Genomic DNA, 40,481 nt, shown 5'->3' on the forward strand with positions numbered 1-40,481 from the left:
GGTCCAGAGCTTGGATCTGCGACTTCTCATCCACCGAGACCACGACCGCACCCAGGGGCGGGTCGAGGTAGAGGCCGACCACATCGCGGATCTTGGCCTCCAGCTGCGGGTCGGTGGAGAACTTGAACGTCTCGATCCGGTGCGGCTGGATGCCCCACTTCCGCCAGATCCTGGCGATGGTGGAAAACGAGGTACCCAACTGCTTTGCCAGCAGCCGCGCCGACCAGTGCGTCACCCCGAGATCCTCAGGCGGCCTGCCACCTCCCGACAACGTCGCCACCACGACATCGATCTCATCGACCTCGGCCGGCCGCCCCGACCGCTTCTGATCGGCAAGACCCGCCATGCCCGCCCGCTCATAACGTTCCCGCCACGAGATCACCGTCGGACGCGACACGCCCACCATCGCCGCGATCTCGGTGTTGGACAGCCCGTCCGCCGCCAGCAGCACGATCCGAGCACGCTTGACCAACCCCGCAGGAGCCGACGACGACCGCATCAACCCCTCCAGCCGACCCCGGTCACCCTCACGCAACACCAACGACGCAGCCACATAGACCATGCACCATTGTCCCGCTCACACAAACGTAAAACAACTTTCAACACGCGACACTAGCGAGTACAGCTTGCTCCAGGGCCTGCACCGGTTCGGCACGTGGCACGTCGGTATCCTCGCCCGTGCGCCAGTCTCGCAAGGAGTCGGTTCCACAGGAACTTTTGAGACGGCGTCGCGGATCAAGCTTATCCGGAGTCGAACGAGCCAACCCAGCACCAGAGTTGGCGAAGCGCTGACCAGAGCGCTGATGATGCCTTAGTTCAGGCCGTGCGCCAGGTTGGCGCCGATGGTGGCAGCGATACCCACACCCAGACTCCGCCTTTTCACCCAACCAGCGATCGCCGAAGTTCAGATAGCCACTCAGAGGGGAGGACCTCTTGGAGCCGAGCCTTGGTAGCTGGTGAGATTATTCCATTTGTCAAAGGTACGATGCAGAATTGCACGACCGCCCTATGTTCTTCGGGTGCCTTGCAGATCAATATAGCAAGGACTCTTACCGCCACTAGCACTTCTTTCAGCCGATCGGTTTGCAACAACTCACTAAACGCTTTCCATGCGGTCCGGACAGCAATATCTATCGTTTCAGCCGGTAGAGCAGTACGCCCATTTGCAGCGCGGGAGTCAACTATCTGCGATCCGATATAGTCAGGCATCCTGTCCCAGTACTGCTTGAACTTGTCGATCGCGTACACCAGGCCTACCAGCAGGTCACACCAGAAATGATCTAGCTGCCCTACTTTTTGAGCCCTCCATTCTACTCGCCCAATCTGGCCCTCCAACGCAGGTATAATGCCTTCACTGATTACGTTGCCGATCGACTGAGCATAGGCAATCGTCGCAGGATTACTTGCCAACCAGTCAATAATGTCGGCTACCGCCGCATCCGTTCCTGCAGCCTTCCAATCACCACTAGGGTTTGCTGATTGCGAATCCGCAGCATCGCACCAATCTTGATTAACGCCAGATCGGAACATTTCCCTCTCGGCGCCGGATTGATTACTTGCAAGTTTGAGGCGATAAGGCCAGCCATGTCGGCTGCCGCCGCATTCACAAGAACATTCATGGCGTTTGGCCGTCTCGCAACTAGCAGTATGCGCCACTGCCACCCTCCAAAAATTCTTACATGCAGCATCATCTCCCTCATGATTCGTTCCATATATTTAGATCCTACTGTCCACCTGGATAGGTGGATCGAGACTCTTGGGTATAGACAGACAGGCCAAGGGCCTCATCCGATCCATGCAGGATCGATTGAGGCCCGTGTACACCCAGATCAATCAGATTCTGTTGTTGCGGTGATGATTTGCTTAATCTTGCGTCGGTCGATTCCGTGTTTCTGGGCGAGGAATCTTTGCGATAGCGGACGTCCGGGGCCTTCGAGGCTTGCGAGATAGTCGGCGAGTACAGCTTGCTCCAGGGCCTGCACCGGTTCGGTACCTGGCACGTCGGTGTCCTCGCCCGTACACCAATCTCGCAAAGGGGCCGGTTCCACCGGCACCTTGGGGACGGCGTTGCGGGTCAAGGCCATCAGGAGTTCGAACGAGCCGATCAAGGCCAGGGCAGGCCATGCGCTGACCAGAGCCCCGATGACACCGTGGTTCAGGCCATGCGCCACGTTGGCGCCGACTGTGGCCACGATTCCGACGCCGAGACTCCACTTGGCCAACCCCGGTACACGTTGCTTCCGGCGGCTGGCGTCGAGTACCACCATCGACGCGGCCCAGATGAGGCCGTCCACCGTGAACGGCACCAGCCGCGCCGTAACGCCGGACTCGCCGTGTGCACGTACCAGTTCGTACGCGTGCCCATAGGAGATGACCGCGGCGACCGCGGCTACGGCCACAACGGCGAGCGCCGTGGTGATCCGAATGAGGCGGTCAGCCATGGGCTAGTTCCTCCCGCCAAACGATCACGAGCGGGTCGGCTTCGCCGTGTCCGGTGGAGAGACGCTCAGCCAGCACGAGAGCAGTGATCGCCTGGTTGTAGTTGAGGGCGTGCGGCCATGTGCTGACAAGCCAACTGCCGTCCACTCGCGTAGCCCTGGCGATCTCGGCTCCGTCGATCGTGGCCGTCATCGAGTCTTCGTTGATCTTGATTGACATAGAGGGCTCCCCTCCCGCCCGGAGGGAGCCACGGGAGCCATCTCGGGAGCCAATGCCTTCAAGCTCCCTCGGACCCGCCGCGACCCCCTCAGGGCGTCGGTGCAGGTGAGGGGCTCCCCGATCGACTCAGACAGCCCTAGATCGACTCACCGGAATTGCTTCGGGACGAAGAGGTCGTGGGTTCAAATCCCGCCACCCCGACGCAAGGTTGAGGCAGTACAGAGGGCCCTGCACCGTCACGGTGCAGGGCCCTCTGCCTATGCCTGACCGCCTAAAAGGCCGCTTATCACCTCGGGCTCGTGCCGGCTATCGCTCTAAGCGGGCGTGATCCAGGACGCTGGCCAGAGCAGCGGCGGCAATCACCGCTGCCGCGAACCCTAGGAATTCACGCGTCACAACGGGCGCAGGTGCTCGATCGTGACGTGGTGGTGCTCGGTCAGCCGCTGGGCGATCAACGAACGGTGGCAGGCCTCGGGGTCGCGCTCGACACAGAGCAGCGCTGCGGTCCCACTGCTCGGCAGCTCCGACACGATCGGCGTGAGGTCGGCGCGGTCGAGGATCTCGGTGGTGTAGCGGCGGGTGTACTCGGCAGCGAGTTCGCGGCGCGAGCGCTGCAGGAAGGACTCGCCGCCGAAGCCATAGACGCCGATTGTCACCATCCTGAGCACCGGAAATCACCCACCTGCCTGCTACTCGTGCCGCCTCCGGCAGCGCTGCCGGAGGCGGCGAGGTCGCATCACGCGACGGCGGTCCCCTCAAGCTCGACCATCAGGTCGGGGATCGCCAGCCGTGTCACCCCGAGCATCGTGGTGGGCGGTGCCACCCCGGCGGCGCCCAACCGCGACGCCAGCACGCCGTAGTGCTCGAAGAGCCGATCGACGTCGGTGGTGTAGACGTTGAGCCGGACGAGGTTCGCGAGGGACATGCCGGCCTCGCCGAGCACGGCTTCCAGGTTGTCGAGGCTCAGTGCCAACTGCGTCGCCATGTCACCGGCATGCTGGGGCTTGCCGTCGCCGCTCATCGCGGTCTGCCCGGCGCAGTACAGGGTCCGGGTGTGCCCGGAGACGATCTCACCCTGGTTGTACCCCATCTCCACCGACCACGCCCACGGGTTGACCGCCGTTCGCTCCATTGCCACATCAGCTCCATTCGATTCGTCGACATTACGTACGTCGATCGGCTCGGTAGCCACCATCTTTTTCGTCGTGGTGATAAGCCTCCCGGCAAATCACGACATCCTGTGTCGTGTATTTCTGTAGAGTTTTCGTATGCGCGCCGACCGGCTGGTCTCGCTGGTGCTGCTGCTGCGGCAGCACGGTCGGCTGTCAGCGGCGGCGCTGGCCCGCGAGCTGGAGGTATCCACCCGTACCGTGCTGCGCGACATCGAGGCGCTGTCCGCAGCCGGCGTCCCGGTCTACGCCGAACGCGGCCGGCACGGCGGTTTCGCGTTGTTGCCCGGTTTCCGGACCGAGCTCACCGGACTGAACCACGACGAGGCCCTTGCCCTGCTGGTCGCCGGATCGCGGCGCGGCGCGCAGGCATTCGGCCTCGGCTCGGCGCTCGCTTCGGCGATGCTCAAGGTGGTTGACGCGCTACCCGAAAGCTATCGGGACACCGCGGCCGGCGCGGCCGGGCGATTGCTCATCGACCCGGAGACCGACTTCCTCTCGCGCCGGCTGGTCACTGAGGAGGTGCCCGACACCATAGTGGCCGAGGTCCTGCGCGCGGTGTTCGCCGGACACAAGCTGCGCATCCACTACGCGGCTGTGGACCAGACCCCGAAGTGGCGCACGGTGGACCCGATCGGCCTGGTCACCGTACGCGACCAGGGCTACTTGCTGGCCACGAGGTCTGGCGCGGACCGCACCTACCGGCTGTCCCGGGTCTTGGCCGCCAAGGAACTCGCCGAACCCGCACAGCGACCAGACCGGGTCGATCTGGACCGGGCCTGGCAGGAACGCAGCACGCGGTTTCGGACCGGCGGCGACCAAGTCACCGTGCTGGTACGGGTGAACCCGGCGCGGCGGGAGGACCTGGTGGGCACCGCGCTGGCCGTCCGCGCCGAAGAAACCGACTCAGACGGCTGGCTGCGGCTGGAGGTGACCTTCCAAGATCCGAGACACGCCGAATGGGCGCTGTGGCAGCTCACCACGAACGCGGAAGCCCTGGCCCCGCAGTGGTTGCGCAACTCCCTGCGCAACCGCGCCGCCGCGATCGCCACCCGCTACGGAGCGTCATCCTGAGAGCTGTCGCCTTCCGCGGGCCGCCGCCGACGCGATTCGGACCGCTCCATACTGGTAGGTGCCAAGCGCGCCGAACGACGCGTGCGCAACGCGCGGCGCCGCGTGTATCGGGCTTGGGCAGTGCCCCCTCTTCACCGGCACCGCGTCAGGCCTTGCGCAGGCCCATGAACTGCAGACCGGTGAAGCCCGCGACCACCACCGCCTGGGCGATCGCCAGAGCAGTGCCCAGTCCGGTGAGCTGGAACCACCCGGCGATCAGCACCTCCGCGCTGGCGATCACCCAGGCCACGTTGACCACCATCACCGTGATCACCGCCGCGCGGTTCACCACCGGCCGTGAGGCGAGGTACAACAGGAATCCGGCGAAGGCCACCAGGAAGGCTCCGACCGGTACCAGGAAGGCCGCAGGCAGGCCGAACATCGAGCCGAAGACCGCGGCGGCGGCCAGGTAGACGAGCCCGTTGGCACCCGACCCGATGGCGTCCTGCTTGAGCGCGAATCGCAGCAGCTTGGCCTCGGCCTTGGCGGGAGCGGCGGTGGTGGCGGTAACGGCGGCCATGATCAGATCCCTTCGTCGTGCGGGACGCTGTCGTCCCTGTGCCAACGAAATTACGCAGGTCAGCGCCGCACCGAATCTGTCATCGTGACGGTAGTGCCCGGTCACGGTCACCGGCTCGCGCCCGGGCAAGCGCTCCCGGCGCGAAGGTCTGGGGAGGGTTGCGCGCCTGTGCCTTCACCCCAGCCTCAAGTCCAAGGCGAGGGTCTGGGAGGGAGTGCCCGCCTGGGCCGTCGCCCCGGCCTCGGATCCGGGGCCTTGATCTGCGTTCCGCTAGATTTTCGGCCATGTTGTACGGGCGGGCCGTGGAGCAGGCTCAGGTCGATCGGCTCCTGGAGGACGCGCGGTCCGGGCGCAGTGGCGTGCTCGTGGTGCGTGGGCAGCCGGGGATTGGCAAGTCCGCGCTGCTGGACCACATGAAGGAGCAGGCGGCCGGGGTGCGGGTCCTTTGCGGGGTCGGTATCGAGTCTGAGGCCGAGCTGCCGTATGCCGCCTTGCATCTGCTCCTGCGTTCCGAGCTCGACCGCATCGACGCGTTGCCGGAAGCCCAGGCGGCGGCGCTTCAGGGTGCGCTGGGGCTGGGTGCGGCGGCGCCGGAGAACAGGTTCCTGGTGGGACTGGCCGTGCTCAGCCTGCTGGCCGAGGTCGCGGGTGACGGGGCGCTGCTCTGCCTGGTCGATGACGCGCAGTGGTTCGATCAGGCGTCCATCGACGCGCTGGTGTTCGTGGCGCGGCGGCTGGACGCGGAAGGCGTCGCGCTGGTGTTCGCGGGCAGGGAGGAGTTCCGGCCGCAGGGGCTGCCCGAGTTGTGGCTGGACGGCGTGGACCGTGACGCTGCCGTCGCGCTGCTGGCCGAAGGGGCGAGGGATCTGGCGCCCAAGGTGCGTGACCGCATCCTGGATGAGGCCGGCGGCAATCCGCTCGCGCTGATGGAGTTGCCGTCCGCGCTCACGTCCGAGCAGCGGGCCGGTCAGCTCAACCCGTTCACCACGATTCCGGTCGCCAACCGGGTCCAGGACGCCTTCCAGAAGCAGATCAGGGCACTACCCGGCACGGCTCAGGCGCTGCTCGCGGTACTCGCCGCCGACGACACGGGCGACCTGGGCATCGTGCTGCGCGCCATGCAGTCCTTCTCGGCCCAGCTTAAGGACGCGGAGGTGGCGGAGCAGGCCCGCCTGGCGGATCTGGAGGCTGCGGAGCAGGCCAGGCTGGTCAAGGTCTACGGGTCCGCGGTGGCCTTCCGCCATCCGCTGATCAGGGCGGCTGCCTACCAGAACATGCCGCTGACGTCGCGGCTGGCCGTACGGCGGGCGCTGGCCGAGGTGCTGGACGGTGGCGAGCACGCCGATCGCAGGGCCTGGCATCTTGCGGCCGCGACGACCACGCCCGATGAGGAGGTGGCGCACGAGTTGGAGCTGGCCGCGGACCGGGCGCGCACGCGTTCCGGCTATGCGGCCATGGCCGCGGCCTACGAGCGCGCCGCCGAGCTCACCCCTGACACCGCGAAGCGGTCGGTACGGCTGGCCGCCGCTGCCGTGGCGGCCAGTGACGCGGGCCGGCTGACCCGTGCGGGCGCGCTGGCCGACCGGGCCAGTGAGGAGATCCGGGATCCGCTGGCCCTCGCCCATCTCATCCAGGTGCGGGCCCATCGAGAATTCGAGCAGGGTACCCCGGTCGCGGCCGGTGAGCTCATCGTCGGCGGCGCGGAGCGGGTCGCGCCGCTGGACGCGGAGCGGGCGGCCTACCTGCTGGTGGAAGCGGTGCGCTGCGGGTGGTACGCCGGCGATCCCGAGCTGGCGGGGCGGGCGGCGAAGCTGCTCAGGGCGTTGCCCGAGATCGGCTCTCCGCTGGTGAGCGGCGCGCTCGGGCTGGCCGCGCTGCTCGACGGCGCATTGGGAAAGGCGGTCGCGCTGATACAGGAGCTGGTGCTCGAACCGGATCAGTCCGCATTCCAGGTGCCGGGCCTGCTCTTCGTGGCTCAGCTGTACGCGCCGATCGGGCGCTACCGTCAGGGCGAGGTGGCCGCGGCGCGTGTGGAGGCCGAGTGCAGGGCGCACGGCATGGGCGGCTGGCTGACGGTCGCGATGGAGACCCGGCTGCACGCTCAGATGCTGCTCGGCAGGTATCGCGAGGCGGCGGCCAAGCTGGAGGAGATCATCCCCATGGTCGGTGACCTGGGGCAGCGGAGCGGAGCGGTCATGCTCACCGCGCTGCTCGCCCTGGCGCGCGGCGAGCTGGGCGACGAGGAGGGGTGCAGGGCGGCGGCCGCGGCGAGCGCGGCGGAGGCCGGAGCACGCGGGCTCCGCACGGCCGAGGCGGTCGCGGCGGCCGGGCTCGGGCGGCTGGAGCTGGCGCTGGGCCGTCCGAAGGCGTCGCTGGCGATCCTGGAGGGCATTTCGGCCGCCCACGCGCCGGCGTCCGTCTTCTTCGCACCCGATCAGGTCGAGGCCGCGGTCAGGGCCAGGGAGCCCGAGCGGGCGCGCGAGCCCCTGGCGTACTACCTGGACTGGGCGGCCCGCGTCGGCGTGCCGTCCGCCGAAGCGGTGGCGCTGCGCTGCCGTGCCCTCGTCGAGGATGACGAGGGCCGGTATGAGGAGGCCGTGCGGGCGCACGAGCAGGGCGAGCAGCCGCACGAGCAGGCACGCACGCAGCTGCTCTACGGCGAGTGGCTGCGGCGGGCGCGCAAGCGCGCCGCCGCCCGCGCCCAGCTGCGCGCCGCGCTGGAGACCTTCGACCGGCTCGGCATGGCGCTGTGGGCGGAGCGGGCGCGCGCGGAGCTGCGCGCCACGGGCGACGTCCCCGCAGCCCCGCGCCAGGCCGACGACCCGCTCAGCGTCCTCACCACGCAGGAGAGGCAGGTGGTACGGCTGGCCGCGACGGGCGCGTCCAACCGCGACATCGCAGCCCAGCTCTACCTCAGCCCGCGCACGGTCGGCTACCACCTCTACAAGGCCTTCCCCAAGCTGGGGATCTCCTCGCGGGCGGAGCTGACCGCGATCGTTACCTGAGCTTGCCGTACAGCTCGGTGATCTTTGCTTCGTCGGCGACGAGCGGCAGCTGGTCGAGGGTGAGGGTCCGGTCTTTCGAGAGGAGCCCGCGGCCGACAGGCCATCGGGCCGGGCAGAGCTGAGCCACTCACGCCGACTCGGCGCTGAGGGTTTGTGCCACGGATCGACGGACTGCGATGCGGGCGGGTATGGCGGTGAGTACTGCTGTTGCCAGCACGGCCGCGAGTGCGGCGCCGAGCAGCCACCACGCGGGGGGCATGGTCACCTTTCCGGGGCTGTAGACCAGGATGAGGCCCAAGGGGATGCCGGTGATGGCGCCGGGCAGGGTGGGCACTAGTTGGGCGGTGGACAGTCCGGCTGTGATCTGTCCGGGGGTGGCGCCGAGCGTGCGTGCGATGGCCATGGTCGGTCGGGCTTCCAGTGCTGTGGTCCAGGTGATCGTGATGGTGTTCACGATGGCGAGTGCGATCACCACGACGGTGACGGCCAGCAGTAGGTGGCGTTCTTGAGCGGTTCGCTGATCGTTCGCCATGGGAGAGCCCGGGTAGCCTGTCACGGGCTGGGCGTAGATCATCAGCAGAGCTGTGATCGCGATCAGTGTGGTCGTGATGTTGCACCCGTGCAGGACGGCGCGGCCGGGTCGACGGGCGATCAGACGCAGTCCGAGCAGGAGTGGGGTCGGCAGCAGCGCGGACAATCTGGTCAGCCAGGCCCGGCGCTGGGGCCGGTGGGCGGGATCGGTCAGCGCTGAGATGGTGCCGGAGCGCAGCGCACGTAGGGTCGGGCCGAGGGTGGTGAGGGCCGCCACTGCAAGGGCGACGACGGTCGTGACGGCGACGGTGCCGCCGGTGGGGCCGGTGGCGGTGGTGATCAAGCTGCCGCTGGGATTGATGACGGCGGGCTCGACCAGCCGTGCGATCGTCAGGCCCAGTGCGTCGGCGAGCAGCGCCAGGGTCAGGTATTCGGCGAGCAGGACGGCGGCGATGAGGCCGGGTGTGGCGCCGACGGCCTTGAGCAGTCCGACCCGGCGGGTTTGCTTGGCGGCACGTCCTGCCGCCAATGCGGCCACACCGGCGACGGCCAGGAAGCTGAGCAGCCAGCTGCCGATGACCAGGATCGGCTGGCTGTTCCGGAGTATGACGGAGTCCTGCTCGGCTATGTGCTGCCAGGCTCTGAAGTTCACCCAGGTGTCCGCGAACGCCGGGTCCATGGCAGGGGCTATGGCGGGATTACGCAGCCTCAACTCCCGGGCTGTGTCGGGATCCCGCAGCTTCAGGTAGATGAAGGAGGTCACCGGGAAATCCGTCGACTCCAGTGCCCGGGTATCCCGTTCGGCCAGCCAGACCAGACCGCCGCCGTCGCTCGGCCCGCCGCCCGGACCGATCATCGGCGCCCACGGGTAGACCTCGTGGGCCGCGGTCACGGCGATCCCAACGATGGGAAACGAGCGGCCGGCGACGGTGATGTGGTCGCCGAGACCGGCGTCCAGAGCGGTTGCGAAGCCGCGTTCGACCACGGCGCCTCCGGGGCGGACCCAGCTGCCCGAGGTCACCAACGGACGGTCGACCGGGCCCGGTGTCACATCGGCGCCTTGCACCACCGCGCTGGCCGTGGAGCCACGCGCCGTGAGCTTCGTATAGAACTGGCGGTACGGCCCGCTGTGGGCGACCACCCCTGGGGCGTGCTCCAACGACTCCAGGGCCGTGATCGTGGTCCGGTCGGTGCCAGGGGAAAGTGCGACCACGTCCGGCCCGGCTGTGGCTTCCCGGGTCTGCCGGTAGAGCGCGTCGGTCGCCCCGTGCATCGACAGGCCGAGGGCCAACGTGGCGGTGGCGGCGGTTATCGCGACCAGGAGCATCGCGACCTGGGCTGGATGCCGGCGCATGTCGGCCGAAACGAGGCGGAACACGAGCAGGATGCGTCCCACGGCGTTCAGCCCTCCAGCCCGATCAGGCCGTCGAGTCGCCCGGTGGTGCTGCCTGCCAACCGGATGTCGTCGACGAACATACCGTCGCGCATCGACACCAACCGGTCCGCGATGGCCGCGACCCGCTCGTCGTGCGTGACGATCACGAGGGTCTGCCCCGCGCAACGCAAGTCCTCGAACAGCCTCAGCACATCGAGCGTCGCCGCGGTGTCGAGGTTCCCGGTCGGCTCATCGGCCAACAGGACCAATGGCTCGTTGGCCAAGGCGCGAGCGATGGCGACCCGCTGGCGCTGGCCCCCCGACAGCTCCGAGGGCAGGTGCCGGGCGCGGTCGGCGAGCCCGACCCGCTCCAGCAGTACGGCCGCGCGGTGCCTGGCCGCACGCGCTGAGCACCCGGCCAGCAGTGCGGGCAACTCCACGTTCTCCGCCGCGGACAGTTCCTCCACCAAATGGAAGGCCTGGAAGACGAATCCCACCGAGCCGCGCCGCAGCCGGGCCAAAGCCCGCTCGCTCAGCGTGTCGATGCGCCGGCCGGCCAGCCACACCTCCCCATCGGTGGGCCGCTCCAGGCCACCCAGCAGGTGCAACAGTGTGGACTTCCCGCAGCCGCTGGGCCCCATCACCGCCAGCATCTGTCCCTCTGGTACCTCCATATCGACCTCGTCGACCGCGCGGACCAGGCTCTCTCCCCTGCCGTACTCCCTGCACACGCCGCGGACCCGCAGCACATCGCCGAACTCGTACATGCACCCTCAGATTTCGTCGTCGATCTTCGACCAGGCCCGCTCGCAGGCTTCCAACCAGCGCAGATCCGCCTGTAGTCGCAACACGACCCCTTGCAGCAGCAAGCCGGCGGTCGAGCCATCCGGCTCGGCCAGCACCGCGCGCTGGACATCACGCAAGCGACGCAGCAACTCGCGGCGCTGCGCGGCCACCAGCTCCACCGGGTCTGCGAGCCGGCCCGCGGCCGCCGCGGCGAGTTTGAGATGGAACTCCGCCAGGTCCGGTTTGGGCCAGCTCACCTCGGCCAGCCAGGCGGCCACCCGCTGCTGTCCGGCCGGAGTCAGCGCGTACACCTTGCGGTCCGGCCGGTCCGGCAGCCCATTCACCCGTTCGCAGACGACCAGCCCCGCTCTCTCCAGCCGGGCCAGGGTCACATAGACCTGACCCGCGTTCATCGACTCCCCCAGCGGGCCGAGAGTCCGCCGCAACCGCGCGCGCAGCTGGTAGCCGTGCGACGGTTCCTTCGCGAGCATCGCCAGCACCGCGTCCTGCATGCACCACCCCTAACGGCTAGCTAATAGATAGCGGTTAGCTGATATGGGCGTCAAGCAATACCGTGAAACCGGGCAGTTCCGCCCTTACGCCGCGACCGTGGGAGCCGGCAGCTCCAGGTAGCTCCCATGACGCCCGTGCAGTCGCGGCGATCAGGTGGCCTTGCCGCGGGCGATGTAGACGTTCATGTCGGTGAAGTCGAGGGTGACGTTGTAGGGCTTGTAGAAGCTGTGGGAGAAGTGGGCCAGCACGTCGAACCCGTAGGGGCTGTCCGCAGGCCGGTTGTCCGCGTAGCAGTAGATGTCCTTGGCGGTGGCGTTGCCGAGGCGGACCTCCTTCGGGTAGCAGGGGTGGCTGACGACTGGCTGACCCCCGGCAAAGGCCTCCAATGGGCGGTCGTAGTCGGTGCGGATCCGCAACTCTTTGGCCGTTTCCTCGGGCATGCTCGCGACCTCGCTCGCGGAGCCGGCCACCGAATTCCGATCGACGATCTAGTGGGTTCCGTTCGGGGAGGATGCCTGTGGCGTGCGGGGAAGTCGGATCGTGACGAGGAGTCCGCCGGTGGGGCGGGGTGTGAGGCCGAGGGCCCCGTTGTGTGCTCGGACGATGCTGTGCACAATGGCCAGCCCGAGGCCGACGCCGGCGTGCTCGTCGGTGCGTACGCGTTGTGTTCCGCGTTGGAAGGGTTCGGTGAGGGTCGGTAGTAGTTCCGATGGGACCGGATGGCCGGTGTTCTCGACCCATAGCACGCTCGCGTCGTGCTGCGATTCGGTGTGGATCGTTACGGTGCCGCCGTCGGGGAGGTTGTGGACGATGGCGTTCTGGACGAGGTTGGTCACCATCCGCAGTAGGAGCGCCGCGGAGCCGACGGTCTGTGTCGGCTCGCCGGTGACGTCGAGGGTGATCTGGCGCTGTTCGGCGAGGGGAAGCAGCGTTTCGGTGGCTTCTTCGGCGATGAGGGAGAGGTCGACGGGCTCGCGGGTGAAGCTCCTGCTGTGGCCGCGGCTGAGCAGCAGGAGGGCCTCGGTGAGGTCGATCGCCCGCGTGTTGACCGTGTGGAGGCGTTCGATGAGTTCGCCCTGGTCCCGCGTGGGATCGTTGCGGGCGACGTCGAGGAGTGTCTTCGAGATCGCCAGCGGGGTGCGCAGTTCGTGGGAGGCGTTCGCGGCGAATCGTTGCTGTTCGGTGACGTGGGATTCGAGTTGTTCGAGCATGGTGTCGAACACGTCGGCGAGTTCGCGGAACTCGTCTGTGGGGCCTTTCATGCGGATCCGGTGGGACAGCGATCCGTTCGCGGCCATCCGTGCCGCGTCTGCGATCCGGGTGAGTGGGGCGAGCATCCGGCCGGCGAGGATCCATCCTCCCAGGAGGCCGAACACCAGCAGGAAGGCCAGTGCTTGGGCCGCGCGGGGGGCGAAGGCGCGCAGGAGGTCGGAGCGGTTGGGTATGAACCGCGGGTGCGGCGCCCCGCGCCTGCCGACCCCCGGCCCGGTTATGAGCGCACCGTCGGGTACATAGCGCAGCAGGAACACCCAGACCACGGCCAGCAGGAGAGCGCCGGCGAGGAGGAGGAATCCGGCGTAGCTGAGAGTGAGTTTCAGTCGGGTGCTGAGGCCTGGGCGCCTATTCATGAGTGCTGCCAGGGTGGGCGGGGTCAATGCCGGTGTCGATTCGGTAGCCGACGCCGGGCACCGTGGCGATGAGCCATGGTTGGCCCAGTCGTTTACGCAGGGCGGAGACGGTGATGCGGACGGCGTTGGTGAAGGGGTTGGCGTTGTTGTCCCAGGCCCGCTCCAGTAGTCCTTCGGCGCTGACGACGCCGCCTTCGGCGGCGACGAGGACTTCGAGCACGGCGAACTGCTTGCGGGTGAGCGCGACGTAGCGTCCGTCGCGGAAGACCTCCCGGCGGAAGGGGTCCACCCGGAGGCCCGCGATCTCGCTGACCGGGGGCCGGGCGTGCACGCGTCTGCGGTCCAGCGCCCGCAGCCGCAACACCAGCTCTCGAAGCTCGAACGGTTTGGTGAGGTAGTCGTCGGCGCCCAGCTCGAACCCCGAAGCCTTGTCGTCGATCCGGTCGGCAGCGGTGAGCATCAGGATCGGGATACCGCTGCCGGAGGCGACGATCCGCCGGGCGATCTCGTCGCCGGAGGGGCCGGGGATGTCGCGGTCCAGGACCGCCAAGTCGTACGAATTTATGCCGAGCAGTTCCAGGGCGGAGTCGCCGTCGCCCGCGATGTCGGCGGCGATCGCCTCCAGCCGCAGACCGTCACGGACGGCTTCGGCCAGGTAGGGCTCGTCCTCCACGATCAGCACGCGCATACCTGAAGCCTAAGCAGCACGGCATATCGCCGACATATGCAAACCGGACACGCCCCAGCACGGTGACCGTGATCTCCTCTGCCCTTCGCGACGTCTGCCCGGCCTTCTCGGGCCGGCCGGGTCATGGCTTCACACGCTCAGTTCCCGGGCTCGTGGATCCGGGCACGGTGGCAGCGTCGACCAGGCGCGCGACCAGCTGCTCGTAGGGCAGTCCGGCTGCGGCGAACATTCTCGGTACCTGGGACTCGGCCGTCATTCCCGGCATGGTGTTGAGTTCGCTGAGGACGGGTCCGTAGTCGGTGAGGAAGAAGTCGATGCGGGCGACACCGGCGCAGCCGAGCGCGTCGAACATCCGCAGCGCCGCCCCGGTCAGGGCTGCCCGGTCTGCGCTGTCGATGTCGGCGGGCACACTGAACCGGGCTGAACCGTCGTACTTCGACTGGGTGTCGAACAGGCCGTCGGTATGGATCTCCAGCGGCGGAGACGCCCATCGACAGCCATCGGCCTCACGCAGGACGGCCACATCGATCTCCCGGCCCGCGACGACGTCCTCGATCAGGATCCGGTCGTCGAACCGCGCCGCACAGCGCAGCGCGTCGTGTAGCTGAGAGACGTCGCGTGCCAGGGCGACACCGAAACTCGACCCGGCCGAGGCCGGCTTCACCACCACATCCGTCTCGAACTCGATATCGGCGATCTCTGCTGCCGCCACCAGCCGACCGGGAGCGGTGTGGATCCCGACGGCCTCCGCCACGAGCTTGGTCGCCCACTTGTCCATGCCGACCGCCCCGGCGCGCAGGCCCGAGCCGACCATCGGCGTGTGCGCCAGGGCGCACAACGCCGCGAGTGTCCCATCCTCGCCGGACGGGCCGTGGACTGCGGGGAAGACGACGTCGGCACGTTCAATGACGCTCAGTGCCGCCGCCAGGGAACTGGTGGCCTGCGACCCGAGCGCATCCGCTCCTCGCCTCCACATCCCGTCGCGGTCGATGGTCAGCTCCTCAACGTCGAATCCGCCCGAGCGCAGCGCCTGTGCAACCGCCGTGGCAGTGGCCAGGGAGACGTCGTGCTCGGCGTTCTCTCCGCCGCCGATCACCACGATTCGCTGTGTCATGCGATGCTCCTTTTCACGCGGTGCTCCTTTCACGCGGTGCTCCTTTTCACGCGCGGCCCGATGCCGGTGACGATGGTGTGCGGAATGGTCCCGGCCCAGCGAGCCCAGTCCTGGATGGTCGGGGTCGCGCCCCCGTCCGGGCCGAACACGGTCGCGGACGTGCCGGCCGGGAAGGACTCGGCACCGGTATCGATCACGATCTGGTCCATCGAGACCCGTCCGACGACCGGGAGACGGCGCCCGCGGATCTCCACGCCGGCCTGGGGCGAGCACTCTCGTGGGATCCCATCGGCGTACCCGACGGGCAGGACGCTCAGATGGGTGGCACGATCGGTGACATACGTGCCGGCGTAACCAACCGGCGTGCCGGCCGGGGCCGCCGTCGTGTGCACGATCGGTGCGGTCAGACGGGACGCGCCGCGCATTTCCACGGTCCCGGAGGGATCGATGCCGACCAGTCCCGCCCCGACGCGGACCATGCCGAAATGCGTCGCCGGGTCGGTCACCGTCCCCGACGTGGCCGCAAGATGGACAAGCGGCGAACCCAGCCCCGCCGCCCGGACCGCCTGCCGCGCCTCGTGCATGGCAGCGACCGCCGGCGCGTTCGCCGCGGGGTCGGCCCGGTCGGCCAGCGGAAGATGCCCCATGACACCCACGACGCGGACCCTCCCGGCTTGTTGACCACGCCGAGCGAGACCGATCAGTTCGTCCCACTGCCCGCGGGGGCAGCCGCCACGGGACATTCCGGTGTCCACATGTAGATGAACCCGCACCCTCGACGCGGCTTGCGACGTGGCTTGGGCAACAAGCGCGCCGAGCTCGTCCACCGACCCGACCGCGATATCGACCCTGGCGGCCGCCGCCGCTCCAGCGTCGATACCGCAGGGGTGCAGCCAGGTGAGGATCGGCGCCGCCAACCGCGCGGCGCGCAACGCAGAAGCCTCCGCGACGCTCGTCGTCCCGAGCCACCCGGCACCGGCGGCAACGGCGGCCTTGGCGACCGTGACGGCGCCGTGGCCGTAACCGTCGGCTTTGACCACGGCCATGATCGTGCTCCGGGTCCGCGCGCGAATCTTGGCCACGTTCGCGGTCACCGCCACAGGCAGCGTCTGCAAGGTCGGCGGTCGAAAGGTACCTGCTCGGCGCTGAAGCGCGACCGGGACCCGGTTCACGGCTGCATCCTCGGGTCCTCAGTCGGATCCGCGTACATCGGCGGGCAGCCGTCGTCGACGGCATCGGGACGCCCTTCGTCACGCCAAGGCTCATTGCCATAGATCTGACACAGCCCGTACGCGGCGCCGTGCTCAGACGGCCAAGCGGCGGCGTCCGGATGCGGCAGCCGGGCCGGGGCGGCCGTGCGGTACTCGAAGTGCCACCACTCGTTGTCGTAGACGCGGTAGAGCCCGTACCGCCCGCCGTGCTGTTCGAGCCACCGCGCGCCCTCGGTCGGCCGGACGTCGAGCGCAAGCCCCCGCACATGGCGGGACTCCTGCGGTGGCAGCACCCGGCGCCGCGCCGCGGACACCGAGCCGGTGCGCCGCACCTCCTCAGTGAAGATCCGGTGCTGTTCCGCCGCATCGCGATATCCCGAAGTGAGACCGATCAACTGCCCATCGCGCCAGAACGCCTCGGCCCGCGCATGCGTGAACGCCGTCAACACCTCCGCTGCCAACCCACGCAGATCCTCGGCCGGAAAACGCAGACCCAACGCCCACTGGCACGCCAGGAAACGAGCGCGGCCCGGCGCGCGACAGAAAGCGACCGGCACCAGCAACACCCCAATGAGCCGAGTGACGGCCGCCAAGACACGCGCCTTGATCACCAAGAGCGGATTCACCACAACTCACCACCCAACGATCAAGCCGCACGCAGAGCCTCGGTCGGCGAGAGCCGGGCCGCGCGCAACGCGGGCATCAAACCGGCGACCGCGCCGATGACAACGGCCGAGCCGACACCACCCACCCACGCCTCGGCGGGAATGACGACCGCCCAGCCCTTGACGCTGGCGTACACCGCGGATCGCCGGACTGACGAGCACGATCCTGCGCGTACGACGGGCTGGCGCTGACAGTGATGCGCTGTGGTCCATGCCTCCACTGAAGGCGGAAGACCGTTGCGGTGCCGTATGCGATTTTCGATACACCCGCGATACACCGAATCCCCGGCATCCAGGAACCGGCGCAAGCCGGCAGTGAGATGGTCCCGCCGCTGGTGATCGCGACAGCGCGCGCGAGCCGCGCCCGGCCACACAGCGCCGTGATCAGATCATTGACGGCGTCGGCCGCATCGGCGCCCCCGACCGGCTCGCGGAACAAGTTGATCAGAACGAAGTCGCTGGCCTGCGCCCGCGGAATCTTCGCTCGCTCGCGGACGTACTGGTCGTAGGCCTGGACCACCACGTGCTGGGCGCGCTGTACGCCGCTGTCGCAGCCGGTCTGCCCACCCTTGTAGATATCTTTGACCTGCACTCGCCGTCATCACGCCAGGAGGTGACCGTGCCGTCCGGCAGTGAATTCGTTGATCGCGTCGTCGACTTGGCGTGGGGATCTGGTAAGGCTCACTGGAGTCTGGATTGGTCCAAAATCGAGACTTCGCTGGGCTACTCCCTGCCGTCCGACTACAAGCGCCTGTGTGACGAACTGCCACCTGGGTCGTTCAATGACTTCCTGTTCCTGCTACATCCGATCGGCTGCGTGGGCGCGAGCCTGCTCGGGCGGGCCGCCAGGTTGATCGAGATCGTGGAGATGCTCATGGAGGACGAGGAGGAGTGCCCGGGAGAGCCCGGAAGGATCTTCCCCTGTCTGGTCACCGACAACGGGGACGTGGGCTACTGGATCGCCGACTCGGACGATCCCGATGGGTGGACGATTGCCATCAATAAAAACCGGTCACCAGTATGGGAATCAACCGGACTCCCGCTGAGCGTCTTTCTTTATCAGTTCATCATTGGCGAGTCTGACGTTTTTCCGGAATCCTTTCAAGAAGGCCGACCCGCCTTCGCCTCCGATCTCGACTACTGAGTCGATTCCATCCTCAATTGACCTGGTGATGAAGGAGCTGATTCCATCTTCATCAGCTCGCCGCGCGGGTCGGCAGTTGTTCGCTCCCCGGAGCCGGTGGTCCTCAGGCTTTGGTGAGGACCTGGTACCGGACCGAGATGACCCCAGAGGCGGTGACGGCGTAGGCGGCCGGGTAGACGCTTCCGGTGGCGGGATCGTCGTCGAGCCAGTTGTGGGCCGCACTCTCCGGCTTCGCGTACGTGAAGTGGAGCATGTGATCGGTCGTCCCGGCGATCCGCGCGCCCTTGGTGGTGATATCGACGATCTCGCCTACCTGGAGCTCACTCATCGCTCGTCTCGTCCTCGGCCGGGCGCGTCGAGATCGGCGAGAACCGCCTCGATCTCCTGCACGGTCGGCTGCGGGCCGGTCTCGTCGTGGGCGTCCGCGGCGACGTCCGCCAACTCGTCGCGGTAGGTTTTCGAGCGCAGCACAAAGACATCCTTCGGTCGGCAACAGGGACCCCGGACACCGCGAATGCTTCGCCCCTCTTAGCTGGCGCGGGCGTCCGGCAGGCACGGCACCGGCCTTCGTGACGTCGACTGCTCCCGGCACCGCACACAAGTTCTTGACCGTACGTCGACCAAAACGCGAATCAGAACAAATGGCGGCTTTTGTGGGGTTTCTCACCGATCTTTTGGCCCTACGAAGGTGATCAATTACATAGGGTCATCAATTTTCAAGATCCCTTTCACGGAAAGCTTCTGCGTGATCACGCTTGGGGACGTTATCCCACCGTGATCATGCACAAGCCTTCGGTCAGCGCGCGGTGGTCCGAGTGATGCCGGCGCCCTGAACTCGGGGCACGTGACTCCGGGTGTCCTATCACCCTCGAGAGGACGCGACTTGTGGCACGGAAACAAGCGGACCGACGTACGGCCAGGTGCCGTCCTGGACGACGAAACGGCATCGCCCGATGCCGCAACCGGTCGGCGTCATCGATGCTGTCGGCCCCCGGCGCACATCGCCGCCACCAGCGACATCACCTTCGCACCCGGGTTCGCTCCGCCGCTGTTGCCCACCACGGCCTCATCGGAACGCCTCCGCGTGCGCGACGGTGGCGCGGGTCGAGTCCCGTGGTCGGTTCGTCCAGGAACAGCACCCGCGGTGACAGGATCAGGCCGACGGCGAGGTCGAGCCGGCGCGCGAACAACTGCAAGATCACGGCGAGGGGAAGCGGCCGGGCGGAGCACCACGTCAGGCGTCGAAGCGGCGGCGGGAGGCCTCGATGTGACCGAGGTACTGGCCGGTCCAGCCGCACATTCCATTGACCGTCTCTCGTAGGGCCTGCCCCGGCTCGGTGAGGGTGTACTCGACCCGTGGCGGCACGGTGGGGTGCACGCTCCGCTCGACCAGACCGTTGCGCTCCAACATGCGCAGGTTCTGGGTGAGCATCTTGTGGCTGATGCCCTCGATCTCATTCCGCAGCTCGCCGAAGCGCAGGGTGCGTTCACCGAGAGCCTCGATGATCAGGAGTGCCCACTTATTGGCGATGTCCGAGAAGATTTCCCGTGCCAAAGAGTCCGCGCGCGTCAGGTCTGCTTCCTTGGGCGAGCCCCTGAACTGCTTGGTCACCATTAGGTTCCCCAGTCACCGAAAAGTGCGTTCTTCCATGTCAGCACTCACTCTCCTACAGTTCCTGAGTAACTACAAGAGAGCACAGAGCCTCTTGGTCTTGCGAAAGCGAGCCCACGGGCTCTCATGACGAGGAGGCAGGCAGCATGGCCATCACCCTGGTGAACCCCAGCGGATTGCCGAAAACCGATGCGTACCGGCAGGTATCGATCGCGACTGGGTCGAAGCAGGTCTTCATCGCTGGGCAGGTCGCCTGGGATGCCGATGGGGGCACGGTCGGCGAAGGTGACCTCGCCGCTCAGGTCGAGCAGTGCTACCTCAACATTGGTACCGCCTTGGCCGAGGTCGATGGCTCCTTCGACGACGTGGCGAAACTGACCGTCTACGTCGTCGACTGGACCCCCGACAAGATGCCCCTGTTCCTGGAGGGGGTCGCTCGGGCGGCCGCGAAGCTGGGGGTCACCCCGGTCGCGCCGGGCACGCTGCTGGGCGTTGCAGCACTGGACGTACCCGACCATCTGGTCGAAGTCGAAGCCACCGCGATCATCGACTGAACAGGGTGATGACCGGCGATCACACCGACCGGAGGAATGCCTCCTCAGATAATCCTTTGCACGCCGAACCGATGCCTGCCTAGGCTCCCCGGGGTGCGGCGTACCGTCATCATCGGCGACATCCACGGCTGCTTCGACGAACTGCTCGAGCTGCTCGAGAAAGTCGACCTCCGCCCGGAGGACCTGCTGGTCAGCGTCGGCGATCTGGTCGACCGCGGTCCAGCGCCGGGTGAGGTGGTCGGGCTTTTCCGCGAGCGCCCGAACTCGGTCGTGGTCATGGGTAACCACGAGCGCAAGCACGTGCGCGGGATCTTCTCCTACGCGCAAGAGATCACGCGCTTGCAGCTTGGCGACCACTACGCCGAAACGGTCGACTGGATGCGGACACTGCCGTACTACTTCGAGAACGACCATGTCCGCGTTGTCCACGCCGCGATGCTGTCCGGGATTCCGCCGGCCGACCAGAAAGAGGAGATCCTCTGCGGCTCGACCAGCGGCGAACGAGAGCTCACCGCCCTGTTCCCGGACGGCTACTGGCATGACCACTACACCGATGCCAAGCCGGTCGTGTTCGGACATCATGTAACCGGGCGAGAGCCGATGATCCGCGACGGCAGGATCTTCGGCCTGGACACCGGTGCCTGCCATGGCTGGAACCTGACCGCGCTGTGCGTGCCGGGATTCACGGTGCACTCGGTGGAGGCGCACGCGGATCACTGGTCGATCGCCAAGCGCCAGTGGCAGTTGCCCGTCCTGAAGACCAAGCCTTGGCGTGACTTCACCTGGCCAGAGCTGGCTGAGGTGATCGCGAGGTTCTCCTCGGCACCCGACGCCGCCGCGTGCAGCTGGCTGGAGACGGTCGAAAAGTGGGCAGCGGACCTGCGGTCGTCGTTTCCTGCCCTGGTCGCCGCGGCGCATCGCGTCGCCGACGGGCTCACCACGGACGAGCTGCGGCAGCACCCCGCCGCGCGGTTCCTGTTCCAAGCCCGCAACGGCCGGCTAGACCAGACCAGCCTGGCCAGGCAGTGCTCAACACCCCGCAGAACAATCGACCTGGCGGCCGCGTTCGGCCTGGTCGTACGCGAACTGCCCGACTGACTTCACCCCCTGACGGTAGATCAATGATTCGAGAGAGCGAAGGCGAGACACCTTCCCGCTTACGCAGACACCAGCGTCTTGTCCGCGTCGGGGCGTAGCCCGGTTTCATGAGCGCCCAGCCGATCGCCGAGCACGATCCCGACGACCCGGTGGAGATCTTGCGTGTGCTGCCAGAGAAGTACCACGACCAGTTCCGGCGCGAGTACGAGACAGCCGTGGAGGCCGCCCGGCAGATGCTGGGGTACCGGGCTCTGCACGAACTGCTGAGGCTGTGGCGGCTGCGAGCGATCACCTATTCCGACTCGGGATACGAGATCCGGCTGGCGGCTGTTCAGGAAGCCGCCCGAACCGGCGGCTTGGAAGGGTCGGTGCCGATCGAGGACGTCGTCCCCGACTGGACCGAACGCCTTGAAGCCCACCGCCGCCAACGGTGAGTCACGGCATCCGATTCGAAGGCCATGCCCTTCTGCAGCTCCACCGGTTCCCGTCGGCCGCTCTCGACGCCCTACTAGAACGGGTCGTGCTTTTGGTGGACGCACATGGGACGCTGCAATCCCGCCACCCCGACAGGATGAACAGCAGGTGAGAAGGGGGCTTCGGAGATCACTCCGGGCCCCTTCTTCGGCTGTGGCCGCTCAGTCCCACCGAAGCCGCTGCCCGGTCAGGTCGGTGCGTTCACCTGTGCGACGGCTCAGGGCTTCGCCAGGTAGCCGGCGAGGGTGCCCCGGCTGCGTTGGAGGCCGTCGATACGTTCGTCCATGGCGGCCAACTCCCGGTCCATGATGGCCCGCAGGTCCGCGCACCAGTCGAATTCCGGCCCCTCGCCCCGGGTGCACGGCAACACCACCCGGATCACCTCGGTGGACAGGCCCGCGTTCAGCAAGGCACGAACCTTCCGCACGGTGATCACCGCGTCCTCGTCGTAGCTGCGGTAACCGTTCGGATCACGCCGGGCGTCGAGCACTCCCTGAGCCTCGTAGTACCGCAGCAACCGCGCGCTGACCCCGGTACGCCGGGACAACTCCCCGATCAGCATGTGTGACCCGCCCTGTCCGAGGTTGACCTTCCAACCGATGTGAAGCCATAACGTCGCCTCGTCAACAAGCATTTCCGTTCCTCGATTCCGTACCGCTGGAGGGATGCATGACCTCTTTCGTCGTTCAACGAAACGGGCAGGCGGCGACCGCCGAGGACTTGGCGCCGCTCGCCTTCGTCGGCTATGCCCACTTCACTGCAATGCAGGTGCGTGGGGGCCGGGTCCGGGGCCTCGACCTCCATCTGGAACGACTGCGGTCTGCTTCGGTGGCGTTGTTCGGTCAGGCATTGCCCGACGATCGGGTGCGGTCCTATCTGCGGACGGCGCTGGAGGCCGGTCCGGCCGACCTCTCGCTGAGGGCCACGGTGTACTCGCCGGCGGGCGAGTTCACCGTGGCCGGGGCCGATGTGGAGCCCGAGGTGCTGGTCAGTACCGGACCGGCCGCATCCGGTCCGGAGGGCCCGCTGACGCTGGCGACGGTCGAGCACGAACGGTTCTTCCCGGCCGTGAAGCATGTCGGCGAGCCGGCCAAGACGTACTTCCTCCGCCAGGCCGTTGGACAGGGCTTCGACGACACCGCGTTCGTCGACCGCCGGGGTCGGCTCAGCGAGGGGTCGATCTGGAATCTGGCCTTCTGGGACGGCACCGCGGTGGTGTGGCCCGTGGCCGAGATGCTGGGCGGGACCACGATGGGCATCGTCGGCCGGCAACTGGATCGCCTCGGTGTCCCGCAGCGCGTCCAGGAGGTCACGCTCGCCGACCTGCCGGCGTTGGCCGGGGGTGTGGTCATGAACTCGTGGACGCCGGGTGTGGCGATACACCGGATCGGCGCTGTGCCCTTGCCCGAGGCACCGTCCTTCTTGGAGCTGCTGCACCGGGCCTACCAGGCCGAACCGCTCACCTCGCCGTGAGGGCCGATCCGACCGCTTGAACCCGTGCCACTGCGATCTGAAGGAGAATCGTGGACTCCCCCCTGCTCGAGCCCTACCGCGGCCCCGCCCTCCAACTGCCCAACCGAGCGGCCATGGCCCCGATGACCCGCGCCCGCGCCGACGACGCCACCGGCGTCCCCACGCCGATCATGACCGAGTACTACGCCCAGCGCGCCGCCGCCGGCCTCATCGTCAGTGAAGGAATCTGGCCGCACCGCCTCGGCAAGGGCGGCCCCGGCGTCCCCGGCCTGACCGAGCCGGCCCACGTCGAAGGCTGGCGCCGTACGACGCGGGCCGTGCACGCCTCCGGCGGCCGCATCTTCGCCCAGCTGTGGCACGTCGGCCGCGTCAGTCACCCCGACATCCTCGGCGGAGAACAGCCGGTCGCCCCCTCGGCCGCGGCGATCTCGCACGGCCAGATCTTCACCGCCTCCGGCCTGAAGGATTACGTCGTCCCGCATGAACTGTCCACAGCCGAGGTCGCCGAGGCCGTCGAGTCCCACGCCGCGGCCGCCCGCAACGCCGTCGACGCCGGTTTTGACGGGGTCGAGATCAACGGCGCCTACGGCTACCTCATCGCCCAGTTCCTGTCCGACAGTGCCAACCTGCGCACCGACGGCTACTCCGACCACGTCCGCTTCGCTATCGAGGTCGTCGAAGCCGTCGCCGCCGCGATCGGAGCAGACCGGACCGGGCTGCGCATCTCCCCCGACAACCCGCTCCACGACATCGTCGAGTCCGCTCCGGGCCCGCGCTACCACCGGCTGCTTGGCGCGCTGGACGGAATGAGCCTGGCGTACCTCCACGTGGTGCAGTCCGGAACGTACGCCGCCCTGGAAGACCTGCGCCCCCGCTGGAACGGCACCCTGGTGGCCACCTACGACGGCCCCGAGCCCGGCAGCCGGGAACAGGCCGAAACGGCGCTGCGCACCGGGCTCGCCGACATCTACGCCTTCGGACGGCTGTTCCTGGCCAATCCGGACCTGCCGCGGCGCATCGCCGCCGGCGCCCCGCTCAACGCGATGCGCGAGACCGGCATGTACGGGGGCGACGCGGAAGGATACGTGGACTATCCCTGCCTCAGCGGGTGAAGCCCTCGCGCGGTGCCGGGACGTCGCGCCTCAGGACTCTATTCGGTGTGTTCCGGACCGCTCCTACGAGGTGCGGCGGCCACCGTTGTCCGGCGGTGGTGTCGCTCCCTTCGCACTGGATCCGTGAACGCCGAGAGGCTGTGGACGGTCGCGTCGGACATGCTGTCCTGAGCAGCCCCTATGCGGGGGCGTCCAGGCCCTGCTCGGTGGCCATCTGCTGGCAGGCGTGGAGGCATTCGTCGCAGATGTTGACGTCCGACCCGGCTCGACGAACGAGTGTGGACCGGGCACCGCAGAATCGGCATTCCTCGCTCTCGCCCAATCTGTTGAGCTCCTCCAGGAGGCGGCTCAGCTTTTCCTGCACGCGCTCTAACTCTTCCATTTTCTGGATGCGCCGGTTGTCCCGCCGCAGGGTGACGAGGTTGTTGGAGGCTTCTCCACGCTCGATCGCGACCTGGGCGAGATCGACGCAGACGTTGCAGATGTAGAGCTCGTCAGGGCATCTGATCATCCATTTCACCGCGTGCCGGGCGAGACCACAGAACGAACATTGCAGGATTTGAACATCCGCGAGCAACGGTTTCTCATTCGCCGCCATCCAGTCAGTGTGGTCATACGGTGCGACGCTAGTCAACGATGGGAAACCCATGACGAACACCCCCATCCTGCCCCTGTCTCGGTCTATGTTGGCTAGCCGAGATCAGTTGCCGCTGAGCACGGGGAACGGCGGACCGATGCCCGCCCTCGGGGGTCGGTACCGACCGCCGTACGTTCCCCGAGTTCGGGTGAGGAGGACGACGTGTCAGCCAAGGACGTGTGGGAGTACGGGATCGACACCGGCGACGGCGGCAAGAAGTGGCAGGCCGCATCCGTGCTCGGCCATCTCGAGAAGGCGCAGGACGAGACCAACGCGATGCTCAAGGAAGCGCTTGAGCGGCTCGCCGGCCTCGAGGCCCGGCTGACGGCACTCGAAGGCAAGGCGGAGGCATGACACCGCTCACTGGCCGACCGTCTGATCACGGCGAATGACCGCGATCGTCGGGCTCGTTCATGGCGACACCGTCCACATCGGCGGGGATTCGGCCGGAGTCGCCGGATGGTCCCTCACCGTCCGCGCCGACTTGAAGGTCTTCACCAACGGCCCCTACGCCATGGGCTTCACGGACAGCTTCCGCATGGGCCAGCTCCTCCGCTACTCCCTTCAGGCCCCGCATCCCGAGGGGGACCTCGAGAGGTTCATGACCACGAAGTTCGTCGACGCCGTGCGCAAATGTCTCAAGCACGGGGGGTGGGCCAAGAAGGACTCCGACCGGGAAGAGGGCGGTTACTTCCTCGTCGGGGTGCATGGCCGCCTGTTCTTCGTCGAATCGGACTACCAGGTCGGCGAGGCCGCCGACGGGTACGCGGCCATCGGCTGCGGCGAGGAGTTCGCGCTCGGTGCCCTGTACGCGACGGCGCGGGCGGACATGCGGCCGAAGAAGCGGCTCAAGCTGGCGCTCGAGGCGGCCGAGCGGTACAGCGTGGGCGTGCGCGGGCCCTTCGCGTACGTGCGCAAGAAGGCCGGGGCGTCCTGACGACCGGCCGGCTCCGCCTGGATCAGGCGTCCAACCCGGTCAGAAGGCGGGTCACGTACCGGTGGCATCCCGGTAATGGTGCCCGCCCATCCACAGGCCCGGGACGATCTCGTTCCACGGCGACTCGGCGTCGGGTGTGCGCCGGCCCTTGGTCCGCATCGCGTGTCTCCTCATGACCGGTTCCGGCCGGTGACGAGACGCGCGTGAGGGGCGTCACCGTCTGCGCGATCCAGAGAGATCAGCCGGAACATCGCCCACCCTATGCGCTGAACGAGGCCGTCTGAAGATCCTGATGGCGTACTCCGGAAACGACGGCGGTCCCCGTACCTCTGTGAGGACGGGGACCGCCACGGCCGACATCCGTTTCCATCTCCAAGGAGGCATCGGCTAGGCCGACCCTATCCCCAGACGCCCGAAACCTTCGTGACCAGCGACGACGTGTCGCCCATCGCCACGGGCCCGGCCGGTCGGCGCCTGCGCCGATCGGCATCGAACATCGCACGGAGGATGACGGATCGAACGGGAGAACGCCGGGGGGGCGGCTGGCGGAGGTATGGGTGGAACCAGACACAATGACACGTCATGGGGAGAACTCTGCCGCGCACTCCGGCTCAAGCACTCGAGATCCTCCTCGAGGGCAACGATCGCTTCACCGTCGGTGACCGCCTGCATCCGCACCAGGACGCGGACCACCGGGCGGCGCTCGCACCGGCGCAGCACCCGTTCGCCGTGATCTTCGGCTGCTCCGACTCCCGGCTCGCCGCGGAAATCATCTTCGACCGCGGTCTGGGCGACCTCTTCGTGGTCCGTACCGCCGGGCACGTGATCGGGCCGGAGGTGCTCGGCAGCATCGAGTACGGCGTGGAGGTCCTCGGCGCGCCGCTGATCGCGGTACTCGGTCACGACTCCTGCGGCGCGGTGGCGGCCACGCTCGGGGCCATCGTCGACGGCGCGACCCCGACCGGCTTCATGCGCGACGTGGTCGAGCGCATCACGCTCAGCGTCCTCGCCGCACCGGACGGCCTCACCAACTCCGACGCGGCCGGCGAGGCGCACATCCGCTACACCACGGACCTGCTCGTCGACCGCTCCAGCGTCATCGCCAAGCGGGTCGCCGACGGATCCTGTGCCGTCGTCGGACTCTCCTACCGGCTCGCAGAGGGCAGCGTCCGCGTCATCGCCGGGCCCGGCATCGGGTGAGCCGCCGGACCGCCGGGCGCGCGCCCTCACACGCCGGAGCCGGGCGGCCGAGGCCCCGGACACCCGGCCGCGGCACCGCCGGCCGTCCTCAGTCCTTCACGTGGCGGGGGAAGAGCTGCACCAGTCCGGCGACGGCGACGCCCAGGGCGATGAGCAGACCGAGGCCCAGAGCGAAGGCGTGCGGAAAGCCACCCGCGCCCGGCCGGGTGCCGAGGGCGTCGTAGAAGACCACTCCGATCACCGCCAGGCCAGGGATGATCCACTCGATGCGGCCGTCACCGCCGATCGACAGGGCGGTCTCGGCGAGCCACGCGTACCCCGCCGCCACGACCAGCGTGCCGAGCGTGAGGGTCTGCCGGCCCAGCCGCGCCGCGACCCGGCCCGACCTCATGGAGGCCGCGAAGTAGCCGATGCCCAGCGGCAGGAAGATCAGACCGGAGTGTCGTCGGGTCGGCCGCAGGTGGGCTGCTTGACGTCGACGTGCCGGCAGTCCTGTCCATCGCCGGTGGCGCTGGCCTGGTGGCGCTGCTGGCGTCCATCGTGGCGTCCAAGTCGGGCGACTCCGACACCGCCGGTTTCGTCACCCGCAAGTAGCGAACCGCGCACAACGGCGCCCCCGTCCTCTCCTCACGGAGGGGGCGGGGGCGCCGTTTTCGTGTCCGAGCGTCAGTGGATTTTTACCCGGTTCGGTGGTGGAGCCAGGTGCGGCCCGCAGCCGCAGCACGTGCCCGGTCGGCACGCACCGCAGGTGGCCCGTACCGGGCCTTGTACTCGCGGAACAGGGTCCACAGTGCGGCCAGGCCAGTGACCGCCGCCGATGGTGCGGTCTTCCACGCGGGAAGCTCGGCCAGCAGTGCCTCGGCCTGTTCCGGGGTGTGGCCGGCCTCGATAAGCCTCGGCGCGAGCATCACCGCGTCAACCCACGTGGCGCCCACAGCGGCGAATGACCAGTCGACCACGTACATCGTTCCGTTGACCGTCCGGACGTTCCCGGCGTGCAGGTCGTAGTGCAGCAGGGTGTCTCCGGCCAGCGCGGCTGGCTCAAATGCGTCGACCGCTGCGGCGTACATGGCCCCGTTGGGCAGTTCCCCGTCCGGCTTGCGCAGCAGGGCCGCCGCTTTGTCCAGCAGCGGCTCCACGTTCAGGGCCACTGCGGGGGCGTCCGGCCATTCGCACGGCGTCAGCATGTCACCGAGCCAGGCCACGGTCTGGAGCACCTCGGGCAGGTCCGGGGACCCAGGTGTCAGGTCGGCGGAGTCGCCGGGGAGATACTCGAACAGCATCAGGGCCCATCCGGCGGCCTCGGCGCTCCAGAGCATGCGCGGTGCCGGGACGGTGTGCGGCAGCACCCAATTGACGTTGCGCTCACGGGCGTACAGGCCAGCCGCGGGGCTGTCGCTGTGTACGCCTTTGAGGAAGACGCTGTCACCGTCTGCGGTGTGCAGGCGTGCGGCGAGGCCGGGCATGAGCCCCTGGGCGTGTGACTCGGCCTTGAGCACCGTGCCGCAGTGAGCCTCGACGGCCGTGCGGGCTTGGTCGGGCAGGTCTTCCCAGTGGAGTTTGGTCATGTCACACCACCTTCGGGCTATCGGCGCATCCGGCGTAGCACTGGCTGCACTTCGCGGGACTGACGCGCCAGAGCTTCTCGTCGACCGGTAGGCCAGAGGCCCTCATGGCCGCGAGCGTTGTGGCGATGCGGCCGCTCTTCGCCGGGGCCGGCGCGTCGGCCAGCGGTTCACTGTTGTGCGCAATGGGCTCGTCGCAGCACGGGATAGCGCCCGCAGGGGCGTCGTCGGTGGGTTCGTGGTGGATGAACCGGCCCGCGACGCGGTCGCAGAACGCCGCGTACTCCTTCGTGTACAGGATGAAGGTGTGCCAGCCGATATCCACCGTCGGGGACGGAGACAGGCCGGCGCCGGGGTTGTCGGCACACGCCTTCAGGAACGCCAGTGCCTGGCTCATGATGCGCTCGGCCATGGCCCGGTCGATCTCTTCATCGGCGACGATGCGCCGTACGAGCCGGCCGAACAGGGCGGTGGAGATCAGGTCCCTCGGGTCGGTACGGAGGGGGGATTCGGTGGCCAGTAACACGGTTCCTCCTTCATTGGCCGCCCGGCCCGGTGCCGAGCGGAGTAAGGCGGGGTCAGTGCGGTCGGCGATCCTCGTCGAGGTTCATCCGGTTGACATACATCGATGCCTCGCTCGTCGTCGTGATCGCCACCGAGAGCAGCTGTTCCGAGTGGCGCAGGTAGATCTCGACGTCGCCGAAGTTCTCGTGACCCCTGATTGGAAGTGGTGCGTCCTGAACGAGCAGGAACGCTCGGACCGCGAGCTCCTGGCCGTGCTCGACGAGCTCGCAGAGGTAGTCCGCGACTGGCGCCAGGTCGGCGGCCGTGACGCCCTGCTCGTAAAGCGCTGTTGCCGCCACCTCCATCTGAGCCTTCATCGTGGTCAGCAGGTCGACGAGGGGGCCGGGCGCGGGTGCTATGCCTTCCATGCGGTCAAGCGCATCGCGGAGGCCGTCCGGGTCGTTTTGGGCGGCCGCCGCCAATGCGTCGGCGTGCGCCTGGCGCCGGTCCTGGTGACGTCGGCGTAGCGCTCTCATGATGTTCACCGCCGTCACGCCGGTACGGGGGCGAGCCAGGAGCCGATGCGGTGCCGCGTCGGCCACCACCGGCCGGGCCGGCGGCGGTTCGGTGGTGATGGCGCGGCGGCGCGGGACATGGCCCGCCGGGGGGCTGGCGGGGGGGTCGGCCGCGCCGCCGCGCTCATCTGCGGGGGACCGTACGACCCAGCGCCCGGGGACGGTACGCGGGCCGTACGGCCGATCGGGGGTTGCGTGCGGTTCGAGAGCTGGTCGGCGAGGTCGGCCGGGTTGTAGCCCTCGACGAAGGTGTCGCCGAGCAGCGCCCAGTAGTGCCCGGTGTACTGGCCGAACCAAATCGGGATGCCGGCGAACCGCTGCCGCAGCGCCGCGAGAGCAGCGGAGGGACGCTCGGTGGCGAGATGCATGGGGGTCCTTCCAGGCGTTGGCGCCGCACAGGTCGTCGGCGCGTACAGGTCGAGGTGACACATCACGCCCATTGGCCCTCGCTCCCGAAACGCAGCTCGGGCAGGCCAAGGGCATGTCGCCGGCCCTTCTCCGCCTCGAGGTCGGCCACGGCCGCGGCGAACGCCTCGGGAGGAAGCGCGTTCATCGTGCTGCCGGAGACCGGCGCCCAGACCACATGACGGTTGGCCTGGTTGACGTGTCCCGCCGAGACAAGGCGCTGATAGTGGTAGCCGATCCGGGAGAAGGACGGCGTCACCTTGTGGATGAGCGCGAAGGCACCGGCGGGCGCTCGCCGCAGCGCGTCACCCGCGCGGACGGTCGCGACTCCGTGGTCATCGGTGATTCCCATGGCGCCGGCGCCGTCGCCGCTCACCACGGTCCACGAGTACATCCGTGGCGGTTCCCATGGTCTGCGCGTATTCACCGCGTTGCCTCTCGTCCGGTCCACGTTGTGTGGTCGAGACGCTACGAGCCGCGGAGGTGCTCGCGGGGTGCACCGTGCACCCGGTCCGAAGGGGCGGCGAACCACGCCAAGAATTAGGGGTGCACTCTGCACCCCTTCGGCGACCTGGGCGAACGAAAGACGCCCCGCGGCGCGCGGCCGGCGGGGCGTCTCAGCTTGTTCCCTGTCCACACCGCGCATTCGCGCGTACCGTGGCCAGTACCAGTGGAACAACACAAGAGAGTACGCGATGCTCGACGACCTTGCCGGTTTGTCGACCGGCGCCCGAATTCAAACCCTCCGCACACGTAAGGGCATGACCCGCTTGGTACTTGCCGGACTCGTCGGCAGGTCGTCATCTTGGCTGAAGGACATCGAACGGGGCCGCCGTCTCCCCCCGCGGCTGCCGATGCTCGTCCGCCTGGCCGAGGTCCTCGGCGTCACTGACGTCTCGGTACTCGCGGGCGACGATATGAACCTCGGGGGAGGCACGATCAGCGTGCCGATCGACTCATTCCGGCGAATCCCTCACGAAGCCGTACCAGCGATTCGCGAAGCAATCCACGATCAGCAGCTCACGCGCCCAGAACGGCGCGTGGACGTTGCCGCCCTACGGTCACGCGTCGACCACGCGTGGGGGGTCTGGCACTCCTCGCCGAGGCAGCGCACCGACATTGGGCGCGTGCTGCCCGGTCTCATCACGGACGCCCGCGTGGCCGCTCGTACGGCCAACGGGGACCGGCGCGACGCCTACGCCACGCTGGCCGACGTGTACGGACTCGCCGAGCAGATGCTCGCGTGGACGAGCGAGGCTGAACTGCTGTGGCTCGCCGCTGATCGGGGCGTGGCCGCGGCGCAAGAGGCAGACCGGCCGGAGACGCTCGCCGGTGCCGCGTGGGTGCTGGGCAACGTCCGCCGGGCGGTTGGTGACTACGACGGCGCGATCGAGCTCGTCGAGGACGCCCGGCAGGTTCTCGAGCCGCGGCTCGAGGACGGGCCCGACTCGGTTCGAGGGATCTGGGGCGCGCTGAATCTGCACGCCGCCATTACGTGTGCACGCGCCGGCCGGGAGGGCGACGCGTGGCGGTACTGGGACGAGGGCGACCGCACCGCGGAGCGCCTCGGCGTTCGGTACTCCCATCCGTGGACGGCATTCGGACAAGGGAACGTGTCCGTTCACGCTGTGTCGGTCGGTGCTGATCTATCTCAGTCGTCGAAGGCTCGCGAACGCGCCGAGGAGGTCGACCCGGACTCGGTGCCGAGCCTCGAGCGGCGGTCGCGCCTGCTGATCGAGACGGCCCGGTCGTACAGCCTGAAACGCGATCATTCCGGCGCGCTGCACTGGGTGAAGCAGGCGCACAGGGTCTCGTCCGAAGCGGTGCACTACTCGCCAATCGCCCGGCAGATGGTCAGCGATGCCGTCGACCAGGGCGGCCCATTGATCGAACGTGACGCCCGGTCATTCGGGCAGGTACTCGGCCTGCCGGTGTGATCAGCCGGTGGATCGCTGATCCCGCCGTACCCCTCGAGGAGTTGATCCTCTGCCTGTCGCCGCTCCTCGGCGAGCCGGCGACGGTCGGCCACTGCCTTGGCCCATGAGCAGATGACGGCGATCTGCCGGAAGACCAGCGCGACCGAGAGCACCAGGAGCGCCGCCGGCCATCCCCAGCCAGCGAGGTCCTCGGGCGTACTGATCGCGTCGAAGCGGTACGGCCGGGTGGGACGGTCCCTGATCGTGATCGCGATGGAGCCGAGAACGCAGACGGCGACGGCCGAGACGGTCAGCAGGGTCGCGGTGCCGGGGTGATGTCAGTCAGCAGCACCAGCAGGGTGGCCCACGACGGGGCCGGTGTGCTCGGGGCCGGCGGTCGCGCCGCCGCGTGCTCCGCCGGCCGTCCGGCACCCGCGGTGGTGGTCATCTTGGTTGAGCTCCAGCTCTGTTCGTCGGGAGAAAGGCCCGGATCGGCGCGTCGGCCGATCCGGGCCGATCCGGGCCGGGGATGCCGTCAGGCGGGGACCTTGTCGAGGAAGCCGAGGACGCTCGCGAGCCGGCCGTCCTCGTTCAGCACCGCGACGTCGAAGCCGATCACGATGGCCTCGCCGCCCTCCGGTCCGAGGTGCCAGGTGAACCGGGCGATGTCGTGGTGGGCGTCGATGGGCCCGGCCAGGCTGAACGTGAGCCCGGCGAAGTGTCCCTGTACGCCCGCGATCATCGCGTCGATCGCGTCGCGGCCCTCGGCCACCCCGAGCGGGTCCACGTAGGTGCCGTCCTCGGCCCAGACGTCATCGATGACCGCGCGGCGGACGACGGGGTCGGTCTCGTTCCAGGCCCGCAGGTACCGGCCGACCAGCTCGGTGATGTCGCTCATGGGATTCTCCCCGTCTCGGTGATCCGTTCGTTCTTGCCGGTCAAGACGCTACGGAGATCACGAAGTGGAGGAATCTGTCGCGCTTAGGTATTCGGTTTCGCCGTGACCGATCGGCATAGGTACGGTGCCGTACATGTTGTTCGGGCGGGACCAGGAGCTGGCCGCCATCGATGAGCTCCTCGTCGGCGCCCGCGCGCGCAGGAGCGGTGCGCTGCTTTTGCGCGGCGAGGCGGGCATCGGCAAGACGGCGCTGCTCGACCATGCCGCGGCGGCCGCCGGCCTGCGGGTGCTCCGCGGGGCGGGCGTCGAGTCGGAGGCCGAGCTGCCGTTCGCCGCGCTGCACCTGTTGCTCCGCCCGGTGCTCGACCGCGTCGGCGCGCTCCCCGCCGTACAGGCGCAGGCCCTCCAGGCGGCACTCGGGCTCGCGCCCGCCGACTCGGGCGACTGGTTCCTGGTCGGCCTCGCCGTCCTGTCGCTGCTGTCCGAGCTGGCCGAGGAGCGGCCGGTGCTGTGCCTGATCGACGACGCCCAGGGGATGGACAGGGCCTCGGCGGGTGCGCTGCTGTTCGCCGCGCGGCGCCTCGACGCCGAGGGCGTCGCGATGGTCTTCGCCGCGCGGGACGGCGAACCCGGCTTCGCCGCGGACGGGCTGCCCGAGCTGAGGCTGCGCGGCCTGGACGAGCGGGCCGCCGCCGACCTGCTCGGCGAGCACGGCGAGGGGCTGAGCGCCGACGTACGGCAACGGGTGCTGTCCGAGGCGGCCGGCAACCCGCTCGGCCTCATCGAGCTGCCCAAGGCCCTCGGCGACGGCGGCGGCCGTGACGGTGACGGTGACGTGCGGCGCGGAGTGCCAGGAGCCGGCCTGCCGCTGACCGACCGGCTGCGCGAGGCGTTCCGGGGGCAGGTCGGGCGGCTGCCCGAGACGACGCGGGCGCTGCTGCTGATCGCGGCGCTCGAGGACACCGGTGACCTCGGCGTGGTCCTCACCGCCGCGCAGGCACTCGGGGCATCGCTGGACGACCTCGACGCCGCCGAACGCTCCGGGCTGATCCGGGCCGGTGCGGGCACCGTGCTGTTCCGTCACCCGCTGCTCCGGGCGGCCGTGGCGGACGGCTCGCCGCTCGGCGCGCGCGTCGCCGCGCACGCCGCCCTGGCCACGGCCCTCGGCCGGCCGGCGGACGCCGACCGCCGCGCCTGGCACCTCGCCGCCGCGGCGACGGGCCCCGACGAGGCGGTCGCCGCCGAGCTCGAACGCACGGCCGTACGGGCCCGGGACCGCAGCGGCTACTCCGCCGCGGCCTCGGCCTACGAGCGGGCCGCCCGGCTGACGCCGCACACCGGGCCACAGGAACGCCGGCTCGCCCTCGCCGCCGAGGCCGCCGCCGAATCCGGCGACCTCGAACGGGCCGGGCGCCTCGCGGAGCAGGCCGCCGGGCTGACCGACGATCCGGCCCTGCGAGCCAGGCTCACCGAGATACGGGCCGCCGCGTCCTTCTGGGGCGGTTCACGCGGCTCCGCGTACCGGCTGCTGATCGAGGGCGCCGACCTGGTCTCGGCCGCCGATCCGCACCGTACGGCGTCGATGCTGATCGAGGCAGTGCACATCGGCTGGTACACCGGGGAGCGGGAGCTCACCGAGAGCATCGGCCGGCTCTCGGCGGTGCCGCTCACCGCCACGGATCCGCTCACGCCGATCCGGCGGCTGCTGACGCTGGCGACCGCACCGATCGTCGGCGCGGCGGTGACCGGCTCGGCGTCGGGTGAGGAGTCACAGGAGCCGGACGAACTGATCGCGATGGCGCGGGAGCGCGTCGCCGATCCGGCGGACCTGATCCTCGTCGCCGCCCTCGGGCTGATCCTCGGCCAGGACACGGTGACCTTCGAACTCGCGTCGTCACTGGCCGCGCAGTCCCGTGACCAGGGACGGATCGGCCGCCTGCCGCAGGTGCTCTTCTATCTCTGCTCGGCTCAGCAGTTCCTCGGCCGGCACGGCGACGCCAAGGCCACCGCCGCGGAGGCGCTGGACATCGCGCGCGACACCGCCCAGCGGCAGTGGACGGAGCGGCTCGGTGAACCGCTCGCCTTCCTGGCCGCCTTCGAGGGCGACGAAGCGCTCTGCCGGCAGATCACCGACGAGGCGCTCGCCCGCGTGACCTCCGACGACCCGAGCTGGGAGGTGCCCTGGGTGTACGCCGCGCTCGGGGTGCTCGACCTCGGGCTGGGCCGGGCCGAGAGCGCGCTGGCGCGGCTCCGGACGCTCGCGCGGGGACGGGCGCGGTTCCACATCTTCGCGATCCGCAGCACGCCGGACCTGGTCGAGGCCGCCGTGCGCGCGGGCGACCGGGACGCCGCGACCGAGGCGTTCGATCAGTACGAGAGGTGGGCGCGGCATGCCCGGCAGCCCTGGATCGACGCCCTGACCCTGCGCTGCAGGGCACTGCTCGCCCCGGACGGCAGCGCGGCGGACCACTACGAGGCCGCCCTGCGGCTGCACGCGAAGGCCAACCGGCCGTTCGAGCACGCCCGCACCGCCCTGCTGTACGGGGAGTGGCTGCGCCGCGCCCGGCACAAGGCGCGCGCCCGCGCGCATCTGCGGGAGGCGCTGGAGACCTTCGAACGGCTCGGCGCCACGCCCTGGACCGAGCGGGCCCGCACCGAACTCGGCGCGACCGGCACCGCCGCCCCGGCTCAGCCGGCCCCCGCCGCGCTCGCCGGGCTGACCCCGCAGGAGCTTCAGATCGTCCGGCTGGCGGCGCGGGGCCTGTCCAACCGCGACATCGCGGCGCAGCTGTTCCTGAGCCCGCGCACCGTCGGCTACCACCTCTACAAGGCCTATCCCAAGCTCGGTGTCGCCTCCCGCGGCGAACTGGCCGGGCTGCTCGCCGCCATGCCCTAGTACTGCAACGGCGCTCATCACCGCCACGGACCAGCGGACTGACCGGCCCACGGCCGCGATTCAGGCTCACGCGGCATAGGTCCGGGGCCTCCCGGAGGTCTAAGAGGTGACAGAAAGGAGGCGCCGTGAACCGAGAGGCCCGAGAGAGCTTCACCGAGTTCGTCGCGGCGCGGTCGGGCGGTCTGATCAGGCTGGCGTATGTGCTCACCAACGACCAGCACGCCGCCGAGGACCTGCTGCAGAGCGCCCTCACCAAGACCGCGATTCGATGGCGGAACGTACGGGACAACCCGGAGGCGTACGTGCGCCGGGTCATGTACAACGAGCAGATCGACCGCTGGAAGCGCCGTAAGCGGGAGACCGCGCTGGCGATCGCCCTTCCCGAGCAGGTCAGTGGTGACCACAGCGGCGAGGTGGATCTCCGGCTGTCGCTGGAACAGGCACTGCTCGCGCTGCCGCCCGGCAAACGCGCGGTGCTGGTCCTGCGCTACTTCGAGGATCTGCCCGAAGGCGAGGTCGCCCAGATCATGGGCTGCTCCGTCGGCACAGTGCGCAGTCAGGTGCACAAGGCGCTCGCCCGGCTCCGGGAGCTCGCGCCCGCTCTCGCCGCCCATCTCGAACCAGCCGGAGGCTGACATGACGAATGACATGCTGAAGGACGCCCTCAACGACATTGCCGAGCGGGCCCGGCCGGTGGACGGGATCGCCGAGCAGGCGCTGCGCGCGGCCACTCGGCGGCGCAGGTTCATCGGCACCGGCGTCGCGGTGGGTGCGGTCGCCGCGATCGCGGCACCGGTGGCCTTCTTCACCCAGGCGAGCGCGCCGGACGGCGACGCCACGACACGGACGCGGATCGTGGCCGACGGGTCGGATCCGGCGACCGGGGAGGGCCTGCCCGCCGACACCACGGCCGGCCGCGCGGCCGTCAAGGCCTGCATGAACGGCGATCCGGCCATGCCGCCCGAGTTCCGGGACGACGCGAAGCGCCGCCAGGGCTCCGCGCCGAACGAGGCGGGCACCCGGGCGCGGGACTTCCGGCTGCTCGCCGAGCACCGCGTGCCGACCGGCCGGATCGTGTTCCTGGGCAGTTCGCTCGCGCACCGGACCTGCGTCCTCGACCGGTCCGGCCGGGCGAGCCAACTCGACCGGCTGCCGCGCCAGACCGCGAACAGATGGCAGTTCGACATCGGGTACGGCCTGCGGAACATCAAGGGACCGGTGTCGATCCAGGACGCGGGGGGCGGCCTGATCGCGTACGGCACGGCGCCGTACGAGCTCCACGTCGCCGGTCTGGTGCGGCCGGAGGTCGCCAGGCTCGTCATCCGGTTCGGCCGCGAGCGGCCGGTCACCGCCACGATCTCGAACGGGTTCTTCGTCGGCGGCATGGTCGTGCCCTTCGAGACGGGGACCACGCTGATCGAGAAGTCGGTCGACGTGACCGCGTACAACCGTGCCGGCAAGGTCGTCTTCACCCACCGGCGACCGGGAGTCCCCCCGGGGACGTCCGGCTGATCCCCGGCCGGGCGATTTGGAGGCGGGCGACGATCGGGCGTCGCCCTCCTCCGCGGCCGTCCCTCGGTAATACGCCCGCCTGCGGTGTCGCTCCTCTGACGAGCTTCCGCCTCTGACGACGTTCGGGCCGCGCCCACCAGCGGCACTGTCAGTGCCGTCAGGTCAGGGCGGACTGGATGAAGTAGACGACCAGCGAGGCGAGGATTCCCGCCACGTACTGCAGCAGAGCGGCGCTCTTCACCGGCAGCAGCCGCAGCGCCCGGAAATGAACATAGGTGCGGAAGGCGCCGTCGAGATCCTGGTGCAGCAGCAGCTCACCGGGCGGGCGCGACATCTGCGCCATCAGCGGGCTCACGATCTGGTCGATGTGCCGTCGGACGATCCGCGCCATCGTGATGTACGGCTGGACGCCCACATAGAGGGCGGTGACGACGGCGAAGACCGGGAAGCCGATGACGAAGACGCGCAGCAGCATGGGCGGTCGGTCGGCGGTGATGGCGATCGTGGCGAACTCGGTGATGAGCACCCCCACCGCCAGGCTGATCGCGATCCGGGCGTACGTGCCGCACAACCTGACCACGGCCGGCGTGTGGGCCGGGTCGATCCACGCCATCCGCAGGTTCTCACAGCGGTACAGGCGCAACGGCACCTCCGCGGCGGTGAACAACCAGTAGACGACGTTGCCGCCCAGGAATCCCGACCACCCCCCGAGGAGGTAGAGCCATCCGGTCATGTGGATCGGCGTTTCCCGCTGCGTCGACACCGCGTACATCATCAGGACCGCCACGGCGACGCCGGCCGCGCACACCGCGAGCTGCGTCATGATGCTCAGTCTGTGGTGCAGCCAGCGGGTGAACATCCGGCGCTGCGGCGAGGTGGCGAGCAGCTCGGACACGCAGATCGCCAGGTCGGCGGCCGAACGCCAGGCGATCCAGCCGAGCGCCAGCATGGTGATGTTGTTGACGGCCGTGGCGAGCGCGAAGAGATGATCGGCCGACGTGTGCAGCGGCACCGCCGAGCTGCCGCCCGCGACGATCAGCGTGAGCAGGTAGGGCCAGCCGCCCATGAGGACGACCGACACGACGGCGGCCGGCGCGGCGAAGCGGCCGGGAAGCGCCACCGCGACGAGCCGGGCCAGCATCACCACGACCACCCGGGAGCGGCCCTTGTGCACGAAGTCGCGGAGGCGGTCGTCGAGCGGTGCCCCGGTGTCGTGCAGTTGCTGCCGGTCGGCTGCCCGCAGTCTGCTCAGCAGGTCGCCGGACGCCGTCTCACTCGGGTCGCCCACGTGCGAGTCGCCGGTGTGCGACGTGTGCGAGTCGGCTGTCTGCGAGTCCACGGAACTCCCCGCTGTCCTGTCGCGCGACCGGGCCCCGCCCACCACGGTGACTCCGGACCGGCCCGCGCACAAGGGCGCCTGCCCCGGAGGCGTCCGAACTGTGACCGAGCCGGCACCGCCCTCGGCACGCTGCGACCCACCCGGCCCTCCGCGCGCTGCAACCGAGCCGACGCAGCCCTCGGCGCGCTGCGACCCACCCGGCGCCGCCCTCGGCGCGCGCCCGCCTCACCGACCGCCGTTGCGCCGCTCGATGACCCACGCGGCGATCCGCGTGCGGGAGGAGAACCCGAGCTTGGTCAGGATGTGCTCGACGTGCGCGTCCACGGTGCGTTTGGCGACGGACAGCCGCTCGGCGATCTGCCGGTTGGACAGCCCCTCGGCGACGAGCTCGGCGACCTGGGACTCGCGGGGGGACAACGGCGGCCCGCCATGCCGGTCGGGCGGCCCCGGAGTGGGCCGTCCCGGTGTGGCCTGTCGCGGTGTGGGCCGCCCCGGAGCCGGCCGTCGCGGTGCCTGTCCGAGGGCCCAGGCCACCGCCTGCTCGAGTGACAGGTCGCCGCCGCGCTGGAATGCGGCCTCGTGAGCGGACTGGCCAAGCGCCCGCCGCGTGCGTTGGAGGCAGCCCTGGTGATGGGCGAGCAGGACCGAGCGCGACATGCCGGCGAACCCGTACGCCCGCCGGAGCCCGTGGGCCGCGCCGAGCAGCACCGCCGCCCGCTCGGCTCCGCCGTCGGTCTCGGCGATCCACGCCAACAGCTCGACGGCACCGGCGAGGGCGACCGGGTCGGGAAGGTCCCGTGCCAGTCGTACGGCGTCCCGCGCGTGCGCCGTCGCCCGCGCCCCGTCACCGGCGGTCCATTCGGCCCGGGCGAGCACGTACAGCGCGTACGCCTGCAGCAGGCTGTCGCCGCGCTCGCGGCAGATCACCAGGCCGGCCCGGCAGAGCTCGATCGCGCCATCGGTGTCTCCGCGCAGGTCGGCGGCCACGGCCAGCGCCAGCCGGGCGAGCACCGCGTCGGCGTGATCGGCCACCCCCAGGGCCCCGTACCGGGCCAATGCCTCCTCGAGCAGCGCCGCACCGCGTTCCGCGTCACCACCGGAAACGGCGGCGGCCCCCTCGTGATGCGTCGCCTGTGCCAGCGCGAGGGGGTCGCCGAGGCGCTCAGCGAGTTCCCGCCCGAGTCCGGAGAGCCGGGCTGCGGCGTCCAGGTCGCCCTGGTGTCCCGCCAGGAGGGCGCACGCGCCGAGTGCCCTGACTCGGGGGGCGGTCACCCAGGCCGTGAGGGCGAGGCAGCGTTCCAGCCATCGCCGTCCCTCAGCCGCTCGCCCGGAGTGGAGCCAGTGGAACCGCAGCGCCGCCGCCAGTCGCATCCCGGCGTGGTTCTGCGCCGCTTCGAGGCAGAAGTCCAGAGCAGCCGACAGGTTGGCGTGCTCCCGCTCGAGCCGTCGGAGCCATCCGAGCTGCTCCGGCCCGAACCAGTCCCGCTGGGCCTGTTCGGCGAGCCGGAGATAGTAGTCACGGTGCCGGCGCAGGAGCGTCCGTTCCTCGCCCAGGGTGCGCAGCCACTCCTCGCCGTACGCCCGGAGCGTGGTCAGCAGCCGGAACCGCAGCCCGTCAGGGGTCTCCTCGCGCAGGACGATGGACTTCTCCACC

At 69.1% G+C, this 40,481-nt stretch carries 47 protein-coding genes and 2 pseudogenes; 17 read left to right on the forward strand and 32 right to left on the reverse strand.

The genetic code is table 11. From position 1 onward, the window contains the following. From HKK74_RS36330 to HKK74_RS36355, 6 genes are all read right to left on the reverse strand, one after another. A partial coding sequence (locus HKK74_RS36330) for an IS630 family transposase (protein ID WP_187247967.1) occupies window positions 1-499 on the reverse strand: 499 nt, incomplete at its 3' end. 380 nt (window positions 500-879) lie between these two features. Beyond that, window positions 880-1,662 (reverse strand): hypothetical protein, encoded by a 783-nt coding sequence (locus HKK74_RS36335; RefSeq protein ID WP_187247968.1) that lies wholly within the window; start codon window positions 1,660-1,662, stop codon window positions 880-882. A 167-nt stretch (window positions 1,663-1,829) separates the two neighbouring features. Then, a complete protein-coding gene (locus HKK74_RS36340) occupies window positions 1,830-2,441 on the reverse strand; it encodes a DUF2637 domain-containing protein (protein WP_187247969.1) in 612 nt (203 codons plus the stop codon). After that, window positions 2,434-2,658: a hypothetical protein gene (locus HKK74_RS36345; RefSeq protein ID WP_187247970.1), complete on the reverse strand. Its 225-nt coding sequence runs from the start codon at window positions 2,656-2,658 to the stop codon at window positions 2,434-2,436. Before HKK74_RS36345 ends, HKK74_RS36340 begins: the two co-directional genes overlap by 8 nt. A 392-nt stretch (window positions 2,659-3,050) precedes the next feature. Next, window positions 3,051-3,317 carry a DUF488 family protein, N3 subclade gene (locus tag HKK74_RS36350; protein ID WP_187247971.1) on the reverse strand — a complete coding sequence of 89 codons (267 nt, stop codon included), beginning with the start codon at window positions 3,315-3,317 and terminating at the stop codon, window positions 3,051-3,053. Between the two features lie 77 nt (window positions 3,318-3,394). Then, complete coding sequence (locus HKK74_RS36355; protein ID WP_187248009.1) at window positions 3,395-3,790, reverse strand: RidA family protein; 396 nt, start codon at window positions 3,788-3,790, stop codon at window positions 3,395-3,397. Window positions 3,791-3,926: 136 nt separating this feature from the next. Between HKK74_RS36355 and HKK74_RS36360 the strand changes: the two genes are divergently transcribed. Continuing rightward, complete coding sequence (locus HKK74_RS36360; RefSeq protein ID WP_187247972.1) at window positions 3,927-4,901, forward strand: helix-turn-helix transcriptional regulator; 975 nt, start codon at window positions 3,927-3,929, stop codon at window positions 4,899-4,901. A gap of 145 nt (window positions 4,902-5,046) precedes the next feature. Here HKK74_RS36360 and HKK74_RS36365 read toward each other — a convergent pair whose 3' ends face one another. Next, window positions 5,047-5,460, reverse strand: coding sequence for a hypothetical protein (locus tag HKK74_RS36365; RefSeq protein WP_187247973.1), 414 nt, complete (start codon window positions 5,458-5,460; stop codon window positions 5,047-5,049). A gap of 284 nt (window positions 5,461-5,744) precedes the next feature. On the opposite strand from HKK74_RS36365, the gene HKK74_RS36370 reads away from it, so the two are divergent. Next, window positions 5,745-8,465: an ATP-binding protein gene (locus HKK74_RS36370; RefSeq protein ID WP_187247974.1), complete on the forward strand. Its 2,721-nt coding sequence runs from the start codon at window positions 5,745-5,747 to the stop codon at window positions 8,463-8,465. Between the two features lie 127 nt (window positions 8,466-8,592). Here the strand turns inward: HKK74_RS36370 and HKK74_RS36375 are convergent, their stop codons facing one another. The 10 genes from HKK74_RS36375 to HKK74_RS36420 form a co-directional block, all read right to left on the reverse strand. Then, entirely contained in the window at window positions 8,593-10,392 is a 1,800-nt protein-coding gene (locus HKK74_RS36375; protein ID WP_187247975.1) for an ABC transporter permease, read from the reverse strand. 5 nt (window positions 10,393-10,397) lie between these two features. Further along, the gene (locus tag HKK74_RS36380; protein ID WP_187247976.1) at window positions 10,398-11,138 is read right to left on the reverse strand and encodes an ABC transporter ATP-binding protein; all 741 of its coding nucleotides are present in this window, start codon (window positions 11,136-11,138) and stop codon (window positions 10,398-10,400) included. Between the two features lie 6 nt (window positions 11,139-11,144). Beyond that, window positions 11,145-11,669: a PadR family transcriptional regulator gene (locus tag HKK74_RS36385; protein ID WP_187247977.1), complete on the reverse strand. Its 525-nt coding sequence runs from the start codon at window positions 11,667-11,669 to the stop codon at window positions 11,145-11,147. Between the two features lie 150 nt (window positions 11,670-11,819). Beyond that, on the reverse strand, window positions 11,820-12,110 hold the full coding sequence (locus tag HKK74_RS36390; RefSeq protein ID WP_187247978.1) for a hypothetical protein: 291 nt from the start codon (window positions 12,108-12,110) through the stop codon (window positions 11,820-11,822). 48 nt (window positions 12,111-12,158) lie between these two features. Continuing rightward, a complete protein-coding gene (locus tag HKK74_RS36395; RefSeq protein ID WP_187247979.1) occupies window positions 12,159-13,298 on the reverse strand; it encodes a sensor histidine kinase in 1,140 nt (379 codons plus the stop codon). Continuing rightward, window positions 13,291-13,986 (reverse strand): response regulator transcription factor, encoded by a 696-nt coding sequence (locus tag HKK74_RS36400; protein ID WP_187247980.1) that lies wholly within the window; start codon window positions 13,984-13,986, stop codon window positions 13,291-13,293. Before HKK74_RS36400 ends, HKK74_RS36395 begins: the two co-directional genes overlap by 8 nt. Window positions 13,987-14,107: 121 nt before the next feature. Then, window positions 14,108-15,100, reverse strand: a complete 993-nt coding sequence (locus HKK74_RS36405; protein WP_187247981.1) for a D-alanine--D-alanine ligase family protein — start codon at window positions 15,098-15,100, stop codon at window positions 14,108-14,110. Between the two features lie 29 nt (window positions 15,101-15,129). Beyond that, window positions 15,130-16,215: an alanine racemase gene (gene alr / locus HKK74_RS36410; protein ID WP_222723183.1), complete on the reverse strand. Its 1,086-nt coding sequence runs from the start codon at window positions 16,213-16,215 to the stop codon at window positions 15,130-15,132. 53 nt (window positions 16,216-16,268) lie between these two features. Then, window positions 16,269-16,937 (reverse strand): M15 family metallopeptidase, encoded by a 669-nt coding sequence (locus HKK74_RS36415; protein ID WP_312882148.1) that lies wholly within the window; start codon window positions 16,935-16,937, stop codon window positions 16,269-16,271. Between the two features lie 20 nt (window positions 16,938-16,957). Beyond that, a complete protein-coding gene (locus HKK74_RS36420) occupies window positions 16,958-17,113 on the reverse strand; it encodes an ABC transporter permease (protein WP_187247983.1) in 156 nt (51 codons plus the stop codon). A 386-nt stretch (window positions 17,114-17,499) separates the two neighbouring features. On the opposite strand from HKK74_RS36420, the gene HKK74_RS36425 reads away from it, so the two are divergent. Further along, the gene (locus tag HKK74_RS36425) at window positions 17,500-18,120 is read left to right on the forward strand and encodes an SMI1/KNR4 family protein (protein WP_187247984.1); all 621 of its coding nucleotides are present in this window, start codon (window positions 17,500-17,502) and stop codon (window positions 18,118-18,120) included. 103 nt (window positions 18,121-18,223) lie between these two features. Here HKK74_RS36425 and HKK74_RS36430 read toward each other — a convergent pair whose 3' ends face one another. The 4 genes and pseudogenes from HKK74_RS36430 to HKK74_RS36440 all read right to left on the reverse strand — a co-directional run bounded on the left by HKK74_RS36430 (window position 18,224) and on the right by HKK74_RS36440 (window position 19,735). Then, complete coding sequence (locus HKK74_RS36430; protein WP_187247985.1) at window positions 18,224-18,448, reverse strand: hypothetical protein; 225 nt, start codon at window positions 18,446-18,448, stop codon at window positions 18,224-18,226. After that, window positions 18,445-18,591, reverse strand: a complete 147-nt coding sequence (locus HKK74_RS36435; RefSeq protein ID WP_187247986.1) for a hypothetical protein — start codon at window positions 18,589-18,591, stop codon at window positions 18,445-18,447. The genes HKK74_RS36430 and HKK74_RS36435 overlap by 4 nt, the downstream gene beginning before the upstream one ends. Before the next feature lie 620 nt (window positions 18,592-19,211). After that, window positions 19,212-19,301, reverse strand: a pseudogene (locus HKK74_RS40590) (daunorubicin/doxorubicin resistance ABC transporter ATP-binding protein DrrA); the annotation flags it as partial. A 53-nt stretch (window positions 19,302-19,354) separates the two neighbouring features. Next, window positions 19,355-19,735 (reverse strand): winged helix-turn-helix transcriptional regulator, encoded by a 381-nt coding sequence (locus HKK74_RS36440; protein WP_187247987.1) that lies wholly within the window; start codon window positions 19,733-19,735, stop codon window positions 19,355-19,357. A gap of 143 nt (window positions 19,736-19,878) precedes the next feature. Here HKK74_RS36440 and HKK74_RS36445 point away from each other — a divergent pair, with 143 nt between their 5' ends. The 3 genes from HKK74_RS36445 to HKK74_RS36455 all read left to right on the forward strand — a co-directional run bounded on the left by HKK74_RS36445 (window position 19,879) and on the right by HKK74_RS36455 (window position 21,818). Then, a complete protein-coding gene (locus HKK74_RS36445; protein WP_187247988.1) occupies window positions 19,879-20,286 on the forward strand; it encodes a RidA family protein in 408 nt (135 codons plus the stop codon). A 93-nt stretch (window positions 20,287-20,379) separates the two neighbouring features. Beyond that, entirely contained in the window at window positions 20,380-21,384 is a 1,005-nt protein-coding gene (locus HKK74_RS36450; protein ID WP_187247989.1) for a metallophosphoesterase family protein, read from the forward strand. A gap of 107 nt (window positions 21,385-21,491) precedes the next feature. Then, a complete protein-coding gene (locus HKK74_RS36455; protein WP_187247990.1) occupies window positions 21,492-21,818 on the forward strand; it encodes a DUF6247 family protein in 327 nt (108 codons plus the stop codon). A 257-nt stretch (window positions 21,819-22,075) separates the two neighbouring features. Here the strand turns inward: HKK74_RS36455 and HKK74_RS36460 are convergent, their stop codons facing one another. Next, complete coding sequence (locus HKK74_RS36460) at window positions 22,076-22,492, reverse strand: MerR family transcriptional regulator (RefSeq protein ID WP_376771587.1); 417 nt, start codon at window positions 22,490-22,492, stop codon at window positions 22,076-22,078. 35 nt (window positions 22,493-22,527) lie between these two features. On the opposite strand from HKK74_RS36460, the gene HKK74_RS36465 reads away from it, so the two are divergent. Together HKK74_RS36465 and HKK74_RS36470 are read left to right on the forward strand one after the other, a co-directional pair. After that, the gene (locus HKK74_RS36465) at window positions 22,528-23,331 is read left to right on the forward strand and encodes an aminotransferase class IV family protein (protein WP_187247991.1); all 804 of its coding nucleotides are present in this window, start codon (window positions 22,528-22,530) and stop codon (window positions 23,329-23,331) included. 50 nt (window positions 23,332-23,381) lie between these two features. After that, complete coding sequence (locus HKK74_RS36470; RefSeq protein WP_187247992.1) at window positions 23,382-24,443, forward strand: alkene reductase; 1,062 nt, start codon at window positions 23,382-23,384, stop codon at window positions 24,441-24,443. Window positions 24,444-24,621: 178 nt separating this feature from the next. On the opposite strand, the gene HKK74_RS36475 is transcribed toward HKK74_RS36470, so the two are convergent. Continuing rightward, window positions 24,622-25,041, reverse strand: coding sequence for a ClpX C4-type zinc finger protein (locus HKK74_RS36475; protein ID WP_187247993.1), 420 nt, complete (start codon window positions 25,039-25,041; stop codon window positions 24,622-24,624). 201 nt (window positions 25,042-25,242) lie between these two features. Here HKK74_RS36475 and HKK74_RS36480 point away from each other — a divergent pair, with 201 nt between their 5' ends. The 3 genes from HKK74_RS36480 (at window position 25,243) to HKK74_RS36490 (ending at window position 27,217) form a co-directional block, all read left to right on the forward strand. Continuing rightward, complete coding sequence (locus HKK74_RS36480; RefSeq protein ID WP_187247994.1) at window positions 25,243-25,434, forward strand: hypothetical protein; 192 nt, start codon at window positions 25,243-25,245, stop codon at window positions 25,432-25,434. 34 nt (window positions 25,435-25,468) lie between these two features. After that, window positions 25,469-26,017, forward strand: coding sequence for a hypothetical protein (locus HKK74_RS36485; protein WP_187247995.1), 549 nt, complete (start codon window positions 25,469-25,471; stop codon window positions 26,015-26,017). A 582-nt stretch (window positions 26,018-26,599) separates the two neighbouring features. Then, window positions 26,600-27,217, forward strand: a complete 618-nt coding sequence (locus tag HKK74_RS36490) for a carbonic anhydrase (protein ID WP_281398195.1) — start codon at window positions 26,600-26,602, stop codon at window positions 27,215-27,217. 88 nt (window positions 27,218-27,305) lie between these two features. On the opposite strand, the gene HKK74_RS36495 is transcribed toward HKK74_RS36490, so the two are convergent. Further along, window positions 27,306-27,608 (reverse strand): hypothetical protein, encoded by a 303-nt coding sequence (locus tag HKK74_RS36495; protein WP_187247996.1) that lies wholly within the window; start codon window positions 27,606-27,608, stop codon window positions 27,306-27,308. Window positions 27,609-27,670: 62 nt separating this feature from the next. Here HKK74_RS36495 and HKK74_RS36500 point away from each other — a divergent pair. After that, a pseudogene (locus HKK74_RS36500) lies at window positions 27,671-27,811 on the forward strand (holin); the annotation flags it as partial. Window positions 27,812-27,894: 83 nt separating this feature from the next. Here HKK74_RS36500 and HKK74_RS36505 read toward each other — a convergent pair. The 5 genes from HKK74_RS36505 to HKK74_RS36525 all read right to left on the reverse strand — a co-directional run bounded on the left by HKK74_RS36505 (window position 27,895) and on the right by HKK74_RS36525 (window position 30,660). Continuing rightward, complete coding sequence (locus tag HKK74_RS36505; RefSeq protein WP_187247998.1) at window positions 27,895-28,785, reverse strand: phosphotransferase family protein; 891 nt, start codon at window positions 28,783-28,785, stop codon at window positions 27,895-27,897. A gap of 1 nt (window position 28,786) precedes the next feature. Continuing rightward, a complete protein-coding gene (locus HKK74_RS36510) occupies window positions 28,787-29,308 on the reverse strand; it encodes a glycine-rich domain-containing protein (RefSeq protein WP_222723185.1) in 522 nt (173 codons plus the stop codon). A gap of 52 nt (window positions 29,309-29,360) precedes the next feature. Then, on the reverse strand, window positions 29,361-29,768 hold the full coding sequence (locus HKK74_RS36515; protein WP_187247999.1) for a hypothetical protein: 408 nt from the start codon (window positions 29,766-29,768) through the stop codon (window positions 29,361-29,363). 68 nt (window positions 29,769-29,836) lie between these two features. Continuing rightward, complete coding sequence (locus HKK74_RS36520) at window positions 29,837-30,229, reverse strand: hypothetical protein (protein ID WP_187248000.1); 393 nt, start codon at window positions 30,227-30,229, stop codon at window positions 29,837-29,839. A 62-nt stretch (window positions 30,230-30,291) separates the two neighbouring features. Then, a complete protein-coding gene (locus HKK74_RS36525) occupies window positions 30,292-30,660 on the reverse strand; it encodes a hypothetical protein (RefSeq protein WP_187248001.1) in 369 nt (122 codons plus the stop codon). Between the two features lie 301 nt (window positions 30,661-30,961). Here HKK74_RS36525 and HKK74_RS36530 point away from each other — a divergent pair, with 301 nt between their 5' ends. Together HKK74_RS36530 and HKK74_RS36535 are read left to right on the forward strand one after the other, a co-directional pair. Then, window positions 30,962-32,203 carry a helix-turn-helix domain-containing protein gene (locus HKK74_RS36530; protein ID WP_187248002.1) on the forward strand — a complete coding sequence of 414 codons (1,242 nt, stop codon included), beginning with the start codon at window positions 30,962-30,964 and terminating at the stop codon, window positions 32,201-32,203. Between the two features lie 111 nt (window positions 32,204-32,314). Next, a complete protein-coding gene (locus HKK74_RS36535) occupies window positions 32,315-32,518 on the forward strand; it encodes a hypothetical protein (RefSeq protein WP_187248003.1) in 204 nt (67 codons plus the stop codon). Window positions 32,519-32,717: 199 nt separating this feature from the next. On the opposite strand, the gene HKK74_RS36540 is transcribed toward HKK74_RS36535, so the two are convergent. Next, window positions 32,718-33,080, reverse strand: coding sequence for a nuclear transport factor 2 family protein (locus HKK74_RS36540; protein ID WP_187248004.1), 363 nt, complete (start codon window positions 33,078-33,080; stop codon window positions 32,718-32,720). 133 nt (window positions 33,081-33,213) lie between these two features. Here HKK74_RS36540 and HKK74_RS36545 point away from each other — a divergent pair, with 133 nt between their 5' ends. The 3 genes from HKK74_RS36545 to HKK74_RS36555 all read left to right on the forward strand — a co-directional run bounded on the left by HKK74_RS36545 (window position 33,214) and on the right by HKK74_RS36555 (window position 37,488). After that, window positions 33,214-35,976, forward strand: coding sequence for a helix-turn-helix transcriptional regulator (locus tag HKK74_RS36545; protein WP_187248005.1), 2,763 nt, complete (start codon window positions 33,214-33,216; stop codon window positions 35,974-35,976). A 125-nt stretch (window positions 35,977-36,101) separates the two neighbouring features. After that, the gene (locus HKK74_RS36550) at window positions 36,102-36,611 is read left to right on the forward strand and encodes a SigE family RNA polymerase sigma factor (protein ID WP_187248006.1); all 510 of its coding nucleotides are present in this window, start codon (window positions 36,102-36,104) and stop codon (window positions 36,609-36,611) included. A 1-nt stretch (window position 36,612) separates the two neighbouring features. Beyond that, complete coding sequence (locus HKK74_RS36555; protein WP_187248007.1) at window positions 36,613-37,488, forward strand: hypothetical protein; 876 nt, start codon at window positions 36,613-36,615, stop codon at window positions 37,486-37,488. Window positions 37,489-37,645: 157 nt separating this feature from the next. On the opposite strand, the gene HKK74_RS36560 is transcribed toward HKK74_RS36555, so the two are convergent. Together HKK74_RS36560 and HKK74_RS36565 are read right to left on the reverse strand one after the other, a co-directional pair. Beyond that, a complete protein-coding gene (locus tag HKK74_RS36560) occupies window positions 37,646-38,827 on the reverse strand; it encodes a hypothetical protein (protein WP_187248008.1) in 1,182 nt (393 codons plus the stop codon). Between the two features lie 225 nt (window positions 38,828-39,052). Continuing rightward, window positions 39,053-40,481, reverse strand: a 1,429-nt coding sequence (locus HKK74_RS36565) for an ATP-binding protein (RefSeq protein WP_222723187.1), incomplete at its 5' end; no start/stop codon positions are given.

The organism is Actinomadura alba (assembly GCF_014323705.1).
Lineage (GTDB): Bacteria > Actinomycetota > Actinomycetes > Streptosporangiales > Streptosporangiaceae > Actinomadura_C > Actinomadura_C alba.

Bases quoted from the DNA above. Each gene is read 5' to 3' on its own strand.
- HKK74_RS36465 (WP_187247991.1), top strand. From the start codon at position 22,528: ATGACCTCTTTCGTCGTTCAACGAAACGGGCAGGCGGCGACCGCCGAG.
- HKK74_RS36440 (WP_187247987.1), bottom strand. From the start codon at position 19,735: ATGGTGACCAAGCAGTTCAGGGGCTCGCCCAAGGAAGCAGACCTGACG.
- HKK74_RS36495 (WP_187247996.1), bottom strand. From the start codon at position 27,608: ATGAGGTCGGGCCGGGTCGCGGCGCGGCTGGGCCGGCAGACCCTCACG.
- HKK74_RS36545 (WP_187248005.1), top strand. From the start codon at position 33,214: ATGTTGTTCGGGCGGGACCAGGAGCTGGCCGCCATCGATGAGCTCCTC.
- HKK74_RS36395 (WP_187247979.1), bottom strand. From the start codon at position 13,298: ATGAATAGGCGCCCAGGCCTCAGCACCCGACTGAAACTCACTCTCAGC.
- HKK74_RS36360 (WP_187247972.1), top strand. From the start codon at position 3,927: ATGCGCGCCGACCGGCTGGTCTCGCTGGTGCTGCTGCTGCGGCAGCAC.
- HKK74_RS36345 (WP_187247970.1), bottom strand. From the start codon at position 2,658: ATGTCAATCAAGATCAACGAAGACTCGATGACGGCCACGATCGACGGA.
- HKK74_RS36530 (WP_187248002.1), top strand. From the start codon at position 30,962: ATGCTCGACGACCTTGCCGGTTTGTCGACCGGCGCCCGAATTCAAACC.
- HKK74_RS36555 (WP_187248007.1), top strand. From the start codon at position 36,613: ATGACGAATGACATGCTGAAGGACGCCCTCAACGACATTGCCGAGCGG.
- HKK74_RS36355 (WP_187248009.1), bottom strand. From the start codon at position 3,790: ATGGAGCGAACGGCGGTCAACCCGTGGGCGTGGTCGGTGGAGATGGGG.
- HKK74_RS36365 (WP_187247973.1), bottom strand. From the start codon at position 5,460: ATGGCCGCCGTTACCGCCACCACCGCCGCTCCCGCCAAGGCCGAGGCC.
- HKK74_RS36430 (WP_187247985.1), bottom strand. From the start codon at position 18,448: ATGAGTGAGCTCCAGGTAGGCGAGATCGTCGATATCACCACCAAGGGC.
- HKK74_RS36475 (WP_187247993.1), bottom strand. From the start codon at position 25,041: ATGGCGGCGAATGAGAAACCGTTGCTCGCGGATGTTCAAATCCTGCAA.
- HKK74_RS36370 (WP_187247974.1), top strand. From the start codon at position 5,745: ATGTTGTACGGGCGGGCCGTGGAGCAGGCTCAGGTCGATCGGCTCCTG.
- HKK74_RS36390 (WP_187247978.1), bottom strand. From the start codon at position 12,110: ATGCCCGAGGAAACGGCCAAAGAGTTGCGGATCCGCACCGACTACGAC.
- HKK74_RS36445 (WP_187247988.1), top strand. From the start codon at position 19,879: ATGGCCATCACCCTGGTGAACCCCAGCGGATTGCCGAAAACCGATGCG.
- HKK74_RS36540 (WP_187248004.1), bottom strand. From the start codon at position 33,080: ATGAGCGACATCACCGAGCTGGTCGGCCGGTACCTGCGGGCCTGGAAC.
- HKK74_RS36505 (WP_187247998.1), bottom strand. From the start codon at position 28,785: ATGACCAAACTCCACTGGGAAGACCTGCCCGACCAAGCCCGCACGGCC.
- HKK74_RS36525 (WP_187248001.1), bottom strand. From the start codon at position 30,660: ATGTACTCGTGGACCGTGGTGAGCGGCGACGGCGCCGGCGCCATGGGA.
- HKK74_RS36340 (WP_187247969.1), bottom strand. From the start codon at position 2,441: ATGGCTGACCGCCTCATTCGGATCACCACGGCGCTCGCCGTTGTGGCC.
- HKK74_RS36490 (WP_281398195.1), top strand. From the start codon at position 26,600: ATGGGGAGAACTCTGCCGCGCACTCCGGCTCAAGCACTCGAGATCCTC.
- HKK74_RS36385 (WP_187247977.1), bottom strand. From the start codon at position 11,669: ATGCAGGACGCGGTGCTGGCGATGCTCGCGAAGGAACCGTCGCACGGC.
- HKK74_RS36485 (WP_187247995.1), top strand. From the start codon at position 25,469: ATGACCGCGATCGTCGGGCTCGTTCATGGCGACACCGTCCACATCGGC.
- HKK74_RS36400 (WP_187247980.1), bottom strand. From the start codon at position 13,986: ATGCGCGTGCTGATCGTGGAGGACGAGCCCTACCTGGCCGAAGCCGTC.
- HKK74_RS36350 (WP_187247971.1), bottom strand. From the start codon at position 3,317: ATGGTGACAATCGGCGTCTATGGCTTCGGCGGCGAGTCCTTCCTGCAG.
- HKK74_RS36520 (WP_187248000.1), bottom strand. From the start codon at position 30,229: ATGCATCTCGCCACCGAGCGTCCCTCCGCTGCTCTCGCGGCGCTGCGG.
- HKK74_RS36380 (WP_187247976.1), bottom strand. From the start codon at position 11,138: ATGTACGAGTTCGGCGATGTGCTGCGGGTCCGCGGCGTGTGCAGGGAG.
- HKK74_RS36455 (WP_187247990.1), top strand. From the start codon at position 21,492: ATGAGCGCCCAGCCGATCGCCGAGCACGATCCCGACGACCCGGTGGAG.
- HKK74_RS36405 (WP_187247981.1), bottom strand. From the start codon at position 15,100: ATGACACAGCGAATCGTGGTGATCGGCGGCGGAGAGAACGCCGAGCAC.
- HKK74_RS36535 (WP_187248003.1), top strand. From the start codon at position 32,315: ATGACGGCGATCTGCCGGAAGACCAGCGCGACCGAGAGCACCAGGAGC.
- HKK74_RS36460 (WP_376771587.1), bottom strand. From the start codon at position 22,492: ATGCTTGTTGACGAGGCGACGTTATGGCTTCACATCGGTTGGAAGGTC.